The 57671-nt window shown below is 32.6% G+C and carries 52 protein-coding genes and 1 tRNA gene (2 of these 53 cut by a window edge); 22 read left to right on the top strand and 31 right to left on the bottom strand.

The features are described from left to right. Positions 1-831 carry the 5' portion of an MFS transporter gene (locus ASE21_RS04960; protein ID WP_057121470.1) on the bottom strand. Its footprint begins 666 nt before the window's first position, so 831 of the gene's 1497 nt are visible here — the first part of the coding sequence; the start codon lies at positions 829-831; the stop codon falls past the left edge of the window. 304 nt (positions 832-1135) lie between these two features. After that, positions 1136-1208, bottom strand: a tRNA-Phe gene (locus ASE21_RS04955). 104 nt (positions 1209-1312) lie between these two features. Here ASE21_RS04955 and ASE21_RS04950 point away from each other — a divergent pair. The 7 genes from ASE21_RS04950 (at position 1313) to ASE21_RS04920 (ending at position 8281) form a co-directional block, all read left to right on the top strand. Beyond that, positions 1313-2047: a type III pantothenate kinase gene (locus ASE21_RS04950; RefSeq protein WP_057122331.1), complete on the top strand. Its 735-nt coding sequence runs from the start codon at positions 1313-1315 to the stop codon at positions 2045-2047. Next, positions 2040-3266 carry a hypothetical protein gene (locus tag ASE21_RS04945; RefSeq protein ID WP_057121469.1) on the top strand — a complete coding sequence of 409 codons (1227 nt, stop codon included), beginning with the start codon at positions 2040-2042 and terminating at the stop codon, positions 3264-3266. Before ASE21_RS04950 ends, ASE21_RS04945 begins: the two co-directional genes overlap by 8 nt. A gap of 51 nt (positions 3267-3317) precedes the next feature. Further along, positions 3318-3878 carry an LPS export ABC transporter periplasmic protein LptC gene (gene lptC, locus ASE21_RS04940; protein ID WP_057121468.1) on the top strand — a complete coding sequence of 187 codons (561 nt, stop codon included), beginning with the start codon at positions 3318-3320 and terminating at the stop codon, positions 3876-3878. A 3-nt stretch (positions 3879-3881) separates the two neighbouring features. Beyond that, positions 3882-4076, top strand: a complete 195-nt coding sequence (locus tag ASE21_RS04935; protein WP_057121467.1) for a hypothetical protein — start codon at positions 3882-3884, stop codon at positions 4074-4076. Positions 4077-4078: 2 nt separating this feature from the next. Continuing rightward, entirely contained in the window at positions 4079-5338 is a 1260-nt protein-coding gene (locus ASE21_RS04930; RefSeq protein WP_057121466.1) for a hemolysin family protein, read from the top strand. A 108-nt stretch (positions 5339-5446) separates the two neighbouring features. Further along, a complete protein-coding gene (locus tag ASE21_RS04925) occupies positions 5447-7546 on the top strand; it encodes a peptidylprolyl isomerase (protein WP_057121465.1) in 2100 nt (699 codons plus the stop codon). 297 nt (positions 7547-7843) lie between these two features. After that, positions 7844-8281, top strand: coding sequence for a hypothetical protein (locus ASE21_RS04920; RefSeq protein WP_242410226.1), 438 nt, complete (start codon positions 7844-7846; stop codon positions 8279-8281). An 8-nt stretch (positions 8282-8289) separates the two neighbouring features. Here the strand turns inward: ASE21_RS04920 and ASE21_RS04915 are convergent, their stop codons facing one another. Both ASE21_RS04915 and ASE21_RS04910 read right to left on the bottom strand, forming a co-directional pair. Next, complete coding sequence (locus ASE21_RS04915) at positions 8290-9204, bottom strand: GYDIA family GHMP kinase (RefSeq protein WP_057121463.1); 915 nt, start codon at positions 9202-9204, stop codon at positions 8290-8292. A 96-nt stretch (positions 9205-9300) separates the two neighbouring features. After that, on the bottom strand, positions 9301-10623 hold the full coding sequence (locus ASE21_RS04910; protein ID WP_057121462.1) for a hydroxymethylglutaryl-CoA reductase, degradative: 1323 nt from the start codon (positions 10621-10623) through the stop codon (positions 9301-9303). A 180-nt stretch (positions 10624-10803) separates the two neighbouring features. On the opposite strand from ASE21_RS04910, the gene ASE21_RS04905 reads away from it, so the two are divergent. The 6 genes from ASE21_RS04905 to ASE21_RS04880 all read left to right on the top strand — a co-directional run bounded on the left by ASE21_RS04905 (position 10804) and on the right by ASE21_RS04880 (position 18088). Beyond that, positions 10804-12975, top strand: a complete 2172-nt coding sequence (locus ASE21_RS04905; protein ID WP_057121461.1) for a S9 family peptidase — start codon at positions 10804-10806, stop codon at positions 12973-12975. A gap of 35 nt (positions 12976-13010) precedes the next feature. Next, positions 13011-14687, top strand: a complete 1677-nt coding sequence (locus tag ASE21_RS04900) for a peptide MFS transporter (protein ID WP_057121460.1) — start codon at positions 13011-13013, stop codon at positions 14685-14687. Between the two features lies 1 nt (position 14688). Continuing rightward, on the top strand, positions 14689-16176 hold the full coding sequence (locus tag ASE21_RS04895; RefSeq protein ID WP_057122330.1) for a peptide MFS transporter: 1488 nt from the start codon (positions 14689-14691) through the stop codon (positions 16174-16176). A gap of 51 nt (positions 16177-16227) precedes the next feature. Further along, positions 16228-16695 carry a thioredoxin family protein gene (locus ASE21_RS04890; RefSeq protein ID WP_057121459.1) on the top strand — a complete coding sequence of 156 codons (468 nt, stop codon included), beginning with the start codon at positions 16228-16230 and terminating at the stop codon, positions 16693-16695. Positions 16696-16918: 223 nt separating this feature from the next. Next, positions 16919-17371, top strand: a complete 453-nt coding sequence (locus ASE21_RS04885; RefSeq protein ID WP_057121458.1) for a hypothetical protein — start codon at positions 16919-16921, stop codon at positions 17369-17371. Positions 17372-17638: 267 nt separating this feature from the next. Beyond that, positions 17639-18088: a hypothetical protein gene (locus ASE21_RS04880; RefSeq protein WP_057121457.1), complete on the top strand. Its 450-nt coding sequence runs from the start codon at positions 17639-17641 to the stop codon at positions 18086-18088. 5 nt (positions 18089-18093) lie between these two features. Here ASE21_RS04880 and ASE21_RS04875 read toward each other — a convergent pair whose 3' ends face one another. From ASE21_RS04875 to surE, 5 genes are read right to left on the bottom strand one after another with little or no spacing between them, the layout of a single operon-like run. After that, positions 18094-20130 (bottom strand): ComEC/Rec2 family competence protein, encoded by a 2037-nt coding sequence (locus tag ASE21_RS04875; RefSeq protein ID WP_057121456.1) that lies wholly within the window; start codon positions 20128-20130, stop codon positions 18094-18096. A 53-nt stretch (positions 20131-20183) separates the two neighbouring features. Beyond that, positions 20184-20681, bottom strand: coding sequence for a C40 family peptidase (locus ASE21_RS04870; protein ID WP_057121455.1), 498 nt, complete (start codon positions 20679-20681; stop codon positions 20184-20186). 10 nt (positions 20682-20691) lie between these two features. Continuing rightward, positions 20692-21807: a lipid-A-disaccharide synthase gene (lpxB, locus tag ASE21_RS04865; protein WP_057121454.1), complete on the bottom strand. Its 1116-nt coding sequence runs from the start codon at positions 21805-21807 to the stop codon at positions 20692-20694. Between the two features lie 35 nt (positions 21808-21842). After that, entirely contained in the window at positions 21843-22115 is a 273-nt protein-coding gene (locus tag ASE21_RS04860; protein WP_057121453.1) for a hypothetical protein, read from the bottom strand. Then, positions 22108-22887, bottom strand: a complete 780-nt coding sequence (gene surE, locus ASE21_RS04855; protein WP_057121452.1) for a 5'/3'-nucleotidase SurE — start codon at positions 22885-22887, stop codon at positions 22108-22110. The genes ASE21_RS04860 and surE overlap by 8 nt, the downstream gene beginning before the upstream one ends. Before the next feature lie 212 nt (positions 22888-23099). Here surE and ASE21_RS04850 point away from each other — a divergent pair, with 212 nt between their 5' ends. Further along, on the top strand, positions 23100-25283 hold the full coding sequence (locus tag ASE21_RS04850; RefSeq protein WP_057121451.1) for a carboxy terminal-processing peptidase: 2184 nt from the start codon (positions 23100-23102) through the stop codon (positions 25281-25283). Between the two features lie 87 nt (positions 25284-25370). Next, positions 25371-26153: a DNA/RNA non-specific endonuclease gene (locus ASE21_RS04845; protein WP_057121450.1), complete on the top strand. Its 783-nt coding sequence runs from the start codon at positions 25371-25373 to the stop codon at positions 26151-26153. On the opposite strand, the gene rpe is transcribed toward ASE21_RS04845, so the two are convergent. From rpe to ASE21_RS04785, 12 genes are all read right to left on the bottom strand, one after another. Further along, positions 26130-26792: a ribulose-phosphate 3-epimerase gene (rpe, locus tag ASE21_RS04840; protein ID WP_057121449.1), complete on the bottom strand. Its 663-nt coding sequence runs from the start codon at positions 26790-26792 to the stop codon at positions 26130-26132. The genes ASE21_RS04845 and rpe overlap by 24 nt on opposite strands. A 257-nt stretch (positions 26793-27049) precedes the next feature. Continuing rightward, entirely contained in the window at positions 27050-27913 is an 864-nt protein-coding gene (locus tag ASE21_RS04835) for an RNA polymerase sigma factor RpoD/SigA (RefSeq protein WP_007804760.1), read from the bottom strand. Between the two features lie 186 nt (positions 27914-28099). Next, positions 28100-29797, bottom strand: a complete 1698-nt coding sequence (locus tag ASE21_RS04830; RefSeq protein ID WP_242410225.1) for a hypothetical protein — start codon at positions 29795-29797, stop codon at positions 28100-28102. Between the two features lie 14 nt (positions 29798-29811). Then, positions 29812-30984: a DUF4249 domain-containing protein gene (locus tag ASE21_RS04825; RefSeq protein WP_057121447.1), complete on the bottom strand. Its 1173-nt coding sequence runs from the start codon at positions 30982-30984 to the stop codon at positions 29812-29814. Positions 30985-31043: 59 nt separating this feature from the next. Next, positions 31044-32207, bottom strand: coding sequence for a DUF4249 domain-containing protein (locus ASE21_RS04820; RefSeq protein ID WP_242410224.1), 1164 nt, complete (start codon positions 32205-32207; stop codon positions 31044-31046). 19 nt (positions 32208-32226) lie between these two features. Then, complete coding sequence (locus ASE21_RS04815; protein WP_057121445.1) at positions 32227-35013, bottom strand: TonB-dependent receptor domain-containing protein; 2787 nt, start codon at positions 35011-35013, stop codon at positions 32227-32229. A gap of 5 nt (positions 35014-35018) precedes the next feature. Beyond that, positions 35019-35762, bottom strand: a complete 744-nt coding sequence (locus ASE21_RS04810; RefSeq protein WP_057121444.1) for a hypothetical protein — start codon at positions 35760-35762, stop codon at positions 35019-35021. Between the two features lie 191 nt (positions 35763-35953). After that, the gene (locus ASE21_RS04805; RefSeq protein ID WP_057121443.1) at positions 35954-36205 is read right to left on the bottom strand and encodes a hypothetical protein; all 252 of its coding nucleotides are present in this window, start codon (positions 36203-36205) and stop codon (positions 35954-35956) included. A 186-nt stretch (positions 36206-36391) separates the two neighbouring features. After that, entirely contained in the window at positions 36392-37138 is a 747-nt protein-coding gene (locus ASE21_RS04800; RefSeq protein WP_057121442.1) for a LytR/AlgR family response regulator transcription factor, read from the bottom strand. A 1-nt stretch (position 37139) separates the two neighbouring features. Further along, positions 37140-38672 (bottom strand): tetratricopeptide repeat-containing sensor histidine kinase, encoded by a 1533-nt coding sequence (locus ASE21_RS04795; RefSeq protein WP_242410223.1) that lies wholly within the window; start codon positions 38670-38672, stop codon positions 37140-37142. Positions 38673-38976: 304 nt separating this feature from the next. Then, a complete protein-coding gene (locus tag ASE21_RS04790; protein WP_057121440.1) occupies positions 38977-39369 on the bottom strand; it encodes a hypothetical protein in 393 nt (130 codons plus the stop codon). Between the two features lie 202 nt (positions 39370-39571). Continuing rightward, entirely contained in the window at positions 39572-40531 is a 960-nt protein-coding gene (locus tag ASE21_RS04785) for a hypothetical protein (protein ID WP_057121439.1), read from the bottom strand. A gap of 103 nt (positions 40532-40634) precedes the next feature. On the opposite strand from ASE21_RS04785, the gene ASE21_RS04780 reads away from it, so the two are divergent. Beyond that, positions 40635-41714, top strand: a complete 1080-nt coding sequence (locus tag ASE21_RS04780; protein ID WP_057121438.1) for a fatty acid desaturase family protein — start codon at positions 40635-40637, stop codon at positions 41712-41714. A gap of 85 nt (positions 41715-41799) precedes the next feature. Here the strand turns inward: ASE21_RS04780 and ASE21_RS04775 are convergent, their stop codons facing one another. From ASE21_RS04775 to ASE21_RS04760, 4 genes are all read right to left on the bottom strand, one after another. Next, positions 41800-43944, bottom strand: a complete 2145-nt coding sequence (locus ASE21_RS04775) for a polyribonucleotide nucleotidyltransferase (RefSeq protein ID WP_057121437.1) — start codon at positions 43942-43944, stop codon at positions 41800-41802. Between the two features lie 163 nt (positions 43945-44107). Beyond that, entirely contained in the window at positions 44108-44374 is a 267-nt protein-coding gene (gene rpsO, locus ASE21_RS04770) for a 30S ribosomal protein S15 (protein ID WP_057121436.1), read from the bottom strand. A gap of 226 nt (positions 44375-44600) precedes the next feature. After that, the gene (locus tag ASE21_RS04765; RefSeq protein WP_057121435.1) at positions 44601-45296 is read right to left on the bottom strand and encodes a hypothetical protein; all 696 of its coding nucleotides are present in this window, start codon (positions 45294-45296) and stop codon (positions 44601-44603) included. A gap of 35 nt (positions 45297-45331) precedes the next feature. Beyond that, positions 45332-45787 (bottom strand): GAF domain-containing protein, encoded by a 456-nt coding sequence (locus ASE21_RS04760; protein WP_057121434.1) that lies wholly within the window; start codon positions 45785-45787, stop codon positions 45332-45334. A gap of 71 nt (positions 45788-45858) precedes the next feature. On the opposite strand from ASE21_RS04760, the gene xrtF reads away from it, so the two are divergent. The 6 genes from xrtF to ASE21_RS04730 all read left to right on the top strand — a co-directional run bounded on the left by xrtF (position 45859) and on the right by ASE21_RS04730 (position 50572). After that, positions 45859-46395 (top strand): exosortase family protein XrtF, encoded by a 537-nt coding sequence (gene xrtF / locus ASE21_RS04755; protein ID WP_057121433.1) that lies wholly within the window; start codon positions 45859-45861, stop codon positions 46393-46395. Next, a complete protein-coding gene (locus ASE21_RS04750) occupies positions 46385-46831 on the top strand; it encodes an exosortase F system-associated membrane protein (RefSeq protein WP_057121432.1) in 447 nt (148 codons plus the stop codon). The genes xrtF and ASE21_RS04750 overlap by 11 nt, the downstream gene beginning before the upstream one ends. 46 nt (positions 46832-46877) lie before the next feature. Continuing rightward, positions 46878-47276 (top strand): HYC_CC_PP family protein, encoded by a 399-nt coding sequence (locus tag ASE21_RS22085; RefSeq protein ID WP_057121431.1) that lies wholly within the window; start codon positions 46878-46880, stop codon positions 47274-47276. A gap of 108 nt (positions 47277-47384) precedes the next feature. Beyond that, positions 47385-49391, top strand: a complete 2007-nt coding sequence (locus tag ASE21_RS04740; protein WP_057121430.1) for a TonB-dependent receptor plug domain-containing protein — start codon at positions 47385-47387, stop codon at positions 49389-49391. A gap of 25 nt (positions 49392-49416) precedes the next feature. Further along, a complete protein-coding gene (locus tag ASE21_RS04735; protein ID WP_057121429.1) occupies positions 49417-49761 on the top strand; it encodes a heavy-metal-associated domain-containing protein in 345 nt (114 codons plus the stop codon). 130 nt (positions 49762-49891) lie between these two features. Next, a complete protein-coding gene (locus tag ASE21_RS04730; protein WP_057121428.1) occupies positions 49892-50572 on the top strand; it encodes a DedA family protein in 681 nt (226 codons plus the stop codon). Between the two features lie 179 nt (positions 50573-50751). Here ASE21_RS04730 and rodA read toward each other — a convergent pair whose 3' ends face one another. The 6 genes from rodA to purH form a co-directional block, all read right to left on the bottom strand. After that, complete coding sequence (gene rodA / locus ASE21_RS04725) at positions 50752-51987, bottom strand: rod shape-determining protein RodA (protein WP_057121427.1); 1236 nt, start codon at positions 51985-51987, stop codon at positions 50752-50754. 15 nt (positions 51988-52002) lie between these two features. After that, positions 52003-53976: a penicillin-binding protein 2 gene (gene mrdA / locus ASE21_RS04720; protein ID WP_057121426.1), complete on the bottom strand. Its 1974-nt coding sequence runs from the start codon at positions 53974-53976 to the stop codon at positions 52003-52005. Next, positions 53973-54479 (bottom strand): hypothetical protein, encoded by a 507-nt coding sequence (locus ASE21_RS22205; protein WP_057121425.1) that lies wholly within the window; start codon positions 54477-54479, stop codon positions 53973-53975. The genes mrdA and ASE21_RS22205 overlap by 4 nt, the downstream gene beginning before the upstream one ends. Continuing rightward, positions 54472-55302, bottom strand: a complete 831-nt coding sequence (mreC, locus tag ASE21_RS04710) for a rod shape-determining protein MreC (protein WP_057121424.1) — start codon at positions 55300-55302, stop codon at positions 54472-54474. Before mreC ends, ASE21_RS22205 begins: the two co-directional genes overlap by 8 nt. A 112-nt stretch (positions 55303-55414) precedes the next feature. After that, on the bottom strand, positions 55415-56443 hold the full coding sequence (locus ASE21_RS04705; protein WP_008466528.1) for a rod shape-determining protein: 1029 nt from the start codon (positions 56441-56443) through the stop codon (positions 55415-55417). A 57-nt stretch (positions 56444-56500) separates the two neighbouring features. Continuing rightward, positions 56501-57671, bottom strand: the 3' portion of a protein-coding gene (gene purH, locus ASE21_RS04700; RefSeq protein WP_057121423.1) for a bifunctional phosphoribosylaminoimidazolecarboxamide formyltransferase/IMP cyclohydrolase. It continues 356 nt past the right edge of the window; 1171 of the gene's 1527 nt are visible here — the last part of the coding sequence; its start codon lies off the right edge, out of view; it ends in the stop codon at positions 56501-56503.

The following is a 57671-nucleotide window of genomic DNA, read 5'->3' as shown; positions in this document are numbered from 1 at the left end:
AACCTGAGAAGAGTCAACATTCATAACCGTTTTCATAAAACTCATGGCGTAGAACTGACCTGTATACCAAACAACACCTTGCCCCATTGTAGCGCCGAATAAAGCCAGTAAAACAAATTTTAAGTTGTATCTGTTTCCAAAACTTTCCTTGAGCGGATTTGTACTTGTATTTCCTTCTTTTTTAGCTTTTGCAAACACAGGCGACTCGTCCATATTTTTTCTTATTAAATAAGAAACGCCCACCATAACAATAGAAACCCAAAACGGAACACGCCATCCCCAGGAATCAAAATCATCTGGCGAAAGTATATTTTTAGTAGCCAGAATTACCATCAATGAGATAAACAACCCAACGGTCGCTGTGGTTTGAATCCAGGAAGTCCAATATCCTTTTTGGCCAACAGGAGCGTGTTCTGCGACATAAGTAGCCGCTCCGCCATATTCTCCTCCAAGGGCCAAACCTTGTAATAATCGTAAAATTAAAACTAATAAAGGCGCAAGAAAACCAATGGTTTCATAACTCGGAATGCAGCCTATCAAGAATGTAGAGCCGCCCATTAATAATAAGGTAGCCATAAAAGTATATTTTCGGCCAATAATATCTCCAAGTCTTCCAAAGAATAAAGCTCCAAAAGGCCTTACCACAAACCCTGCTGCAAAAGTGGCCAAAGTAGATAAAAAAGCCGCTGTTGGATTGTCGCTGGGAAAGAATTTTGTGGAAATTACCACGGCTAAACTTCCAAAAATATAGAAATCGTACCATTCAATCATTGTGCCCATTGAAGAGGCGGAAATTACTTTCCAAATACCTTTAGTTGAAGTTTTACCCATAAAAACGCTCTGTGTTTTTAATAACAAATAAAAATTTAAAATACGATTTCACGAATATAATAGATATTTTTTTATTTAGTTAATACTTTTTTAACAAAAACAATTTAAATATTGACTTTCTGATTTTTGGTAATCAAAAGTTTACAAAGTAGGTTTTTAACTGCAGAAGATATATTAAAAACACTAAGGTCTGCAAGTCATTTTCAAAACTTGCAGACCTTTATGTAATTTTATGTTTGTTAGCGGTTAAATTTATAGGGAAGTAATAAAAACAAAAAACCCGAATATTTCTATTCGGGTTTTGTGGTACCTCCAGGGATCGAACCAGGGACACATGGATTTTCAGTCCATTGCTCTACCATCTGAGCTAAGGTACCGTGTTGTGCTCATTGCGGGTGCAAAGATAGAATCATTTTCCGTTTATCCAAAACATTTTTTTAAAAAAATCAATTCGTATCTTCGCAATGGTAAAAAAATAAAAATGGTTTTAACAGTTGATGTTGGTAACACTCGAATTAAAGCAGCTGTCTTTGAGGGAAGTACTGCTCTTGAAAATTTTATTTTTGAGAAAAATGAGCTTGCAGAAGAAATTAAAAAAATTTTAGAAAAATTTCAGAATTGCTCCGATTTAGTTGTTTCATCGGTTGGTAATGTAGAAAAGCAATCTTTTTTAAACTTTGAAAATAGGCTCAATGTTCACTTTTTTACGCACGAAGATATTTTTCCTTTCAATAATAAATATGCAACACCAAAAACTTTAGGAATCGATCGGATGATTTTGGCTGCAGGGGCAGCGCTGCAATTTCCAAAACAAAATAGATTAGTGGTTGATGCCGGAACTTGTATCACCTACGATTTCATCGACGAAAATGATAATTATCTGGGCGGTGCAATTTCTCCCGGACTTCGTCTTCGTTATGAAGCTTTGCATAATTTCACGGCCAGACTGCCTTTGCTGACTTTGGAAAACCCGGATTCTTATATTGGAAACTCCACTGCGCAGGCCATTCATTCGGGAGTGGTTAATGGATTCGTCTATGAGATTGATGGTTTTATCGATGAATATCGGGCAAACTTTTCAAATTTTATAATAATTTTAACGGGAGGTGATGCAGATTTTTTGGCTAAACGATTAAAAAATACCATATTTGCCAATTCAAATTTCCTTCTGGAAAGTTTGAACCAAACATTTCAATATAAAATCAACAATGATTAAAAAAATTATAATAAGTGCTTGTCTACTTATCTCGTTCGTTTCATTTGCTCAGCAAGGTACTTCATCTCCATATTCTTTTTATGGAATAGGGGATACAAGATTTAAAGGAACCCTTGAAAACAGATCAATGGCAGGAGTTGCAGTTGAACAGGATAGTATTCACCTGAATATTGAAAACCCGGCGAGTTATGCCAGTCTTGGTCAAACTACTTTTTCAGTTGGAGGAACTTTTGCGGTTAATAATATTAAAAGCAGTACAGAATCTTCAAAAGCTCAAAGATCTACTTTTGACTATCTGGCTTTAGGAATTCCGCTTGGTAAATTTGGAGCAGGATTTGGTTTACTTCCTTTGTCTTCTGTAGGATATAAAATTTCAGATATAAATCCTGCCGAAGGAGCGGTTAGCAGTCAGCTTGAAGGAAAAGGAGGTGTTAACAAAGTGTTTTTTGGTTTAGGATACAAAATAACTCCAAAATGGAATATCGGAGCTGATCTTCAATATAATTTTGGAAAAATTACAACAACGACAATTGAAGCTATTACAGGCGTACAAAATGCGAGCAGGGAAACCAATTCATCTGAATTGTCTGGCGTAAACTTTAATATTGGTACAATGTATCAAACGAAGATTACGAAAAAAATAAATATCTACTCTAGTTTAAGTTATACTTTTGGAAGTAAATTAAATTCAGTAAGTTCAAGAATGATAGAAGTAGATGGTGATCCGGATGCGGTTAAAGGAGAATCTGTAGAAACAAATCTTAAGCTTCCAAATAAATTGACATTTGGCGCCGGTATCGGTGAAGCCAGAAAATGGTTAATTGGTACTTCATTTGCTTTTCAGGGAGCAGGAGAACTTGCTAATTACTACAATTCAAGTCCAAATGTTAAATACGAAAAATATAATAAATATGCTGTAGGAGGTTATTACATTCCAAATTACAGTTCGTTTGCAAGTTACTTCAGCAGAATTACATATAGAGCAGGTTTGAAATATGAAAAACTTGGTTTGGTGGTTAACAATCAGAATATTAATGATGTTGGACTTTCATTAGGAGCAGGACTTCCAATTACAGGTACTTTTTCAAATGTAAATTTTGGAATTGAATTTGGAAAAAGAGGAACGACATCTGCTGGATTAGTTCAGGAAAATTACATGAACTTTAGTTTAAGCTTCTCATTTAATGATAGATGGTTTGTGAAGAGCAAATTCAATTAAACATAATATATATGTTTTTCTAAGCTCATCACAATTTATTACATTTGGCAAATGAATTTACCAAAGAGATATATTATAAACGTTGTCACAGTTTTTGCTGTGACACTGTTTTTTGGATGCGAAAGTAATTTTAAAGATGTTCAAAAAATAAACTTTTCTGAATTCGTTCCGGGAAGTGATGCCGACACTGTTAATATTAAATATACAGATTCCGGCAGAATAACCGGCGTTTTGATAAGTCCGAAAATGCTCGATTATTCCAATCTTGACTTCCCTTTTACAGAATTCCCTAAAGGACTTGATGTTACCTTATATGATAAAAAACAAAAGCGTACTTTTATACGATCAAATTACGCTGTTTCATATAAAACTACAGGGATAATTGACTTGCAGGGAAAAGTCAGGATAACCTCAGAAGCTGGTCAGGTTCTTGAAACAGAACAATTGTATTTTGATCAGAAAAATGAATGGTTCTACACAGAAAGAAAATTTAAACTTACAGATGCAAAAGGAATTTCTTTTGGACAGGGAATTGATTTTAGCAAAGATTTTAAAGTGATTAATTCGCAGCGAATAAGCGGTGAAATTGAATCAAATGATGATAAAATATAAATTATGGGTTACTTAAAATATACACAATACGTTTACATATTATTTGCTGTTTACTTTATTTATGACGGTGCAGTAAAACTAAACGAAAATAATGAAGCTTATCCTTTAAGTTTTGTAATTGCCGGAATGGCGATATTTATGTTCTTTTTCAGAAGAAAATTTGTCAAGAAATTTGACGACCGAAATAAAAAACAGTAAAAATGGAGATTAGTATTATAATATTGTGTTTAATACTATCAGCTTTTTTTTCAGGAATGGAAATAGCTTTTATTTCCTCAAACAAAATTTATCTTGGAATTGAAAAAAAACAAGATAATTTTATTTCCCTGATATTAACAAAACTAACTGAAAACCCTTCAAAATTTATAGCCTCAATGCTTATTGGCAACAATGTAGCATTGGTAATTTACGGGTTTTACATGGGAGATGTAGTTTTAAAATGGATAATGGATTGCGGATTTCAATTCTCTCCTTTAACTACCATTCTGGTTCAGACTTTGATTTCTACTTTTATAGTTTTAATAACGGCTGAATTTTTTCCGAAAGTTTTTTTTCAGATTTATGCCAATTCCTTAATTAAGATTTTTGCAGTTCCGGCTTATCTTTTCTACCGATTATTTTATTACATCTCTACTTTTTTTATCTGGATCTCCGATTTGGTTTTAAAGAAATTTTTTAAAACAGAAGGCGATCAGGTACAGCTGTATTTTAGTAAAGTCGAACTCGGTAATTATATTACAGAACAGATGAACTCTGTTGAAGATGATGAAGAAGTAGATTCTGAAATTCAGATTTTTCAAAATGCATTAGAGTTTTCCGGCGTAAAAGCCCGCGATATCATGACACCGCGTACTGAACTTGTATCTATAGATTTATTTGATACCGTTTCAGACCTTAAAGAACTTTTTATTGAAACAGGATACTCCAAAATTGTTGTAAGTCAAAACTCTCTCGATGACATTGTTGGTTATGTGCATTCATTTGATTTGTTTAAAAAACCACAAACAATAAAATCTGTATTAATGACAGTTGAGTTCGTTCCTGAGACAATCTTGATAAAAGACGCTTTGAATCTTTTAATTAAAAAGAGAAAAAATGTTGCCGTAGTTTTAGATGAGTATGGCGGAACTTCAGGTATCATTACAATTGAAGATATAGTTGAAGAACTTTTTGGAGAAATAGAAGACGAGCATGATTTAGATGAGGAATTAATTGAGCAGGAATTAGGAGAAGGTAAATATTTGTTCTCGGCCAGATTAGATGTAGAATATTTAAATGAAACCTATAAATTGATGATTCCTGAAGAAGATTCGTACGGAACTTTAGGCGGTTTTATAGTTAATTCTACAAAAGAAATCCCGCAAAAGGGCGACAAAATTGTAATTGACAGGTACCATTTCGTGATAGAACAGGCATCAAACAATAAAATAGAGTTGGTCAAATTAACAGTAAAAGAGTGATTTTTTAAATAATTAAAAAAAATTGTGTAAAATAAAACGCTAGTTGTATTGTTATTAACTAGATAATTGTATTTTCGCAAACTGAATATAAAATTAACGATAATTAAAATGGCAGTTTTAGCAAAAATTAGACAGCGTTCCGCTTTATTGATAGGAGTTATTGCACTTGCTTTATTAGCATTTATAATACAAGATCTATTTACCAGAGGAACATTTGGTCAAAGTTCAAAAGATGTGGGAAGCATCGATGGAAAAGATATTTCATTTGAAGACTTTAGAGTTAAAGTTAGTAATCTTGAAAAAAGTGGTCAAGGAATTACTTCCACTGAAGCTGCAAACAGAGTTTGGGATCAAGAAGTTTCAATCGCATTATTATCAACTCAGTTTGATAAATTAGGATTGAGAGTTGGTGAAAAACACATAATTGAAGTTTTAAAATCAGATCCTAATATTGGAAAGGCTCCTATGTTTTTAAACGCAGCAGGAATGTTTGATGTTGTTAAATTTAAAGACTATATCAAAACAAATCCGGAAGCGGCTCAATTTATTTCTGCAAAAGAAAAAGATGCTGAATTAAACGCAAAATTCCAAATCTATAATACTTTAGTAAAATCTGGACTTTATACAACTGCTAGTGAAGGAAAGTTGAAGTATGAAATGGAAGCGAACAAAGTTAACTTTGCTTACGCCGGAGCATTATACTCTTCTATTAAAGACAGCGAAGTAAAAATTTCTGATTCAGATATCGTAGATTATATGAAGAAAAACGAGAAAAAATTCAAAGCGGATGAAACTCGTGAAATTCAATATGTTCTAGTTGAAGATAAAGCTTCAAAACAAGATGAAGCTGATATTAAAGCTAAAATTACTGCTTTATTAAACGGCAGAGTTGAGTACAATGCAAAAACTGGTAAAAATGATACATTGCCAGGATTTAAAAATGCTACAAACATTGCTGAATTCGTAAACGCAAATTCTGACGTTCCTTACGATTCTACATACGTTCCTAAAAATGCTTTGCCAGCTGTAGATGCTGATAAATTATTCAGCTTACCTGCCGGAGCAATTTACGGGCCTTATGTTTATGGAAAATACTATGCAATTTCTAAATCTTTAGGATTTAAAGCTGGTGTTAATGCAAAAGCAAGCCACATTTTAATTGCTTACGAAGGATCACAAACTCCATCACCAAAAGAAAAAAGAACTAAAGAAGAAGCAAAAGCAAAAGCTGAAGAAATTCTAGCTCAGGTTCAGGCTAACCCGGACAGTTTTATGATGCTTGCATTTACAAGCTCAGATGATTCATCTGCACAACAAGGTGGTGATTTAGGTTATTTTGGACCAAATCAAATGGTAAAACCATTTAATGATTTTGTATTTAATAACGGAATTGGTAAAGTTGGTTTAGTAGAAACTCCTTTTGGATTTCACATTATCAAAGTTACTGATAAACAAGACGGAATTCGTTTAGCTACAATCGCTCAAAAAATTGAACCTTCTGAAGCTACTTCTGATAAAGTATTTACATTGGCTACTAAATTTGAAATGCAGGCTGCTGATAAAGATTTTGCTGCTACTGCAAAAGAATTAGGCTTAAAAGTTGCTACTCCTGTTTCTGCAAAAGCTATGGATGAGCAATTTGGACCATTAGGAAACCAAAGAAACATCATTAGATGGGCATTTGATAAAGAAACAAGTATTGGAGACGTAAAACGTTTTGAAATAGCTAACATCGGACACGTAATTGCTCAGTACAAAAGCGAAAACAAATCTGGTTTAGTTTCTGTTACAATGGCAAGACCTTATGTAGAACCAATTTTAAAGAACAAGAAAAAAGCTGAAATTTTAAAAGCTAAAATGACTGGTTCAACTATTGAGGCTATTGCAAAAAGTGCAGGTGTAGCAGTACAGCAGGCAGCAAATGTAACTCTTGAAAACCCTGTTTTACCTGGAGGTGTCGGACAAGAACCAAAAGTTGTTGGTAATGCATTTGCTTTAGCTGCAAACAAAGTTTCTGCTCCTATTGAAGGTAATACCGGAGTTTATGTAGTAAAAAACATTAGTACAGTAAAAGCTCCTGCAATTGCAAACCACGCTGAATATGTTGCAAAAGTAAAAGCTCAAAGCGCATCTGATGCAGGCAGAATTTTACCAGCATTGAAAAATAATGCTAAAATTGAAGACAATAGATTACAATTTAATTACTAGGTTTCTATTTAGTAATTTATAATAAAATAAAAACCCGAAATATTCTTTTTGAATGTTTCGGGTTTTTCTTTGTTTAATGTTGTTTTAAAATATTTTGTAATAAATATTTTACGATTTTTTCTTAACTACGTGGGAATAATGGAAATATAACTTAAAAAGTTTGTGATTTTAAAATTATTACAGTTAATTTGTCTGTGTTTTTGTTTTAATAAAAAGAGGTTTTAACAAACAATTGTTAAACAAAGTGTATGAAAATGGTAAACAAATACTTTTATAACCTAGCATTTGATGTGTTATATGTTTAGTTTTTTAAGAAGAAAACCCAGGGTATATTCTAAAATTGAAAATCATATTTTTGGAATTATTACGGAGCTTTTAAAAGTAAGCAGTACAGATATCAATGTAGATGAATTGGGGGGAAAATATTATTTAAGTAACGAAGAGCAGCACTTTAAAGTTACAATCTTAAGTAACGATTATGTTATCAGGCTTACTAATACCCGGGATTCAGTTGCAGAAAAATACGATAAATTTTTTGTTGAGGATGTTTTGAAAGCTGTTAAGGAAGAAAAACACCGCAGAATGGAACTTGTCTATGATTCTATTACAAACAGTATAGAAAAAATGGCCGAGCGCCTTCATAATACCCTTATTGAATCTAACGAACAGGAAAATGAAAAAGTTCGTCGTCTGCAGGCAGAACATGTTAGTGATCAGAAAGTTACTTTAAACTAATATTTGATTTACTCTTGTAAAATCATTTCATCGTACGAGAGAATGGTATCATATCCCTTTGCTGCAAAATAATTCTTAGGATTTTCTTTTGAAATTACCATAACAAAATCTCCTCCCCAGGCTCCAAGACTTTTAATTGTACCATTAAAATTAGAAAAAGCAATTTCTTTGATGGTTTGTATTTCAAGAATATTACTTAAGTGAATTTCATGTTTTTCTACTGCACGCGCAAATTCATTTAAAGTTTTAGCATTTAAAATGGCATGTGTAATTTTGTTGTTTTCTGCAATACTTTTAGCCAGATTTTGATCTTTGTGTCTGTTATAAGCATGGATTGCAGCTTTGCTGTTTTGTTTTTTATTTAGATAAACAAAAAATATGTTTTTTGTAAAATCCGGGTTGAAAGTAACCGGTTCTACAAAATTATTTTCTACTCTATATATAATAGGAGTATTATTTTGTGCACAGGCAATATCATAACCGCTTCCGCCGAAACTATTTCTAAGAAGTGTAAAAGCATTAATTTTGGTCCATTGTGCAATATTGTTGATTAGTGTCGACGAGGTTCCTAGTCCCCAGTTTCTTGGAAAAGTAAGATTGGTTGTGATTTTATATCCATCTGCTTTTTGAATGAATTCCGGATTTAAATTATATGCTTCATGAAGTATATTAATTAAGGTTGTCTTTACAGTTTCAATTTCAGAATGAATATTGTTTATGACTTCATCAAATGAAATAACAGCTTCAAACCAAAGTTGGTTGTTGTAGTCGAAACTTTTCCATTCAATTATTTGGTTTTCGCCATTTTCAACAACTAAATTCTGACCAAATTTTGTTGGTAATGCAAAGGCATCGGCTCCGTCTAAAACTAAATATTCTCCGGATATGAATAATTTTCCGTTACTGTAAAAGGTTTTTTTCATGCTTTAATTTTAAAACAAATTCCCAATATCTTAAACACCAAATTCCAAATATAACCGGAGCTTGGGATCTTTTAAAGACTATAATTTTTTGGAAATTTATTTATTTTGTTTTCTTAAACTTTCAATAAATTCAACTACAGCGCTGTGCGAAACAGTATTTTTCTTAAAATGCGCTTTAATTAAATGACGCTCTTCATTAGTAGCTTCAAACTGGTTGATAATATTATTAAGGTGCATTTTCATGTGTCCTTCCTGGATTCCGGTTGTGGTTAAAGAACGCAGTGCTGCAAAATTTTGTGCTAAACCTGCCACAGCTGTAATTTCCATTAATTCTTTTGCAGAAGGTTTTTCAAGCATTTCCAGACATAATTTAACTAACGGATGTAATGAAGTTAATCCGCCGACGGTTCCTAATGCTAAAGGGATTTCGAGCCAGAATGTAAAAATTCCTTCTTCAATTTTAGCATGAGACAAACTTGCGTACTGTCCATTTTTTGAAGCATACGCATGAACGCCGGCTTCTACAGCTCTAAAATCGTTTCCGGTTGCCAAGACTACTGCATCAACACCATTCATTATACCTTTATTGTGAGTCACGGCCCTAAAAGGTTCAACTTCGGCAATTTGAACGGCCTGAACAAAACGCTCGGCAAATTCATGTGGATTTTGAATATGTTTTTCTGCTAAATCTTCAATTGGACATGAAACCTCTGCTCTTACAAGACAATTCGGAACATAATTAGACAAAATACTCATAATTACAGTCAGTGTGTCTTCTTCAGAAAATAAATCAGAATTCTGAAATTCTTCTTTTAAAGTAGCGGCAAACTGCTCCAGACAGGAATTGATAAAATTCGCCCCCATACTGTCTTTAGTTTCAAAAGAAGCATGAAGCTGGTAGTAATTTTCCAGTAAATTTCGTTTGTCTTTTAAATGAATATCTAATATACCGCCGCCGCGTTCCTGCATGTTTTTTGTAATGCTTTGTGTATCAGCAAAAAACTTTGGTTTTATATGCTGAAAAAATGATTGCAGTTTTTCGGCATCTCCATTAAAAGTAAAATGTACCTGGCCAATTTTTTCGGTATCAATTATTGTCGCTTTAAAACCTCCGCGTGAAGCCCAAAATTTTGCAGCTTTTGATGCCGCAGCAACTACAGAGCTTTCTTCGATCGCCATTGGGATCGTTTTATATTTGCCATTAATCAAAAAATTAGGAGCAACTCCAAGCGGAATGTATAGATTCGTAATCGTATTCTCAATAAATTCATCATGAAGCTGTTGGAGCTTTTCGTCTGAATTCCAGTAATTTCTTATAATATTTAAGGCCTCTTCGGGAGTCGAAAAATATTCGTTTGCAATCCAGTTAATTTTTTCTTTTTTGGATAATTTAGAAAATCCGGCAACAGCGTTGTTCATTCTCAATATATTAAATAATAATGTTGCCGCAAAGATACTATTTTAAGAGTTTTGATTGCAATCTATTTCAAATTTGAAAATACGCAATCGTTATTTTTTTTAACATTTAACACTTAAAATGTGTATTATGTTTATTTTTTTTACTAAAATTGGGCTCTTTTTATATTTAAAATAATTCTGATGAATAGAAGTAAAATTACTGTAATATTATTGTTATTAGTCGCAACGGTTTTTGGACAGCAAAAAATAACAATTGAAAATATTTATGGCGGGGCATTTCGTGCAAAAGGAATGGACGAACTGCAATCTTTAAAGAACACAAATCAATATACTGTTTTAAATGTTGATCAGGCAAGCCGGACAATGCAGATTGATTTATACGATTTTGCAACCCTGAAAAAAGTATCGAACCTTATTGATACTAAAAACCACAAAGAACTTTCAGACGGAATTGATAGCTATACCTTCGATGCTGCAGAAAAAAAGATTTTAATTGCTTGTAATTCTAACCAAATCTTCCGTCACTCTTTTACAGCAGATTATTTTTTATATGATATCGCTTCTAAATCTTTAACAAAACTTGTTGATTTTCAAATTCAGGAGCCAACTTTTTCTCCTGACGGAACTAAAATCGCCTATGCTAAAGAAAACAATTTATATGTTTATGATGTAGCGTCGAAAAAATCAACTGCGGTTACTACAGACGGAAAGAAAAATGCTGTAATTAATGGTATTACAGACTGGGTTTACGAAGAAGAATTTGCTTTTGTACGCGCATTCGACTGGAGCAAAGACAGTAAAAAATTAGCTTACATTCGATTTGACGAAAGTGAGGTTCCGGAATTTTCAATGTCAATCTTCAAAAAAGATTTGTATCCAACAATCGAAACATTTAAATATCCAAAAGCAGGAGAAAAAAATTCAGTAGTTTCATTACATATATATGATGCGGCTGCAAATGCAACTAAAAAAGTTGATTTAGGAAATTATAATGATTTTTATATTGCAAGAATGCAATGGACAAATGATAATAATACATTATCAGCTCAGGTTTTAAACCGCCATCAGGATAATCTGGATTTATTGTTTATTGACGGAACAACAGCTGCAGCAAAAGTAGTTTTGAATGAAAAAGACAAAGCTTATGTTGATGTTACAGACAATTTGACTTTCTTAAAAGATAACAGTTTTATCTGGACAAGCGAAAAAGATGGCTTTAATCATATTTATGTTTATGATAAAACCGGAAAACTTAAAAATCAGGTTACAAAAGGAAACTGGGAAGTAGTTTCTTATTACGGTTTCGACGAAAAAACAAAAACTATTTTCTATCAGTCTACAGAAAATGGTTCTATCAACAGAGATATTTACAGAATTGGTTTAGACGGAAAAAACAAAGCCCGTTTAACGACAAAAGTAGGAACAAGCGCGGCAACTTTCAGCCCGAATTTCCAATATTTCATTACAACATTTTCAAGTAATTTACAGCCTACAACTTATACTTTAAACGAGGCTAAAACAGGAAAAGAAATTCAGGTTATTGAAAACAATCAGGCTCTTGCTGATAAATTAAAAGCTTATAACCTTCCTGCAAAAGAATTCTTTGTTTTAAAAACAGCTAAAGGAAACGAACTTAACGCATGGATTTTAAAACCAAAAGATTTTGATCCTTCAAAAAAATATCCTGTTTTCATGTACCAGTATTCTGGTCCGGGATCTCAGCAGGTAAATAACGACTGGAATAACAGCGATGATTACTGGTTTTTATCTCTTACACAGCAAGGTTATATCGTAGCTTGTGTTGACGGTAGAGGAACTGGTTTTAAAGGTGCTGATTTCAAAAAAGTAACTCAGAAAGAATTAGGAAAATACGAAGTTGAAGATCAGATTGATGCTGCAAAAGTAATTGGAGCTTATCCTTATGTTGATGCTTCAAGAATTGGAATTTTCGGATGGAGTTATGGAGGTTTTATGGCTTCTAACTGTATCTTTCAGGGGAATGATGTATTTAAAATGGCAATTGCTGTTGCGCCGGTTACAAACTGGAGATTTTATGACAGCGTTTACACAGAGAGATACATGCAGACTCCACAGGAAAACGCAAGCGGATACGATCAGAACTCTCCTATAAATCATGTTGACAAATTAAAAGGTAAGTTTTTATTAATTCATGGTTCTGGTGATGATAACGTTCATGTGCAAAACTCAATGCAGATGATGGAAGCATTAATTCAGGCAAATAAGCAATTCGATTCTCAAATATATCCAGATAAAAACCACGGAATTTATGGCGGAAAAACGAGAATTCAGCTTTATAATAAGATGACAAATTTCATCAAAGAAAATCTATAATTAAAAAATATTAACCTTTAAATATAATGAATAATATGGGAGAAACTCAAGTAAAAACTGCGCATCCAAAAGGACTTTGGGTATTGTTTGGAACGGAGATGTGGGAGAGATTCAATTTCTATGGAATGCGAGCTTTATTAACTTTATTTCTTGTGAATTCATTATTAATGAAAGAAGAAGAAGCTTCTCTGATTTATGGAGGTTTCCTTGGACTTTGTTATTTAACTCCAATGCTTGGAGGTTTTATTGCCGACCGCTTTTTAGGAAACAGAAATTGTATCATTTTAGGCGGATTGCTAATGGCAGTTGGTCAAATGCTATTGTTTACCAGCGGAAGTGTTTTTGAATCTAATTTAGAAATGGCAAAAGCAATCATGTATTGCGGTTTAGGTGTAATTGTTTTTGGTAACGGATTCTTCAAACCAAATATTTCAAGTATGGTTGGAAGTTTGTATCCAAAACAGGAAAAAACAAAACTGGATACCGCTTTTACAATTTTCTACATGGGAATTAACATGGGAGCTTTCTTAGGGCAGTCAATTTGTCCTTTATTAGGAGATGTAAAAGATGCAGGAGGAATTAGAGATATTCATGCTTTTAGATGGGGATTCATGGCAGCTTCTGCAGCAATGCTTATCGGAACTATTCTTTTCTATTTCTTAAAAAATAAATATGTGGTTTCTCCGGAAGGAAGACCGTTAGGAGGTTTGCCTTCTAAAAATGTAGCAGAAGATTTTGAAGAAGGAGAGGCGCAAAAAGCAAATTTCTCTTCTAAATCATTAGTATTTGCAGGATTGGCATTTATCGCTTTAGGATTATTTTTTCATTACGTAGTAGGTCAGAATTTAATTTATACGTTAATTTATTCTAGCGGTTTGGCATTAGCCGGATTAATCATTTCTGACACTTCATTGACTAAAATTGAAAGAGACAGAATTATTGTAATTTACATTGTTTCGTTCTTTATCGTTTTCTTCTGGGCAGCGTTTGAGCAAGCAGGTTCTTCATTAACTTTTATTGCGGATAATCAAACAGACAGGCATTTCTTCGGCTGGTTAATGCCGCCGTCGATGGTACAGATCTTCAACGGACTTTTTGTTGTGGTAATGGCAGTTCCTTTTAGTATTCTTTGGGATTTCTTAAGAGCTAAAGATAAAGAACCAATTTCGCCAGTAAAATTAGCTGCCGGATTAGTAATTATTTCAGTAAGCTTCTTTATGATTGCTACTCAGGTATCATTCTTAGGTACTTCAGGATTATTACTTGTAAAATGGCTTATCTTATTGTATTTCTTAAATACATGTGCAGAATTATGTTTGTCTCCAATTGGATTATCATTGGTAGGTAAGTTATCTCCAAAACGTTTTGCATCATTATTATACGGAGTGTTTTTCTTGTCAAATGCATCAGGTTATGCATTAGGAGGAACTTTAGGTTCTATTCTTCCTGCAACAGGTGATAAATTTGCGAAAGCAAAAGAATTAGGGATTGATCTTCAGGCTGTTCTTGATAAAACAATTACACCAACTGCGGAACAATTAGCATTATTGGACAAACACCAAATAAGCGCTCAAAATCCTATTTTTGCAGGATTTGAAATTCATAATTTATACGAGTTTTTTATGGTTTTTGTGGTTCTTACAGGTATCGCAGCAATAGTATTATTTGCTTTGACTCCATTGTTGAAAAAAATGATGCATGGTGTTAGATAAGATGGAAGACAAGATTACTGCTTTAGAGGAAATTCAAAATTTTAAAGGCAAGTACCCAAAACAATTGTGGTATTTGTTTTTGGTTGAAATGTGGGAACGTTTTTGTTTCTATGGAATGCGCGGAGTTTTGGCTTTTTTTATGGTAGACCAGTTAGGTTTGCTTGAAGGAAAAGCAAATTTACAATATGGTGCTATTCAGGCATTTGTTTATGCTTTTACTTTTATTGGCGGGATTTTCGCTGATAAAATCTTAGGATTTAAAAAATCGCTTCTTTTTGGAGGAATTGTAATGATTTTGGGGAATTTGCTTATTGCAGCTTCTCCACATGATTTCTTTTACTACGGAATAACACTTTCAATTATCGGGACAGGTTTTTTTAAGCCGAATGTTTCTTCGATGGTTGGAGAGTTGTATCATGAAAATGACGGCCGTCGTGACGCAGGTTACGGACTATTTTACGCAGGAATTAATATAGGTGGAATGCTTGGAGGGGCAATTCCTATTTATTTAGGAAAAAACTATTCATGGAGTCTTTGTTTTCTTTCTGCAGCAATTGTTATGGTTATTGGTGTTGTGACTTTTCTTTTAACAAAAAAGCATTTAGCGCCAATTGGAAATTCTCCGTTAGAAAATTCTCCGCCTAAAAAACGTACTTTGTACGAAATAGCAGTTTATGCAGGTTCTTTTGTGGTGATTCCATTAGTATATATAATGGTTATCAATTCAGACTTTACAGAGTATTTCATGTATACTATGGGAATAGTGGCATTAGGATATTTTGCCTATGAACTGATAATGTTAAAGGATAGAAAACAGCAAAGAAAACTTTTGGCTGCATTTGTATTCATTTTTGGATACTTTATGTTTATGGCAATTTCTGAGCAGTCAGGAGGTTCATTGTCTTTGTTTGCAAAAGATAATTTATCAAACAAGATGTTGTTTTTTCATATTGATCCAAATGTGGTTAATAATAGCATCAACTCATTGTATGTTGTTATTTTCAGTCCATTGGTAGGATTGTTGTGGATATTTATGGCTAAACGAAAAATTGAACCTAATACGGTTATTAAGTTTGGTTTATCATTTGTTTTGCTGGCAGCAGGTTTCTTTATTTTTTATACCGCCAGATTTTTTGTAAATGCAGACGGATTAAGTTCTCTGGATGTTTTTGCTCTGGGATATCTTGTGTATACGCTTGGAGAATTGTGTATCGGCCCAATCGGAATGTCTGTAATCACAAAATTATCGCCTAAAAGATTGTTTGGAATGATGATGGGATTATGGTTTCTATCAAGTGCATTTGGTCAGTTTGCTGCAGGAAAATTGGGAGCTGAAATATCCGATGCCAATACCGGAACTACATTAATGTCTAAGCTTATCGCATATACAGACGGATACTATCAATTAGCAGTGTATTCTTTAATTGCCGGAGTTGTTTTAATTGTTGCAACCCCGCTAATCAGAAGGTTAATGCAGGAAGTGAAATAAGCATGTTTTTTCAATTCATTTTTTGTTTAAATTTGCGAAAAATAACACGTTATGAAAAGAATATTATTAATAGCTTTTTTTGTAGTTGGAGCATTTGCTGGTCAGGCTCAGGAACTAAAATGGTATACTGATGTTAAAGAAGCAATCACGGTAAGTAATAAAGAGCAAAAGCCTATGCTGATGTTTTTTACAGGAAGTGACTGGTGCGGATGGTGCATTCGTTTACAAAATGAAGTTTTAAAAACTGCAGAATTTAAAAAATGGGCCGCTGATAATGTTGTTTTAGTAGAATTGGATTATCCAAGAGCAGTGCCTCAAACGCCGGAGCTTAAAAACCAGAATAATGAGTTACAGCAGGCTTTTGGTATTCAGGGATTTCCAACGGTGTTTTTTACAAGTGCAGAAACAAAAGACGGAAGAATTAACTTTAAAGGGTTGGGTAAAACCGGATATGTTGCCGGGGGACCATCTGCCTGGTTAACAGTTGCAGAAGGAATTGTTCATCCTAAAAAATCTTAAAAAAGTTATTTAAAATAAAATTTAACAGCAAAACTCCTTACAGTAATGTAAGGAGTTTTTTTGTTTAGTAGGAAAAGATTTTCATTTGTTATCTCTGTATTATTATTTCAATATTTATTTATAAATAAAAAAACATATAATGTAATTTTTGATCCAATATAATTTGGATAATTAAAATATTGTGTTAATTTCGTTACGCTATACTAACCAAAACCAATATAATATGACTAAAAAATTACTTATCCTACTGTTTTTTTTAGGTTCATTTTTCATGCACGCACAAACACTTGCATGGCGAACAAACATGACTGATGCGATCGCAATTAGTAATGAAGAAAGAAAACCAATGTTAATTTTATTCACTGCCTCAGGTGTACCAGAAAATCTTCAGAATGAAATATTTAAGACTCCGGATTTTGCAGTTTGGTCACGAGATAATGTAATTCTTGTTAAACTGGATTTGTCTGATGCCACCGCTTCAGATGGAGATAAGGAACAAAATGTAAAATTGAAAAATGCTTTTGGAGTTGACGATCTGCCTCAGGTTTGTTATGCAATGGCTTCAATAAGAAAAAACAAAACAACTTTCAGTGCGCTTGGTAAGATTTCATATAAACCAGGCGGAGCAAAAGCGTGGATTGCTGAATCAAACAATATTTTGCATCCGAGCGAGTAATAATTTAAATTAAGTTTCTTAGTTTAATTTGTAGAATCCCTTTTCAATACTATTGAAAAGGGATATTTTTTTTAAACAATTTAAAATGTAAGTTGTACATTTAATATTTTAAGATGGTAAAATTTTCATTTTTTTCAAATTTTAAACCTTAAAAAATCAATTTCATTTTAATGCAGTTTTTTTGTAACTATTTGTTTTAATGGAGATTGTTGGAAACAGGTTTTGTGTTAATTTAGTTTTATTAACCAGCCCAAAAACCAATAAATTATGACCCGAAAACTACTTATCCTACTGTTTTTTTTAATAACATGTTTAGCTGAATCACAAAATTTAGAATGGAAAACTAATGTGATTGACGCCATTACCCTAAGCAATGAAGAAAGAAAACCATTATTGATTTTTTTTACTGCTGTTAATGTTCCTGAAAATTTACAAAATGAAGTTTTTAAAACATCAGAATTTGAAAAATGGTCCCGTAGAAACGTTATTCTGGTAAAGCTCGATTTGTCAGATTCAGCAGTGTCAAACGAAGTTAAAGAGCAAAACATTAAATTGAAAAATGCTTTTGGTGTTGCCGCCCTGCCGGAAATTTGTTATGCAACCGGTTCAATTAGAAATGGCAAAACTGCTTTTAATCTATTAGGGAGAATCCCATATAGTTCAAATGGTGTAAAATCTTTTATTACCGATTCTAATTTAATTTTAAATCCTGAATAGAAATATTAATTTAATTTATAGTATCCCTTTTCTGCAGTGGCATGAAAAGGGATCTTTTTTTTCTCACAGCTTTCTTTCCACGCTTTTTGAATTTCATAGGCATTCGATCCGTCTGCCACAATAATTTTTGGATGCAGATCCTGTAAAACTCTGTCAAGATTTATTTTAGGAGACTGCGTCAGGATTATAATATCCGGCGTGTCCTTATTTTCATAAACTCCGGAACTGTCAATTATTGCAATTTTCTTTCCGTTAAAAAACAAGACATTCCTTATTTGCTGCGACTTATTCAAAACACTAAAGCTGCCCACCAAATATGCATTAAAAGAATTGCTTTTTGAGCTTTTTTGTGCCGTTGTATCACTTGCAAAAAGCGTAATATTACTGCCAAATCTTTTTGAAATTAAGGTGTTCTTCTTTGTATTATATACTATTAATTCTTTTTGGTTTGCAGTTTCCCTTTTAGAATAAATAAAAGAAATCTGTACTAAAATTATGGAAACAAACACAGCAAGAAGTTTATTATAATTTGGTTTCCTGAGCCATATCGTTGTACTTATTATTAAAAAATAAAGCGTAACCAAATAATAAAAATTAAAACTGATATTCTGTATAACAAACGATTCGAAGGAAGCCACATAATGAATCATTGTATTTAAAATCAAAATACTTTTTTCAAAAATGTAAACTAAAATTTCCGGCGGACTTTTAAAGATTGCAAAAATCATCACAATTATTCCGGCAATCATTATAAAAGATAAAACAGGCAGAATGATAATATTGGTTACAAAAAATAATCCGGGAAATTGATGAAAATAATACAGGCATAATGGTAAAGTACCAATTTGTGCCGCAAATGAAACCGTTAAGGCATCCCAAATATAAATTGCAATTTTATTTTTTGGAGACCAGATTTTCTTCAATATTGGCTGAAGCCAAACTATAAAAAACAATGCCAGATAACTTAATTGAAATCCGACATCAAATAAAAAATAAGGTTCAAAAAGTAATATCAATAAAATAGAAACTAAAAGCGTATGATAAATATTGCCGCTTCTTCGCAAATGATTTCCAATTGCGACAAAAGAAAACATTACAACAGAACGCAGGACAGAAGGTGATAAACCAGAGATAACGGCAAAACCTGCCAATGAAATTAAAATAGAAACTAATTTTATTGCAGAGCCTTTTCGGGTATTTGGAATTGGTTTTAAAACAAACATTATAAAAAGCATTATAAAACCAACATGCAGTCCTGAAACCGAAAGGACATGCGTTGCGCCCGAATATTGATAATCCTTTATAATATCAGAGGAAATCTCCTGCTGCTGGCCTAAGATCAGTGCAAGGGCAACATTCATTTCGTCTTTGCTAAAATGTGCGCTTTCCAGATTTTTAAGAATGGTTGAATGCAGGCGGCCGGAATAATACCAAATGTCTTTTTTAATAACTTTATTAATCCGGATTTCAGATTTTTTGCAATAAAGCTGTGCATAAATCTGTTTGTCGGATAAATATCTGGCATAATCAAATTGGTTTGGATTTTTACTCGAAGGCGTTTTTTTTAGAGTGGTTTTTACTTTAATTTCATTGCCAATAATTAAAGGATTAGGTAAGCTGTCCTTCTGAATATTCACAATAATTTTACCGGAATAATTTTTTTTACCGATGCTGTTTATTAATCCAATATATCGATCATTGTAATCATTGCTTTTGAGTTTTTCATGCAATGTAAAAGTTACAAATTGAGGATTTTCAAATATGGTTTCTGAATGTGTGTAATTTGATTTTTGATAAGTATCAGTATGAAAAATCAAAACGCAGATTCCGGTTGAAAATGAAATAGCTGCACTGCAAATTCCAAAGAAGAGATTTGTCTTTTTGTTTTTCTTCGATAGAAAATAAGAAATACAAAATAAACAGCTGCAAATGCCCAGAAATGCAAATGATAATTCGACAGAAGGCTGGCAGTAATAAGAAACTAAAATCCCGAAAAGAAAAGTGATCGTAATTTTAATCAAAGGAAAATCTAATACTTTCATGGCTTAAAAGTATTAAAAATTTGTAAGAAAATAAATATATTTTTAAATTATGGTTATTCGAGTATTCTGTTGACCTGTTCGAAGGAATTTTTATAATAAGCTTCTTTTGTAGAAGATATTATAACGCCTTTTGAAGTAGAAGAATGCACAAATTTTATTTCATCTGAATTTACTTCAACAATAAGTCCAACATGGTTAATCTGTTTGCTTTTATTGGTTTTGAAGAAAATCAGGTCGCCCTTTTTTGCATCGTTAAGCGGAATTACTTTTCCAATTTTTGCCTGATCATAAGAACTTCTGGGTAATTTAATATTCTCAGATTCAAAAGTAGTGTAAACTAATCCGGAACAGTCAAAACCGCCTTTTGTAGTTCCTCCGGCTTTGTATTTGACACCAACATTATCAGTTGCTGTTTCGATTAAATTTTTTACAATTAATCTGTTTTCTTTTTTTGATTCACTTTTTGATTCATTTTTGCTTACAGCGGTTGAAGTCGATTTACAAGAAACCAAAACGATGGATAGAATAAAGAAAACGAATAGTTTTTTCAAAACAGAATATTTAAGATTTTAAATCAGCAACGATAAGTTTTGCTGTTTTTTTGCTTGCGCCAACTCCGCCTAGTTTTTGCTCTAAAATATCATAATTTTTAAGCAGCTTTTCGCGATAAGAAGGTTCAAGTAATTTGGTCAATTCTTCTTTGATGCGTTTTGTATTACAGTCACCCTGAATTAATTCGGTTACAACTTCCTGATCCATAATTAAATTAACAAGCGAAATGTATTTTAATGTAATAATTCGTTTGGCAATTTGATAAGAAATTGCGCTTCCTTTGTAACACACAACTTCCGGAACTTTAAAAAGAGCAGTTTCCAGAGTGGCAGTTCCTGAAGTAACCAAAGCAGCAGTTGAAGAACGGAGTAAATCATATGTTTTGTTGGAAACAAATGCGATATTTTTGTTTTTTATAAACTGCTGATAAAATTCATAATCCTGACTCGGCGCTCCTGCAATAACGAATTCATAATCCTGAAAATCATCCACAACGCTTAGCATTACGCTCAGCATTTTTGTGATTTCCTGTTTTCGGCTTCCCGGCAGAACGGCAATAATTGGTTTTTCGCCCAAATTATTTTCGGCTCTAAAATCAGATTCATTAAAAGGCGGTTGATTTTGGATGGCATCAATTAAGGGATGGCCAACAAAATCTACCGGAAAATGATGTTTGTCTTCGTAAAAACTTTTTTCAAAAGGCAGAATTACAAACATTCTGTCGACATCTTGTTTTATAGCGTTGATGCGATTTTCTTTCCAGGCCCAAATTTGAGGAGAAATATAATAATGGGTTTTATAATTCAATTCTTTGGCCCACTTTGCAATACGCATATTAAAGCCCGGATAATCAATAAAAATTAAAACATCTGGTTTAAATTCAGAGATATCTTTTTTGCAGAATTTGATGTTATTTAAAATGGTCTTTAAATTGAAAATAACTTCAACAAAACCCATAAAAGCCAATTCGCGATAGTGTTTTACTAATGTTCCGCCAGCTTTTTGCATTAAATCACCGCCCCAAAATCTAATGTCAGCCTGAGGATCTTCTTCATAGATTGCTTTCATTAAATTTGAACCGTGTAAATCTCCAGAAGCTTCGCCGGCTATTATGTAGTATTTCATATCAACAAATTTTTATTGCAGCACAAAGATAGGGTTTAAATAATTATAGTCGAAATAGCCAGCACAATCACAGCTAAAATTACGCCGCGGGCCATCATTTCTTTGTTTCTGTTTAAAAGAATCAAAAAAACAGCAAGGTCTAAAACGGTTCCAATTGTAATTACTTTTCCCAAGTATCCCATTTTTCTAATTGTCTGAATCCCGTTCGAAAAGTCAAATTTTGTAAAAAATGTGATGAATAAATAACTTCCAAGAAGCGAAGTAAAAATTCCGACCATAAATCCAATTATAATTTCTTTTTTATCCATTTAATTTCCAGGTATTAAGTTGCTGCATTGTGTGATGTGCCGTTAGATCAAACTGAACAGGAACTACAGAAATATATCCATTGTCAAGTGCCCATTCATCTGTGTCTTCGCCATTATCTTCATTGGTAAATTTACCTGTTAACCAGTAATAATCTTTACCGTATGGTGTTTGTCTTTTGTCAAATTTTTGCGCATAATAAGCTTTCGCCTGACGACAGATTTTTATTCCCTTAATTTCTTTTTCGCTTAATTTTGGAAAGTTAACATTTAAAACTACTCCAGGAGGAAGTTTGTTGTGTAATGTTTCTAAAGCTATTTTTTTGACAAATGATTTTACAGGCTCAAAATCAGCATTCCAGTCAAAATCCAAAAGCGAAAAACCAATTGCCTGAATACCTTCAATTCCGGCTTCGACGGCGGCACTCATTGTTCCTGAATAAATTACATTAATTGACGAATTGGATCCGTGATTAATTCCTGAAACACACAAGTCCGGTTTTCGTTTTAAGATCTCATTTACTGCCAGTTTCACGCAGTCAACAGGCGTTCCGGAGCAGCTATATTCTGTTATTTTGTCATCATCTTTAGAAATTTTATCCAAAAATAAGGTGTTGTTTATTGTAATTGCATGTCCCATTGCACTTTGAGGCTTATCAGGAGCAACGACCACCACATCGCCAATGGTTTCCATAACGCTTATTAAAGCTCTGATTCCGGGAGCAAGAATTCCGTCGTCATTTGTAACTAATATTAGTGGTTTTTCATTTTTCATGCTGCGTTTTTTATTTTTGATTTATCAAAATTAAAGCTTGTTAGGGCAAATGTAGTAACAGATTTTGGTAGAATACTAACAAATAAATAAAAATTGTAAACTAAATTCGAGAAGACTTTTAGGCATCAAACATTTTTATATCTTTAACAAAAAATTATACTGATCTTGGCATGTTGGCATAGTTTTTACCGTAACTTAGATTAAAAAATTTGATGAATGCTATTATTAAGTTTATGAAAAGAAATTATAAAATACTTATAGCCGTATTATGCTTGTCTTTGACCCTGTTTGCTTTTAAGATAAATGCTGACAAGAATGATGATCCGGATCCAAATAAAGACAAGACACTTTTAGAATTACTGGCGTTCGTTATTGAAAAAGGACATTATAGTCCGGCCGAAATTAATGACGAATTTTCAAAAGGTATTTTTAAAGATTATATCGAAGCATTAGACCCTTCGAAACGATTTTTCCTGCAGTCTGATATTGATGAATTTAAGCAATATGAGTTAATGCTGGATGACCAGTTTTTGAATAAAGACTTAACATTCTTTAATTTGACTTATACAAGATTGATGAAAAGAATGGAAGAGAGCAAAAAACGTTACAAAACAATTTTAGCCCAGCCTTTTAATTATACAACTGATGAGACTTTTAATGCGGATTATGAGCATATTCCGTATGCAAAAAATTTGACTGAAATTAATGAAAGATGGAGAAAACAAATTAAGTTATCTACACTTTCTTCGCTTGTAACAAAACAAAAAATTGAAGAAGAGAAAAAGAAAAAAGATCCTTCTTATCAGGAAAAATCTTTTGAATCTTTAGAAAAAGAAACTCGCGAAAGTTCATTAAAATCATTAGATGATAACTTTAGTGTAATTAAAGATTTGAATAAAGATTACTGGTTTTCAGTGTATCTGAATTCAATTATGGCTCGTTTTGATCCGCATACAAGTTATTTTGCTCCAGAAGAAAAGGATCGTTTTGATGTAAACATCAGCGGAAAACTGGAAGGAATCGGAGCTCGTTTAACAAAGAAAAATGATTTTACTGCAATTGATGAATTGATTTCTGGTGGTCCAGCATGGAAAGGAAAACAGTTAGAAGCAGGAGATTTAATCTTGAAAGTTGCTCAGGGAAATGAAGAGCCGGTAGATGTTGTTGGAATGCGTCTTGATGATGTTGTGAAAAAAATCAAAGGCCATAAAGGAACAGAAGTTAAACTTACGGTTAAAAAAGTTGACGGAAGTATTAAAGTAATTTCAATTATCAGAGATGTTGTTGAAATTGAAGAAACTTATGCAAAATCTAGTATAGTTGAGAAAAACGGATTAAAATACGGTGTGATCTATCTTCCTAAATTTTACATTGATTTTGAAAATAAAGATGGTCGTGATGCCGGAAAAGATATTGCTCTTGAAGTTGAAAGACTGAAAAAGGAAAATGTAAACGGTATTGTTCTTGACGTTCGTGATGATGGTGGAGGATCGCTTTCTACTGTTGTTGATATTGCAGGTTTATTTATTGAAGAAGGACCAATTGTTCAGGTGAAATCTGCGGGCAAAAAGAAAGAAGTTTTATATGATAAAGATAAAAAGATAGAGTGGGACGGACCATTAGTAATTATGGTTAACAGTTTCTCTGCTTCGGCTTCTGAAATTTTAGCGGCTGCAATTCAGGATTACAAAAGAGGTGTAATTATCGGAAGTAAACAAACTTATGGTAAAGGAACAGTGCAGAATGTACTTGATTTGAACCAATTTGTTCGTAATGCAAATTATGGAGATTTAGGAGCTTTGAAAATTACAGGTCAAAAATTCTACAGAATTAACGGAGGTTCTACGCAATTAGAAGGTGTTCACAGTGATGTGGTAATGCCGGATCGTTATGCATATCTTAAAATGGGTGAGCGTGACATTGATAATGCAATGCCTTGGGATAAAATTGATCCTGCTGATTACAGCACTTGGACTTCTAATGAAAATTTCAGCAAAGCAATTGAAAAAAGCAGAAACAGAATTGCACAAAGCACTCAATTTAAATTAATTGAGGACAATGCAAAATGGATCGACGTTAAAAATAAAGAGAACACATACAGCCTGAACATCAATAGTTTTAAACAAACTCAGGAACAGGTTGAAAATGAAGGTAAAAAATACAAACCAATTTCAGATTACAAAAACAATTTGGTTTTTAAATCATTGCCTTATGAAGAGGTTGAGATGAATAACGATGCAACATTAAAAGAAAAAAGAGAAGCTTGGCATCAGGCATTATCTAAAGATGTTTACGTTGAAGAAGCTTTAAATGTTTTAGATGATTTACAGTCTAAATCTTTAGTAAAAGCCGGCGTTTCTCCTAAAATGAAAAAAGATAAATTGGTTAAATCTTAAAAATTTAAACATTTAATTTGTTATCAAAAACGCTTCTTAAAGTAATTTATGAAGCGTTTTTTTTAATTTAAAAGCAAAATAATATTTATGAAAAAAATTCTGGTTTGCAGTTTGTTGGGATTAGTATTGATTTCTTGTAAAAAAGAAAATGGAATAAAGACAGAAATTGTACAGGAACAAAATTCTTTTGTTTCAGATCAAAATAATAATTCAGGATCTTTATATTCCATTTCATATCAGCCTACTTCTACGACAAACCAAATAGTGAAACATACCTATTATACACTTTCTTACAATGAAAAGTTTGAACAGGCTGAATGGGTTGCTTATGAATTAAAGAAAGAATACCTGAAAAACAGAAATTACAAACGTCCTTATTTTATTGAAGATCCAAAAGTAACGACTGGTTCTGCAGACTGGAGAAACTATAAAAAATCCGGTTATGATAAAGGACATCTTTGCCCTGCCGGAGATATGGAGTTTAGTAAGGATGCTTATAATGATACATTTTACACTTCGAATATTTCACCTCAAAAACATGAATTTAATAGCGGAATCTGGAATAGAATAGAACAAAAAACACGTTATTGGGCTGAAAAATACAATGATGTATATGTCGTGACAGGCGGTGTTTTAAAAGATTCAGATAAAAAAATAGGAACAGAAAAAGTTTCTGTTCCTAAATATTTTTATAAAATTGTATTGGCTAAATCCGGAAAGGAACACAAAGCAATTGCTTTTTTAGTTCCTAATGAAGACAGTGACAAACCAATTTATGATTTTGTAGTTCCTATTGAAACTTTAGAAAAAATGACTGGTATTGACTTCTTCCCAAATTTAAAAAACTTAAAAAGCAGTAAGGACTTTTAAATCGGCAATTGTCTGCGTTGGGTTTTCAGCTTTAAAAACAAAGCTTCCGGCTACTAAAACGTCTGCTCCGGCCTCTACTAATTGTTTCGCATTTTTGTTTGTTACACCGCCGTCAATTTCGATAAGTGTTGCTGCATTTTTGCGCGTAATTAATGCTTTTAGCTTTTTAATTTTATGATAAGTATTCTCAATAAAAGATTGTCCGCCAAACCCAGGATTAACACTCATAACACAAACTAAATCAATATCATTTATTACATCTTCTAATAAATCAATATTAGTATGCGGATTAATCGCAACTCCTGTTTTCATTCCTTCAGCCTTGATGGCCTGTAGTGTTCTGTGCAAATGTGTACAAGCTTCGTAGTGTACTGTTAAGCCATTCGCTCCTAAATCGGCAAAGGTTTTAATATATCGATCCGGGTCAATAATCATTAAATGTACATCAATATACTTGTTTGCATGTTTTGAAATAGCTTCTAAAACCGGCATACCAAAGGAAATATTCGGAACAAAAACTCCATCCATGATATCAATATGAAACCAATCAGCCTGACTGTTATTAATCATTTCAATATCGCGTTGTAGATTAGCAAAATCTGCAGCAAGAACAGAAGGAGCTATAAAGGTATTTTTCATTGTGTAGTGGTGTTTTTTACAAAGATAAATTTTTTGCGTTGAAATTTAACCGCAAAGTGCGCATGGATTTACACTAAGGCTACAAAAAAACAAAGTGTAAAGAAAATAAAAAACTCCGGTAATCAGCCGGAGTTTCAATCATCAATCAAAAAACGAACAGTCAATCAAACTGTTGTTTGGGGTAAAATTCCAAATTATAAAACCCAAATCCCAATTTTTATTGGAATTTGGAATTTCAATATTGAAATTTAATATTGTTATCCTAAATAAGTTTTAAGGATTTTACTTCTTGAAGTGTGTTTCAATCTACGGATTGCTTTTTCTTTAATCTGACGAACACGCTCACGAGTTAAGTCGAAAGTTTCTCCAATTTCCTCTAAAGTCATTGGATGCTGATCGCCAAGACCAAAATATAAACGAACCACATCTGCCTCTCTTGGAGTTAATGTCTCTAATGAACGCTCAATTTCAGTACGTAATGATTCATGAATTAACTCTCTGTCCGGGTTTGGAGATTCTCCAGAACGTAAAACGTCGTAAAGGTTAGAATCTTCACCTTCAACAAGAGGTGCATCCATTGATAAGTGACGACCAGAGTTTTTCATAGACTCTTTTACGTCATTTACAGTCATATCAAGTTCTTTTGCAATTTCTTCAGCAGAAGGCGGACGCTCATTAGACTGCTCTAATAAGGCATACATTTTGTTGATTTTATTGATAGAACCAATTTTGTTTAATGGTAAACGAACAATACGTGATTGCTCTGCAAGAGCCTGAAGGATCGATTGACGAATCCACCATACGGCATAAGAAATGAATTTAAAACCACGGGTTTCATCAAAACGCTGTGCAGCTTTAATAAGACCTAAATTTCCTTCATTAATTAAATCAGGAAGAGTTAATCCTTGATTTTGATATTGTTTAGCAACCGATACAACGAAACGTAGGTTGGCTTTTGTTAATTTTTCTAAAGCTCTTTGATCACCAGCCTTTATTCTTTGTGCTAATTCTACCTCTTCATCAGCGGTAATCAGGTCAACTTTTCCGATTTCTTGTAGATATTTATCTAACGATGCAGTTTCACGATTGGTTACCTGCTTGGTGATTTTAAGTTGTCTCATGTTATTTGTCTCCTCAATTTTTAAGTGTCCAAGTAGTTATACGTATCAAGTATCAAAAAAGTTACAAATTGTATCAAAAATAATTTGCTTTTTTTTAAAAGTAAAAAAACCTGTCTTAAACAGACAGGTTTTGAGTGAGTTATCAATTTTGTTAAAAAATATTTATTTAAAATTTTTTTTACTTTTTTAATTTGCAGCAGTATTTTGAACTTCAAGATTCTCTTTAACAGAAACAGGAATTCCATTTTTTGTGAAGCCTTCAAGTCTTATTTCAAAAGTGCCAGAGAGATCAGAAGTGTAAAAAGAGGTTTCAGAATCATTGTTTAACTGAACATCCGGATTCCATAATAATTGATTTCTAAAATCAGGTATTCTTTGATTGTCTGTAGTATTTTCATATTTTACCTTATTATATATCTTTTTTGGCTGCGGTCTTAAAACAGTTGGTTTTGCAATAAAAGATCCTGTTTGCGTACTTTTGAAATCTCTGTCGAATGTTGTAAAGCTAATTAAACCATTAAAGGATTTAGAACCAACATAATATCTGCCTACAATAAGTTCAATTTTGTATACATTTTTCATGTTATAATTCTGCAGATCATTTTGGTTTTCTATATATAATCCGTCAACCAGGACAAGTGCCGGTTCCGGAAGCTGCGGGAAAATACTTGGGTCGTTAACATGCAGATAAAATTTATCATCTTTTTGTTTAGAATATATTTCTACAGCAACTTCGGTTATGGTTTCTTTTAAAGTTTTAAATCGGGTAAAATCATCCAAAATATATTCTTTTGCAATTGGATAATAAAAAGATTCTGATGCAGGAGCCTTTTCTACGTTGTCTACTTTTTTATGATAATACGCATTTTCAACCTGACTTGAAATTGATCTTTCTAAAAGACTTTCCTTAAAAGTATAAGACAATTTTGAATCTTTCTCAAAAGATATTTGAGAGTAATCGATTTCTGGTGAATTATTTACAGCAACATCATAATTGTTTGCTTTCTCATCAATAATTTGAATAACGATATTAGATGTGTAAAATATTTTGTTTACGTTAAAAATAAAGTTTCCGTTTTGATCCGTTTTTACAACTTCAAATGCAAATGATTTTCCTGGAATAGACAATCCAACTGAAATGTTATCGACCTTATCACTATTATTTTTTGCAGTGATTTTTCCTGAAATAATTTCGCCTCGAAGTTCCGGGAGGATTATTTTTTGATCTTGTTTTTGTAAATCTAATACAATAGGATAAGACGGATTTGCCGCAAATTTTACTGCTGAAATTTGGCTCTGAGCAGGAATATTATCTAATTTTCTAACAGAAAGTGAATACGTTCCGTCAGTTAAATTGGCATTTGACGACTGAATTTTTAAGTCAACAAATTCGCGGTTTGAGAATGTTTTTTTGTTGAGTTTAAGTGCAATATTTTCGTTTGTTAGATTTTCGTCACTAGTTGACCCATTTGCTAAAATGTTTGCAGCAACAGTTTTTTCATCAACTTTATACGGATTTACAATATTGATATTCAACTGAAATGACTCATTTAAAGGCTTGTTCAGCATCCAGTTTGTATAGCCAATTAGTTTATAACTTCCGGTTTTTAAAGTTGTCGGAATAAAATAATCGCCTTGACCACTTGCATTCTCCAAAGAAATTTTTGTCTTAAAAACTGATTTTTTAGTATCATCGACCAATTCTACATAAGCAACCTTACTAATGTTACTTGGAGTTTTGTCAGTTGATTTTAAACAGTAAATTTTGTACAGCAAAGTTTCACCGGAAACCAGTGTTGTCGCATTTGTATGAATGAAAACAGTTTCATCTACAGCGATAGTTTGTTGTGATCTGCTTAATTGTGTATTAATTAATACAAACAATAAAAATATGTGTTTTAGTCTATCCAAAATGAAGGTTTTACGTTAGATGAAAATGAGGTACAGTCTCCGCATACGGCATCTACTAAAATGTAGTTTGTGCCGGCATTAGAGATATAAGTCATTAAATTTTGTTCAACATTATAAATCATAGATTCTCCACTGCAATCTTCTCCAGCAAAACAAAATAAGAAAGGAATATCTTCGCAGGTATTAAAATATGGAGCAGGTTTTCCAGGGAAAAAATCATTATAATTAAAAAAGATTCTTTTTTCTGATACAGATGTTACATCAAAAAAGCCTATAACTTTTGTGTCAGAATCGCTAATGCATTTTATGTTTCCAGAAAGTACCCCTGGTTGTTTAGGAGACAAAACACTCGATGAACTGGCAATGTCTCTCATAGTTTTATGAAAATTGTAAGCAGCTAAATTTTCAACATACTGCTTAACTAAAATACTGTACCGATGCCCAATGATATAATTGTCTTCTTCTATAAATCGAATTGGCAGATTTACACGATCTTCCCCCAGCTCATTTGTATTTAATAAAATGATATCGGTTGAGCTTTTCGTAGCATAACAAGTTCTGGTATTTGAAGAATTAGGTATAAGTGCTACAGATTGAGGCCCGGTTACTACCAATTTAGATAATGACCACCTTGGTGCTATAATTTTATAACTTTCTTCATATTCAAAACGATAATATTTTGATGTTTTGTTAGGATCGTAGCTGTTAACATTAATTTGAATCCCGGTTTGATTGTCCTTGTTTGTTACAACAGATGGAACTATGCTTTGAATTGGATTTACTGCTGTAAGGGTTTCAGGACTCGATTCATATACTTTTCCGTCTTTGGTTTTAATTTCTAAAGTGTATTGTCTCTCTGGTAAAATTTGAAATGCAGTTTGTGATACATATACACCAGCACCTTCCTGAAATAAATACGAATTATTTTGATTGTCTTTTACAACTACTTGTGCGCCGCTTTCTACCTGAATTGATTTGTCTTCGAATCGGGCAGTTTTTGTTATTTTAATTTGCTGAATTTTGAGTTCGTTAGTTAAATTGGCCTCAACGACTATTGCTTCCTCGTAAGTATTGGTAAGCAGCGGATAAGTTTCAGTACAGCCATTAGCGAAAAAGCAGATGAGTAATATAATTGCTATTTTATTGAAAGATATATTCATGATATTGTTTAAATAGTATTTCTTGTTTTGAAGAAGCTATTTCGTTTTTTAAATTTATATTAATCGACCCAAAATGTTGGTTTTACATTTGATGCAATTGTGGTACAATCTCCACACGGTGCGTATACCCAATAACTAAATCTTGAATTTAAATAAAAGTTAACTGTGCCTAACATTACGTCATCTATAAAAGGAGGAGCGTGTGTACATGGATCAGGATTGAAGGGATAGTCAGCATAACAAAATTCCTTACAGTCTGTATAAAATGGAGGCGGCGCCTCTCCTGAAAATAAATCTTCATAATTAAAATAGATTCTTTCTATTGATACTGAAGCCACATCAAAATATCCAACGATTTTATTACTCGGGTTTTTTGTAGATTTCAAATTACCTAATACAATTCCGGGCTGTGTGGGAGATAAGACGCTTCCATTTCCGGATATTTTTTTTAATGTGCTGTAGTAGTTAAATGCGGCTAAACTTTCGACATATTGTTTTACCAGTATACTGTATCGGGTTGTGATTATGTAATCCTGATCGCTTATAAAACGAACGAGATAATCAACACGATCTTCTTTTAAATCATTAGTGCTAAGTAAAAGAAGATTTGTACTTTTTTTATTTCCATAACAAATCCTTGTATTAGGGTCATTTTGGACAAAAGTCAGCGTTCCGTTTGCATCAACAACTGCTTTCGTCTGAACCCATTTTGGCGCTACAACTTTATATGTTTCTTCATATTCATATCTATAATAATGCGATTTAGCGTTGGGATCAAAACTATTTATCCTAATGCCAACTCCTCTTTGACCATCATTATTTGTTTCTACAGCAGCTTTAACGCTTTGCATTGGGGTTACTGTAGAGAGTATTTCTGGAGATGATTCAAAAGATCTGCCATCTTTGGTATTAATATGTAATTGATATTGAGTTCCAGGTATAGCTTGAAATACTGTTCTTGAAACATATTTATCAGATTGTTCATCAAAATCATATCTGATTCCGGAATTGTCCGTTATATAAACTTCTGCACCACTTTCCTGCTGATAACCTTCATCTTCGAATCGGGCACTTTTAGTAAGTTTAATTTCCTGATTCTTCAATTCATTAGTTATAGTGGCTTCTACAACTAAAGCTTCTTCATAAGTATTGGTTAATAGCGGATATGTTTCTGTACAGCTATTTACTATGAAAGCTGTAAAGAATACAAATATGCTATTCATTTTATAATTTTTCATTTTCTTAAAATTTAAAATTATAAGTAATACTTGGAACTGGAATTGAGAAAATTGACGTTTTGTATCCTTTTACTTTTCCATTTTGATCTGTTACAAAATAAATTGAATATGGATTATTTCTTCCTAAAACATTGTAAACTGAAATGTTCCAGAAACTATGCGCTAACTTTTTAATTTTATGATTCCCTTCGATATTAAGACCAATGTCTAAACGGATGTAATCTGGAATTCTATAAGCATTTCTGTCGCTATAAAGCGTATACTGCGAATTTCCGTATTGAAATGTTCCAATTGGATACGTAATAGGTCTTCCTGTTTGATATAAGAAATTAGAAGATAAACTATAACGCTTTGTAAATCTATAATTTAAAATCGCACTTAAGTCATGAGGTTTGTCAAAATTTGCCGGGAAATAGTTACCGTTATTTACAATTTCAGAACTAAACTGACTATCAAGTTTAATGAAAGTGCGAGAATAAGTATAACCAATCCAGCCGTTTAATCTGCCGGTAGTTTTCTTTAATAATAATTCAACTCCGTAAGCTTTTCCTTCACCTTGCAGCAATTCAGTTTCAACATTTTGATTTAATAAAAGCTGGGCTCCAACTTTATAATCCAGAATATTTTTAGATTTTTTGTAATATCCTTCAAGGCTGACTTCATATTCTTCGTCGTTTAATGTTTTAAAAAGCCCCAAAGAAACTTGCTGCGCTGTTTGAGGTTTTACATTAGAATCTGATAATTTCCAGGTATCTGTTGGTGATTGTGTAACGTTACTTGATAATAGGTGAATATACTGGCGCGTAACATCATAACCTGCCTTTATTGAAAAATCTTCGGTAATAAAATAACGTGCTGCTAAGCGTGGCTCAAGACCTCCATAGGTTTTTATAACTTCGTTTTTGCCATAATGTGTTGATCCGGTTACAGTTTCATCACTCAAAGGCAAACCGGCTTCATAAGAGTTTACATTTGCTTCTCCTAAAGAAGCATAAAATGAATATCTTAATCCCAGATCAATTAATAATTTATCGCTAAACTTGTAACTGTCTGCTAAATAAACAGCAGATTCGAGGGCTCTTTCTTTTTCAATGTCGGTCGAAATTAAAGTAGCTTCAGGCTTTTTTGGATGCTGATAACCCGGCGAAATGTTGTATAATTTGCTGGCAATTCCGTAAGATAAAGTATGTTTTGGGTTAAGCTGATAATTCAGTTTTAACTGCAATTGTGATTCGTTTACTTTGTATCCAAAATCAAATGCATTAATATCATTTGAATCATAATCAATATTGAATTTGTATTCGCTGTTGGTAAAAATTAAAGCGGCCTTACTCTTTTTGCTAAAAGTATGATCCCATTTTAAAGAAGCAAGTCTATTGCTGTATTTGTAAATTGAATCTGAACTTAAGCTAAAACGGTCATGGCTGTAATACACTGTTGCTTCAAGATTGTTATTTGCATTAATTGCATTGTTATATTTAAGGATTCCGTCATAAAATCCTGCTTGACTGTTTTTTAAACTTTCATCATCAAGACTTTTTAAGATCCAGTCAGAATAAGTGGCGCGACCTCCAAAAATAATGCTTGATTTGTTTTTTTCAATTGGAAGACTAAGCGTTAAGTTTGAAGTAATTGGTCCGATTGCTCCTTCGCCTGAGAATTTTTCCGGATTTCCATTTTTTGTAGTGATATCAAATACAGATGATAATCTTCCTCCAAAATCTGCCGGAATACTTCCTTTATAAATGTCGGCTTTTTTTGCGGTGTAAGGATTTATGGCCGAGAAAAAACCTAAAAAGTGCTGCGGATTATACAAAACAGCATTATCTAAAAGAATAAGGTTTTGATCGTCTTTTCCGCCTCGAACATTAAATCCTGCAGATCCTTCACCGGTCGTTTTAATACCCGGAAATGTTGTGGCAACTTTCAAAATATCTCTTTCTCCAAGAATTAAGGGCACATTTTTAATTCCTTCAATATCAATAGATACTAAGCCTGAAACGGTTGTTTCGGTTGTTTTTTGTCCTTTCTTTTTAATGACAACTTCGTCTAACTGATTTGATCTTTCATTGATGCCAATGTCAAATTTTCCATCATCATACACCATCAAAGTTCTCACGACTTCTTTGTGACTCAAAGATTTTACTTCAATTACGTTTATTCCGCGTGGAAGTATCAAACTATAATTTCCATCAGGATCAGTAGAAGTATTAATATTTTTACCTCTTACTTTAATATAAATATTAGGTTCTGCTTTTCCTGTTTCTTCATTTCTAATGGTACCAGAAACCGTATAACTTCTTTTAACAGCATCTTTATTTTCTTTTCCAATAAAAACAATCGAAGCTTTTTTTGTTACACTATAGCTGTTTAAGGAATCATATTGTTGATAGAATACAGGATTGTCTGAATGATCATTGCCGGTATTTTGATTCGATTCTGCCGGTGCATCACTAAAATAATTAGAGGGCAGCGTGTTGTGAATTGTACTGTTCAGGGTTAAAATTACTTTGTTTTTAAGAACAATATAATTCAGGTCGGTTTTGCTTAAAAGTGAATTAAGGACATCGTCAATTTTTGCATCAGTATAAGTTCCCGAAACTAATTCTTTATTAGAATTAACCCAGGTTGGATCAAAATAAAATTTGTATGATGTCGATGCTTCAATCCGTTTTATTGCATTTTCTAAAGTTTCATCTTTAAAGGTGATAGAGAATTTCTCATTAGAATTTTGTGCAACAGACAATTGAAATGAGAATAAAATAACAAAGGCGAGTAAAATTTTTTTCATTTGTCTTAATTGGTTTTGATTGCAAGAGAATTAGAAATGTATTTCATTAAATTTTTCATGAATTGATTTAAATCAGACTTTTGCAGTTCTCTATTCATTAAATAAAACCCATTGATTTGTTTTTTCTGATCTGGAAATAATTTTACGATATCGCTCTTTCCTCTTATCAAATAAATATTGTTTTTCAGATTAATAAAGAATGTATTATTCTCTTTAAAAGAATATAATATACCATTTTCAGAAACAGTTTTTTGGATGTCTTTATGATACTTTATATAGAAAGTAAAGTCTTCTGTGATTTTACTTTCTTCATAATAGCCGGGAGTAAATTCCGCAACAGTTTCACTTTTTTTATCAATTTTAATGAAATTTTTATCCTGAATTGAAAATGCTTCCACCTTACTTTGGTTAAGGTTTATACCGACATTTTCAGACTCCCCGTATGGATTTAAAACTAAAATATCTCGATATATATCGTACTTAAGTTTTACCTCATAATATTTTTGGCCATCATAGTCAATTTTTCCAATTTCATATTTGTTAGTCAGATATAAATGGCTGTCTCCAACAGATCTGTAGGGATTAATGTGTGGTACCCCGTTATTTAAATCAAGATTATTTTTGCCAACTGTCTTGTCAAACCAGTTATATATATTAACATCGTTATTTGTTTGACTGTGAATGACATAAATGTTTATGAATAATCCAAATAAAATGAGGAAAGCGGACTTTTTTTGATAATTTTTCAAAGGATTCAGTGGATTTTAGTGATTTGTTGTGGGGGTTTTCAAATTTATTAAAAAAAGGTTATAATCAAAACGTATATTTGTTAAAATGTGATAATTTCTTATTTTATATACAACAAAAACCCCAAATCATAATAATGATTTAGGGTTTTTAACTAAAAACTTGATTGAAGCTGGTATTGTGTATTTATGTTTTAATCATTGAAATCGTCAGTATTATCAAGGATTTCATTGAATATTTTTTTTAGAGATCGAATATAAATTGGAAATGAAATGGCAAGTAAAATATATTCAAATCTAAAAATTGTTACATCGTCTAAAATTTTGTATAAGGAGGGAATAATTACTGCCAGAGAAACTACGATTCCAATCCACGGATTGTTTATTATTTTTTTTATAGTCAGTAAAAGTCTCATTTCAGGCTGTGTCGTTAAGGCTATCTTCATCTATATTTTCTTTTTATTGAGATAAAAGTAATTTTGATCTCATCTTAAAAGTGCGAAAATGTCACGAAAGCCTTTTTATTTGTCATGAAGTTCAAGAAATGATTATGTTTTTGAAAATTTTATTCAAAGCGATATAAAAAAATCCTCTTTAAAGAAAGAGGATCAGCAGTATGGTTTAGGTTTTTATCAGGATAAAATATTCATCTTTTTTATAAAATCTTTATAAGTATCGCTCAAATTTATTTTATGATTTCCTTTAAGGATAATAAGATTATCAGCAAGAATGATTTCTTCGATTTTATCAGTATTGACGATTGTATTGCGATGTGTTTTGATAAATTTATTCTTGTCGAGCAAATCACTGATTTTTGTCAATGAAATCAGGATTATAAATTTCTCTTTCTCAGTTACAATATTACAGTAGCGTTCTTCAACTTCAATGTATAAGATATCTTCCAGATTTACCTTTTTCAATGAGTTTTTCTTTTTTATAAATAAGGAATCATTACTGATCACTGTATTTTGTTCTTCACTTAAAAAAACATTTGTTTGCTCATAAAATTTCTCGACAGCCATTTCTATAGCATACAAAATTTCGAGTTCATTAAAAGGTTTCATTAAAAAACTAAAAGGTTTTGTAAGTTTTGCTCTTTCAAACACTTGTCTGTCCTGAGAACTTGTTAAAAACACGAATGGTTTAGATGCATGCGGAATTATATTAATAGATTCTGCAAAAGTTATTCCGTCTGGTTTTCCATCCAGAAAAACATCAATTATAATTACATCTACAGATTTCTCATAAAAAAGTCTTAATGCATCTGTATAATTTGTGGCAACTCCCGCAACATTGTAGTTGTTGTCATGTAATACTTTTACCAGCGCATCGCTTTGCTCTAAAGTATCTTCTATAATTAAAACATTAATATTATCCATTTCATTTTGTTTTTGGGAAGGTTAATATCATTTTAGTTCCTTTATTGATTTCGCTTTCAATATCAAATGTTCCGTTATTTTTCTTTATCATCTGCTTGCATAACTGTAAACCCAATCCAGTTCCAATAATTTCCGAATTGCCTTTTTTTGCCAGCAATTCTCCTTCATGCAGCAATTCCTGAATAGTATTTTTACTCATTCCAATTCCGGTGTCCTGAATTATAACCTGGCAAAAGTCAGCATTAATTTCGTTTGCCGAAAATGTAATTTGTCCATTTTCTTTTGAAAATTTAATGGCATTGTCTAATAAATTTCTAAATACAATCTTTAAAGAATCAAGATCAACAAACAGAAAAATATTTTTTGAAACCGAATTTTCGAATGTAATTGATTTATCTAAAAGCAAAGGCTTGTAGTTATATTCAATTTGTTGGATCACAGAATATAAATGAACAGATTCTTTATTAAAATACAATTGTTTTGTCTGTAATAATGCCCAGTGTAATAAATTATCCAGTAAGCTATAAGTGCCATTTGCAATACCGCTGTTTTGCAGGATCAAATTGTTTAATTCGTCATAATTTTTTGTTTCCAGCGTAGCCGACAATTTAGAATTACTGTTTTTTAATGCATTTACAGACGAACGTAAATCATGGCTTACAATAGAAAACAACTGGTCTTTTGTGGCATTAAGTTCGTCAAGTTTATTTTTTTGACGTAATATGGTTTTGCCGTTTTTTACTTTTTGTGCATATAAATAAACGCCGCCTGTTAAAATTAATAATAAACCAACAGACGAAAAGAACAGACTATTTCGCTGCGTGTTTTTTAACTCATTTTCTACCTCAAGAACTTTAATTTGTTTTTGTTTTTGTGCTACGGCGAATTTTTTTTCGTAATCTGCCAAAGCCCAGATTTTATTTTGATTGTTTAAAGAATCTTTCCACTGGGCAGATTCTTTTCTGTAAACCAGCGCTTTCTTAAAATCGCCTTTATTTTCTTCTACAACAGACATATTTAAAGAAGCTTTTCTTTTTATGTCAAAATCGAGTGTATTTTTTGATAAATCATAAGCTTTTTCAAAATAAGGAATTGCCTGCTGATCTTTGTATTGAATATAATATAGATTTGCTATATCATTATAAATGCAAAATAAATTTACAATGTCATTTTCTGTTTCCAGAATTTTTAAACTTTTAAAAAGATATTCTTCAGCGGCAGCAAAATTATTCAGATGTAAATGGCAAATCCCCAAGTTTTGATAAATAAGACTTATTTTTAATCCTTGCTCGTTTAAAAAAGTGAGTTTTTCTATTTTTTTTAAATACGTAATTGCTTTTTCAAATTCTTTTAATTCTATCGAAGCATCTCCCAGGTTTTTATTAACCAAAGGGTAGAACGTAAAATTTTTAGATATTAAGTTTAATTCAGATTTTGCTTCTTTAAATAATTTTTTTTCAATAAAACTATAACCCCTAAAAAAGTGACAATAGTCTGCAAGTTCTTTGTTCTTACTGCTATTTAAATGTTTCATAGAACTGACTAAAGTCGAGTCCCAATTTTTTTTTATAAAAAAATTAGATGCTTTGCTAAAGTTTAATTCATTTTTAAATTCAGTCTCCTTTTTCTTTAGCGCTTCATTTAATTGTTTGTTAGACGATTGCGAAAACAACAGGAAAGGAGAGCAAATAACCAATAAATTAAAAAAAAATCTAATTATAAGCATTGCCCGTTTTTATTTAGATTTAAAGAAAAGATGATATAATGAGGAAACATCGTTTAATGGATTTTTTATTTATCTCAATAAACGATGTTAGTAATGTATCTGTTTTTAAGTGTTATCGACCTACAGAAGTCTCTGTACCTCTGGATGTTTCCGGATCTATATTTCTTAAATAAGACATAACTGTAGTAATGTTTTCAACAGTCTCAGAACTATAATCTATTTCAATATACCATACATCATAAGTGTCAGGTGTTTCTTCATCCCAGTCATAATCAAAATAAATTTCGACAGTATTCAGATGTTCTGTTACCGTTCCAACTACAGGATTTTGAGAATCTTTGGAGTTAATATATACAGTAGCACAGATTTTTAATGTTTTTACTCCATTATTTTCGTAAATCTTTGCTGAAGCTAAAGGAGGAACCGGAAAAGTAATATTTACTTTATCTGTAAAAGAAAAATCTACCGTGTTAATTCTAGTGATTTGAATGACATTAAAGTCCATAATAGGGTTTTTAGGGTTAATAATTTTATTTTTGGTGGGTTAAAGGTATTTTTTTTCTTTAAGATATTACAAGGATTGTCGTGTTTTTTTGGTTAATTTTTTTGTTTTAAACCATTGATAGGTATAAATATTAAAATTAGTCTCAAAAAAATAAAAAATCAGTTCTGTAAATGATTTGATTTGAATGACAAAACAGCTTTAATTAAAATAATAAATCAACCTGAGAATTAATTTTTTCCAGATAATAATCTATTTTTCGAATCGCCCTGTTAAAGAAAAGGTTTTGTTCTCTAATACCAGACTGACCTAAAGGAATTGAGTTGGTAATTTGCTGTTTAAAAAACTGATGAACATTTTTGCAGCTTTCGTCATTGTCTGTTATAAAATAACCGAGGAGTGTGTACGGCACAAACATTGTCAGTTTTTCGTCAGTTTCTATCAGCATATTATTGTTTAGCAGTATAAGTTCATTGTAATAAAGTGCATAATTAGAATCGTTGTTACATTTTTCCTGTATTAAATTTATAATCCTTTTTAAATCTTTGCAGAGCGCATTTGCGTTTTTTATGTTTAGCAGCCCGGCTTCATAAAAATAGAGAATCTGCTGCAGACTGCTGTTTATGGTTGTGTCGTTCCAAATTTCGTTTACGGTAGTAGTTTCATACGCTTTTTTTAATGTCTGCATATATTCTGAAAAGGATTCTTCGATTACAAAATTTTCAAATGTTACTTTTTTCTGGTTGGTATTTAAAAGATTCAGCCAGACAAACGCTTTAAATTTTGATAAAATAGTTCCATCCATAAAATAAAACAGCGGAATATCTTTAGCCGAATAATAAAGTTTTGTTTGTGGATTTTTTGTCAGGATTTCAACTTGCTGTGCAGATGCCTTAAAGTATTGAAGCATATCTTTTAATGTTTCAATCTCTATTGTTTTTTCGACAATAACTTTTTCTTTTCCGGAAAATAAATTATCCAGTGAAATATTAAAATGATTGGCCAGTTTGATAGTTTCGTCTATTGAAAATTTACTTTTTTCAGATATTCTTCGGTGAGAAGCATCGTAGCTTATTTCCAAGACCGCGGCGATTTCATCAATCAGAGAAACCGAATTTGGAATTTTACTTCTTATTGCTTTTAAAAGCTGTTGCTGATATTTCATGATTTGCGATAATCACAAATGTAAAGTTTTTTTTTATTGGTTTACGCAAATCCATATGCGATAATTACAATAGGTTTGTGCTGTAATTTTAAAAAAGAAATAGATGAAAGCTAAATATTTCAATAAATCAGAAGCAGAAAAACAATTCTATCTTACTTTAAAACAAAGAGTGCATGAAAAACTAAAAGATAAAAATATAGCTTTTGGCGATGTCAGATTTTGGTCTAAAGGGATATTTTGGACATTAGTTTGTTATTTATCCTATTCCTTACTTTTTTTGGATTCCATAAATAAAATAAAATTTTGGATATTATATGTAATATTCCAATTGGCTGGATTGTTAATAGGATTTAGTTTTGGACATGATGCTTCTCACAATACAGCATTTAAAAATAAAAAAGCAAATTCAATACTGCATTTTTTTAGTTTTCTTACTGTGGGAATTGATCCGTTGTTATGGGGATTAAGACATATTAGATCGCATCATTTATATGCCAATGTAGAAGGAAGTGATATTGACATCGATAAAAATCCTTTTTTAAGATTAAGTCCAACGCATCCGTGGAAGCCTAAACATAAATATCAGGCTCATTATGCGCCATTTGTTTATATGTTCACTTTACTGCATTCTGTTTTTATGAGTGATTGGGTGTATTTATTTTCAAATGAATACGACTGGATGAAGAGGGGAGTTCCTAAAGTACAATTGTATTTTAGATTTCTGCTTTACAAAATATTTTATTTTTCTTTGGTGCTGGTTTTTCCAATACTGTATTCTGAATTTTCCTGGTCCTTTATTGTTCTGACTTATCTTACCGGAAGTGCTTTTACTTCAATGGTATTTATTATAATGCTTGTTGGAACGCATTTTTTTGACGGAGCAGATTATCCGCAGCCAGAAGGTGAATTTCTTGAACATACCTGGGCTGTTCATCAGCTTTACACCAGCTGCGACTGGAATGCAGATAAAAGTTGGGCAAGGTTTTTAAGCGGAGGTTCTAACTGCCATGCGGCTCACCATCTTTTTCCTAATATCTGCCATACCCATTATAGTGAGATAAATGCAATAATTAAAGAAACCACAAAAGAATATAAACAGCCTTATCATCATAAGACTTTATTTGAAATGATGTTTTCTCATTTTAAACATCTGCATAAAATGGGAAAACCAGAAATAAAATAATGGCTGATTGTATATTTAAAAACCCCAATTCAACTAAATGAATTGGGGTTTTCTATGAATAAACCTTTAGTAAACTAAGATCTGATTACTCTTTTTTGTCCTCGCGTGGAGGTCTTGGAACAAGTGCCTTTTTAGACACTTTTTCTTTTTTAGTTTTAGGGTCAACTCCTAAGTATTTCACTTGGAATACATCTCCCATTTTAACTACATCAGCAACGTTTTCAGTACGTTCCCAAGCCAATTCAGATACGTGAAGTAATACTTCGTTTCCAGGTGCAGCAGTATATTCTACAACAGCTCCAAAATCAAGCATTTTAATCACTTTTACTTCATAAGCTTCTCCCATTTGTGGTTTGAAAGTAATAGAAGCAATTTTTGCTAATACCGCTTCAATTCCAGCAGGATCTGTACCTAAAATTTCGATAACACCTTGCTCGTCAACTTCATTGATAACGATAGTTGTTCCGGTAGCTTTTTGTAATTCCTGAATTACTTTTCCACCAGGACCAATCAATGCTCCAATAAAGTTTCCAGGGATAGTTCTGGTAATGATTTTTGGTGCATGAGCTTTAACGTCAGATCTTGGAGCTGCAATAGTTTCAGTTAATTTTCCTAAAATGTGCAGACGTCCGTCACGAGCTTGTGCTAAAGCTTGTTCCATAATGTCATAACGTAATCCTTCGATTTTGATGTCCATTTGGCAGGCAGTAATACCATCAGCAGTTCCCGTTACTTTAAAGTCCATATCTCCTAAGTGATCTTCATCACCTAAAATATCAGACAATACAGCAAATTTCTCTCCATCGGTAATTAATCCCATAGCAATACCAGAAACTGGTTTTGTCATTTGAACTCCGGCATCCATAAGAGCGATTGTTCCGGCACAAACTGTTGCCATAGAAGAAGAACCGTTAGATTCTAAAACCTCAGAGACAATACGTATTGTATAAGGACAATCTGCAGGAATCATATTTTTTAAAGCTCTTTGAGCCAGGTTACCGTGACCAACTTCTCTTCTTGAAGTTCCTCTTAATGGTTTTGCTTCACCAGTAGAGAAAGGAGGAAAGTTATAGTGTAAGTAGAATTTTTCTTCACCTTGTTCAGATGGAGAGTCGATTTGGTTTGCTTCTCTTGAAGTTCCAAGAGTTACAGTTGCCAAAGCCTGAGTTTCTCCACGTGTAAATAAAGAAGAACCGTGTACAGATGGTAAATAATCAGTTTCACACCAGATTGGTCTGATTTCTGTAGTTTTTCTTCCATCAAGACGAATTCCTTTTTCAAGAATTACGTTACGTACAGCTTCTTTGTTGGTTTTGTAGAAATATTTTCCAACTAAACCTGCAAGGTCTGCATTTTCAGCATATTCTTCCTCAGTAAATAAAGCTTTTGCTTCTTCTTTTACAGCTGCAAATTTTTCACCTCTTTCACTTTTTCCAGAAGCTTCTTGTGCAATTGCATAACATTTATCGTAAGCCGCTGCTTTTACTTTTGCATAAACAGCTTCATCTTCAACTTCGCCTTCGTAAGTTCTGTATTCCGGAGAATTAATTTTTGCTCTTAAACGCTGCTGCGCCTGAATCTGAACTTTAATTGCTTCGTGTGCAAATTTAATTGCTTCGATCATTTCAGCTTCTGAAATTTCTTTCATCTCACCTTCAACCATGGCAACAGAGTCTAAAGAAGCTCCAATCATCATATCGATATCAGATTTTTCCAGTTCAGTTCTGCTTGGGTTGATTACTAATTTTCCGTCGATACGTGCAACACGTACTTCTGAAATTAAGTTATAAAATGGAATATCTGAAACTGCTAATGCTGCAGATGCTGCTAAACCAGCTAAAGCGTCTGGCATAACATTGTCGTCATGAGACATTAATTGAATCATAACCTGAGTTTCAGCATGGTAATCATCTGGGAAAAGCGGACGTAATACACGGTCAACTAATCTCATTGTTAATACTTCGCTGTCGCTAGGTCTTGCTTCTCTTTTGAAAAATCCTCCCGGGAAACGTCCCGCAGCAGCGAATTTTTCACGGTAATCTACCGTTAATGGTAAAAAATCAACGCCCGGGTTTGATGTTCTTGCAGATACTGCTGTTGCTAAAAGCATACAGTTTCCTAAACGCACAACAACTGAACCATCGGCTTGTTTTGCTAATTTACCTGTTTCGATTGAGATGCTTCTTCCATCTCCTAAATCGATAATTTCTTGTGAAACTTGTGGAATCATAAATTTTCCTTTTTGATTATACAATGGGTTTTAGTTGTGTTGTAGTTGTTGTGTGTGTAGTTGTTGTTATCTAAAACCCAATGAAAAACCAAACTTTTTTTCTTGTAAATGCCTGTAATGTAAAAACAAAAAGAGGCACTCTCGCACCTCTTTTCTATATTGATTATTTTCTGATATTCAATACTTTGATAATCTCACGATATCTGTTGATATCTTTCTTTTTCAAGTAATCCAACAAAGCTCTTCTTTTACCTACTAATAGTACAAGAGAACGCTCAGTGTTGTAATCGTGACGATTTTTTTTCAAGTGTTCAGTTAAGTGACCAATTCTGTAAGTGAACAATGCGATTTGACCTTCTGCGCTTCCAGTGTTTGTAGCACCACCGTGTTGTGCAAAAATTTCTTCTTTCTTTTCTTTAGTTAAATACATTCCAATATTATTTAATGATTTTTATGTATGTCATACAGCTTTTGTAAGACGGGTGCAAAATTAGATTAAAAAAACAAAAGAATCAAACAAAAATAAAAGAATCTTAAAATAAGGCGTAATAAATTCTTTTTTAATGATTTATATAAGGTGTTTTTTTCTTAAAACTATCTCTGTTAGATCATTAAGCTAATTCAGAAAGAATCAGCCAGAGTTGAATGAGCTGTATTTATTTTAATTTCTGACTCTTTCTACCAGTTTGTTTTTCTGCTAAAGAAGAATAAGCAAATTTCACATTGTTTTCATCAATACTCATCCCCGAAATTAAAATGCCATGATCATAATTGTCTACAAATGAAATTTTACGTAAAAGATCATTTCCCGTCCATACACCTTGTTTAAGTCCGTCTTTAATAATTCCTTTTTGAGTTATAAAACCATCCCTTTCTTCATATTCTCCATTGCCGTCGGTTACGGTTTGCGTTTTATCTTCTGTCCAGAAATTAAGGACTAAGGTTTGAGATTTTTTCGTTTTAGAATCCCAGGCATTCTGTTTTTCAGATTTCTTGCTTTGGTTCTCGTACCAATTAATTTCTTTACCTGATTTGTGATCGTCAGAATAATTTACAACAGCTTCTTTTGCTCCGTTTTTGTAGTAATAAATAAATTCTCCGTCTTTTTTCAGATTATCTCTGTCCAAAGTTGCGCCAGTCATTTTCTTTCTTCCGTTTTTATAAAAATCAGTAACAACATATCTGATACTCTTTTGAGAATAATTAGTAATTACTCTCGTATAAGTATAGTTGTCCGGTGTGGTTTCACGGTTTAATGAGTCAAGAAAAATCTTTTTCGAGACCATATTAATTTGTGCAGATAGATGGGCTGAAATTAGAAACAGAAATATTATGACGATGCTTATTTTCATTCAGATCTATTTTTTATACATTAAAAATAGGTCTTCTAGAATAACTTCGCAACTTCTTGATTAACAAACTCCAAAAATCTTTCGTCAGCTTCTGTAAAAGGATCTATTACATGGCTGTCGATATCAATCTGGCCAATATTTATTCCGTTTACAAATAACGGAATCACAATCTCTGATTTAACAGTTAAACTGCACGCAATATAATTGTCCTGAGCTTTTACATCCGGAACCACAAAATTAGCATTGCTTTCGGCCACTTGTCCGCAGATTCCTTTTCCGAAAGGAATTACAGTATGATCTGTTTCGGCACCTACATAAGGGCCTAAATGAAGTGTTTTGTTTTCATGATTTGCAAAATAAAAACCTACCCAGTTATAATATTCTACATTCTCGTTTAATAATTGGCAGACAGCCAATAGTTTTTCGTCTCTAACTTTATTGCTGTCAGCTACTATAGCACTTATTTTTGGTTGTAATTCCTGAAATGTCATGATTTAAAAATTTTATACAAAAGTATTTAAAGCTGAACTCAAAAAATACATAAATTTGAAAAAAAAATCTGTTGAAAAAATATTTAATCCAATTCAGGCCGTTTTTAATTTTTATGGGCACTTTTTTTACAGCTTATATTATATTAACGGTAGTTTATAAATTTTATTTGAATAGTTTCAAAGCTGATGAGGTTGACGGAATTACAAATTTTGTTGGTCAAAATGTGGAGCAGTTACTGCAGGTTTTTAACTATAATGTCAGCATTCAGAAAAACGGATCAAATTCATGGCTGGATGTATTGTTTAATAAACAGTACATTGTGCGGATTATTGAAGGCTGCAACGCTGTAAGTGTTATTATTTTGTTTATTTCTTTTGTGCTTGCATTTTCTGGTAAATTGAAAGTTACCCTGCTTTATATTTTGTCTGGAATTATTTTTATTTACCTCCTAAACATAATCAGAATTGCTTTATTAACGATTCTTTTATTTCACTTTCCAGAAAAAAATCACCTTTTGCACGGCGTTCTTTTTCCTTTGATTATCTACGGAACTGTTTTTATTTTATGGATTATCTGGGTTAATAAATTTTCGAAATATGCTAAATAAAATAAAAGAACAAAAAGGGAAAATCTTTATTTCAATAATTGTTATTTCCTGTTTTGGACTCATCAGGGCTTTTGAAAATTCTTTATTTTATGATCCTTTTTTAAATTATTTTGAAGCAGATTTTAATAAAATGAAATTACCGGAATTCGATGCGTTAAAACTTTTTTTGAATCTTTTACTTCGTTTTGTTTTAAATACAGCCCTGTCTCTTATTTTAATTTATACGCTTTTTAAGGATAAAGGAATTTTAATATTTAGTTCATTCTTGTATTTGTTTTTCTCAATCCTTCTTTTTGTTTTGTTTTTTGTCATTGCCGTATATTTTCCTGAAAAAAGCTGGCTCTTATTTTATGTTCGAAGATTTATTATTCAGCCCATTTTTGTGCTCTTATTTATTCCGGCATTTTATTATCAGCTTCAAAATTTAAAAAAATAACATTTTATTACATTTTTATCCAGGTCTTTTTTGATATTTTTGCAGTATGAATTTAAAGAAATGCACAGTATTATTTTTAGCTTTCCTGTTGTTGGTGTCCAACATAGGTTTTGCTTTTGATGTGCATTATTGTGGAGGAAAGATTGCTTCTGTATCTTTAAATACTTCCGTATCTGCATCACCAGAGAAAAAGTGCTGTGGTGAAAAGGAAAAAAAATCATCTTGCTGCAAGGATAAAGTCATTAAGTTTGAAAAAAAATCAGACAACGCAACTTTTAAAGTTTTCTTTTTCCAGCTAGCATTTCCGTCAGTAATTCAGGAATACAAACCGATTGCTTTTTTGTCAGTTCCAAATTTCAAAAACAATCAGATCGTTTCGTATTATTCTGATGCCAATGCGCCGCCCTTATTCAAGTTATACAATCAATACATTTTTTATTCCTGATTTTGATATTTAGAATCAAGCTTTTCTTTTATGGCTTGAAATAAACTGTTTACATTCTTTTTTGAGAAGTTTTACAACAGAATTTCTAATAATATTAAAATCTTTTTTATGCCAAAAAATATCATGCTTTTTATGATGTTTTTGATCTCCGTTTCTGCATTTTCACAAGAAAATCTGGAAGAAGTCAAAATCACAAAAAAGCAAAAAGGAATTAAAAAATCCTATACAGTTACAGCAAATACATCACTTATTACCAGTAAAGAACTTTTAAAAGCCGCATGCTGCAATCTTGCCGAAAGTTTTGAGACAAACCCGTCAATTGATGTGAATTTTTCTGACGCCTTAACAGGAACAAAACAAATCAAAATGCTGGGCTTAACAAGTCCGTATTTAATGATTACAGAAGAAAACATTCCGTCTGTTCGTGGCGCTTCACAAGCTTATGGTCTATCATTTACGCCCGGAACCTGGATCGAAAGCGTCCAGATTACAAAAGGCGCCGGAAGTGTAATTAACGGTTACGAAAGTATTTCGGGACAAATAAATACAGAACTTTTAAAGCCGTTAAATGACATTCCGTTTTTCTTAAATGCTTATGGTTCTACCGATTCAAGGTTTGAATTGAATACTCATTTCAATAAAAAATTATCAGACAAGTGGGCCTCCAGTTTATTCGTTCACGGAAATGCCCGTGTCGCAAAAAATGATATGAATAATGATGGGTTTTTAGATAATCCGTTAGGAAAACAAATCAATATTCTAAACCGGTATCAATATTATGATGCCGAAAGCGGTTTGGTAAGTTTTATCAATTTCAGATATATGAATGATAAAAAACAAACCGGAGAAGTTGATTTTGATAAAGAACGCGATCGCGGAACAAAAAACCATTGGGGATCTGAAATTAATACAGAGCGTTTTGAGGTTTCAACAAAAATTGGTTACGTTTTTAAAGACATGCCATATCAAAGTATGGGTTTTCAAAATGCTTTTAACAGCCATAAACAAGATTCCTATTTTGGTTTAAATCAATATGATATTCATCAGAATAGCTTTTATTCGAATTTAATTTTCAATTCGATTATCAATAATACGATGCACAAATTTACTACAGGTTTGAACTTTGCATACGATCAATATCAGGAGTTTGTAAATATTACAGATTACAGTCGAATTGACAATTCTATTGGTGCTTTTTTTGAGTATACTTATGATAGTACAGATAATTTCAGCATAATTTTAGGCGGGCGAATTGATAATCACAATCGGTTGGGGTTTTTTATAACGCCAAGGCTTCATGTGAGATACAATCCGTGGAAAAATGGTGTAATTCGTTTTTCTGCCGGAAGAGGGAAACGTTCGGCTAATATTTTTGCAGAAAATCAACAGCTTTTTGCAAGCTCGAGAGCATTTTCTATTTTGGATAATAATGGAAAAATTTATGGTTTAAATCCTGAAATTGCATGGAATTACGGAATCAGCTTTTCGCAAAAGTTTAAAATTTTCAATAAAAATGCCGAAGCAGGATTTGATATTTACAGAACCGATTTCCAAAATCAGGCCATTGTCGATTTAATGCAGAGTCCACAGGAAGTTTTATTTTATAACCTGAAAGGAAATTCTTTTGCAAACAGTCTTCAGGTTGAATTTAATTATGAGTTTGTACACAATTTGAATTTAAGAACAGCTTATAAATATTATGACATTCAAACAGATTATTTAAGAGGAACATTTCAGCGTCCGCTTCAGGCAAAACATCGTTTTCTTGGAAATTTAGAATATGAAACCGATTTAAAAGAGGACAAGCAGTGGAAATTTGATTATACTTTCAATTGGTCTGGAAAACAACAGCTTCCGTATACAGCGTCTAATCCTGTCCAGGATCAGTTTCCTGATTTCTCGCCTTCGTATGCAGTAATGAATGCTCAGGTTACAAGAGTTTTTTCATCTGTTTTTGAAGTCTATATTGGCGGGGAAAACATTGGAAACTATAAACAGCAAAAAGCAATTTTAGGCGCAAATGATCCTTTCGGACCAAATTTTGATGCTTCTGTTTCTTATGCACCAATTTTTGGACAAATGTATTACGCCGGACTTCGGTTTAAAATAAAATAACTTATAATTATAAAATAATAGACAAATGAAAAATTTAATTTTAATTGCAATGATAACTTTTTTAGGATTTTCGGCTCAGGCTCAGACTAAAAAAAACAAAAATTTAAAATATACTGTTGAAGTCAATGGCAATTGTGAGCAGTGTAAAAAGCGTATCGAGAAAGCTGCCTTTGGAGTTCCGGGTGTAAAAACGGCTTCATGGGATATTAGTTCACATGAGCTGAGTGTGATTTTAAATGAAGAAAAATCTTCGACTCAGGATCTGAACGCAGCAATCGCAAAAGCAGGTCACGATACAAAAGAGATCAAAGCCGCAGATGCAGATTATGAAAACCTGCATTCCTGCTGTAAGTATGAAAGACAAAAATAATTTTAAAAGCCCGGGGTAATTCTCCGGGCTTTTTTAATAGTTAATTAATGTTTAAAATACCGCATTTAATTGTGGTTAAGGTAAATTATTGTTAATTTCACAAACTTATAAGTATAACCAAATTCGTTTTATGAATAATTTTGAGTGGACCCAGTTACTAAACCCTGAATTCTATATAACTTTAAGTGTCGGAGGTTTTGAGATTGGGTTATTTATTGTTCTGTTTATTGTTTTTGCAGAAACGGGACTTTTCGCAGGTTTTTTTCTGCCGGGAGACAGTTTACTTTTTCTAGCTGGAATTTATAGCCGCGACTTAATTCAAAATGTTCTTTTTATTCCTGGAGATTTTATCAATGTATTTTTGCTTTCGACACTTGTTGCTTTTATGGGTGTTTTAGGAAACATGACCGGTTACTGGTTTGGTGCAAAAAGCGGATATTATTTATTTAAGAAAGAAGATACATTTTGGTTTAAGAAAAAATATCTTCTTCAATCAAAAGATTTCTTTGAAAAATATGGAGGAAAAGCAATCATTTACGCCCGATTCCTTCCAATTTTTAGAACTTTCGCTCCAATTATTGCAGGAATAGTTTCTATGGATAAAAAGAAATTTATGTTTTTTAATATTTTGAGTTCTTTTTTATGGTCATTTCTTTTAATCTTCGCAGGGCATTATTTGTATGGCGTATTTTTGAAAAAAGGAATTGATTTAAAAGAACACATCGAATACATTATTATAATCATCATTATTATTTCAACATTCCCGGTTCTTTTAAAACTCTTGAAAAAGAGACCAAGCGAAGAAATATAATCTTAAATAAAAACAAAAAAGTCCGAAGTTTACTTCGGACTTTTTTATGTGATATAATATATATTGTATTTGTAAAATGTAAATTGAAATTAACATAGAAAGATATCATGTAACCTGAAAGCTTTCAATTAAAAAGAAACTCGGCACCTTAGCATCTGATACTTAGCCTCTTAAAAAAACTACCATTCATTTACTTTATTGGCATCCATTTTTAAGAAGATAAACAACAAAATAGTGAATCCCCAAAGTCCGGAACCTCCATAAGAAAAGAAGGGCAGAGGAACCCCAATAGTTGGGAAAATCCCAATAACCATTGCAATATTTACAAAGAAGTGGATAAACAAAATTCCGGCGACGCAATAACCATAAACCCGGCTGAATTTCGTCTTTTGCCTTTCGGCTAAATAAATTACTCTTAAAAATAGTCCGGTAAAAAGTAAAATAACAACCAAAGAGCCGGCAAAGCCCCATTCTTCTCCAACTGTTGTAAAAATATAATCGGTGTGCTGCTCAGGAACAAATCCTCCTTTGGTTTGTGTTCCTTCTAAAAAGCCTTTTCCAAGCCATCCTCCGGATCCAATAGCAATTTCAGATTGATTAGTATTATAACCAATACCTTTCATGTCTACTGTTTTCCCTAAAAGAATATTGAAACGGTCTCTATGGTGCTGTTTAAAAACGTTGTCAAATACATAATCTACAGAAAGAACAAATCCTGAAATAAGCACTAATAAAATACCGCTCAAAAGGATGTTTCTGTCGACCGCCCTTCCTTTAAAATGTATAATCATTAAAACAGCCAGCGCAATTAAAATAACAACATAAGGTTCTAAAATGAGCGTTAATACAAACAGCAGAATAGTAATAAAACCTGTCCAGACATACCATGATGGAAGTCCTTCTCTAAATAAAACAAGAATAAAAACACTATAAATTAAAGCACTCCCCGGATCGGGCTGTGGTAAAATAAGCATTACAGGTAAAAATACAATGGCTAAAGCCTGCAATTGCCTGTTTGTTTCTTTCAGATTAATTTGTGTGTCACTTAAGTATTTGGCCAATGCCAAAGATGTAGCGGCTTTTGCAAACTCTGACGGCTGAAGTGTAAAGCTTCCAATCGCATACCAGCATCGCTGACCGGCAATCGTTTTTCCGAAAAGAAATAAACCTGCCAAAGATAGCAAGGCAACACCAAAAATTATACTGGCATACTTCTCGTAAAATTTTCCATCAACAAAAAGCACAACAAATATTAATGGAATTGTACATCCAATAAATATTAATTGTTTTTGGTAAGTTCCATCTGTTGATAATAATGAGGAGGAGTAAATATTCAGCCACCCTAATGTTACCAGCGCAATGTAGATAAAGACACTTATCCAGTCAATGTTATTTTTTACACTTTGATTTTTCATTTGAAATAATCTTTCTTAGTTCTTTTTAGTAGTGTCTACTGCTGTTTTCTTAACTTCTGTTTTTGGTGCCGTTGTCGTCGTTGTTTTAGGAACTACAATTTTAGCTTTTAAAATTGAATCTTTTGGTGTCGATTCAATTGCACTTGCTTCGTTCATACCGCCTAATTTTGCATATTCGGCAGCCAGGCTTTTATTTAAAACACGAACTTCTAAATCGGTTCTTGTAATTTTCTTTCTTAAATATTTTTCAATCATTAAACTTGCAACGGGACCTGCAACGGTTGCTCCAAAACCTCCATTTTCAATCATAACTGCAATTGCAATTTTTGGGTTGTCCTTTGGTGCAAATGCCACGAAAATAGAGTGATCTTTAAGCTGTGTTCTTTTTCCGTTTATTTTTGCAAAATTTTCTGCTGTACCTGTTTTTCCACAAATATCAATCCCTTCTACTTTAAGGGCATATGCCGTACCTTTATTATATACGTCAAACAAACCGCTAATTACAGGCGGGAAATATTTTTGATCAATTGTTGTTACGTGTTTTGTTGTAAACTTCGCATCAATTTTTTTGCCTTCAATTTTTTTAATGATATGAGGCGTATAATAGTATCCTTGATTGGCAACGGCTGCCATCATATTAGCAAGCTGAATAGGCGTCATCAAAACCTCTCCTTGTCCAATAGCATTCGAAACGATTGTTGTGCTTCGCCATCCTCCGTTAGGATAAATTCTTTTATATGTTTTTGATGTTGGAATATTACCTTTTTTACCCGTTGGTAAATCATATCCCATAAACTGCCCTAAACCAAAACTTTTTACGTGGCTGCTCCAGACATCTACTGCTTTACCCGGATCTGCATATTTGTTAATCGTTAACATATAAGATTGTCCAAAGTAAGTGTTGCAAGAGTTATAAATACCATTATGCAGCTGATGAGGCCCAAATCCGTGACATTTCATGAAACGGCCGCCGCCATAACTAAATCCGTGGTGACACATAAAAGTTGTCTGCTCATTAATAACACCTTCCTGTAATGCTACTAAACCGGTTAAAATTTTAAAAGGCGAACCTGGAGGATATTCGGCTAAAAGCCCGCGGTCATACAAAGGTTTTGCAATAGAATCATGATACAAAAGCGTGTAGTTTTTAGATCTTTGTCTTCCAACCAAAATACCCGGATCATAAGATGGAGCGGTAACTAATGCTAATATCTCACCGGATTTTGGTTCAATAGCTACAATTCCGCCTCGTTTATTGATCATCAATTCTTCACCGTATTTTTGAAGTTCGGCATCAATAGTTAAGTTGATGTCTTCTCCGGCAACGGCAATCGTATCGTATTTTCCTTCTTTATAAGGACCAATCTCCCGATTGTATTTGTCTTTCTGAATATATTTTACACCTTTTATTCCGCGCAAAATATCTTCGTAGCTTTCTTCAACTCCTTGCTTTCCAATTAAATCCCCGCTATTGTAATAAGGGTTTTTTGCAATTAATTTTTCGTTTACCTGAGTAATAAAACCAAAAATATTGGCGCCATAATCTACTTCATAGTCACGAAGAGAACGTTTCTGGAAATAGAAACCTTCGTATTTTCTTATTTTTTCCTGAAAAGCGGCAAATTCAGCTTTGTTTAACTGAGATAAAAATACAGACGGAAGTCTTGGGCTGTAAACTTTAGCCTTAGCAATTCTTTTGTCGTATTCTTCTCTGGTAATATTTAAAAGAGTACAGAACTCAGCGATATTAAGGTTTTCTTTAATATCTCTCGGAATTACCATGATATCGTACGAAGCTTGATTGGCTACTAACAATTTACCATTTCGGTCGTATATATAGCCGCGTTCCGGATAGTCGTAGACCTTTTTAATCGCATTATTTTCTGATTTCAATTTGAATGAGTCATCAATAATCTGCAGATAAAATATCCGAATCACTAGCAAAGATGCTGCAATAATAATTAAAGAGGGCAGCAGAACTTTTCTCATCGTTTATTGGGCTTAATAATGTAAATTATTATAATTGAAGTGATTATTGTAAAAATGGAACTAAATAACGTTCGGAGTAAAATGTCGAATATAAATTTAAACTGAAAAGCTTCTAGTGTAAATAGTACAATATGATGTAATAAAACTGAAACCAGGATAAATGAAAACCTTTCGGGTGTTAATGATTCATTTAGTTTAATAGTTTGGTATTCATAACTCAGACCGAATGAAAATTTAAAAATATACGGTCGGTAATAAGCGAGAATTACGCAGGCTGTCGCATGAATCCCGCCCGAATTACAAAACATATCCATTGCTAAGCCTAATAGAAAACTGGAAATAATTAATCCGGTTCTGTTACTATTTACCGGATACAGAATAATGTATAAGATATATGGAAAAGGACTTATGTATCCCAGAAAATTCATGTTGTTAAAAATAACAATCTGAATTGCCAGCAACATAATAAAACGAAAAATATTTACCAACAAAGCGCTACTCATCTTTTTCTTTGCTTTTGTTTTCTAAATTAATAAGCTCATCTCTGTCTTTACTTTTGATAATGTAAACATGTCCTAAGTTTGTCATATCGTTAAATAGTTTAACATTTATGACATAATAGCTTGTATTCTTTTTAATGAATATTTTATCTACAGTTCCAATATTAATTCCTTCAGGAAAAATTACAGATTGTCCTCCGGTAACAATTGTATCACCTTTTCTGATAGATGCTAATCTTGGTACATCTTCCAGCTGAACAAATCCTGTACTTTTTCCATCCCAGGTCAATGAACCAAAGTGATTTGATTTTTTGATTTTAGCATTTATCTGAGATTTCATATTCAAAATACTAACTACAGTTGAGTAATTTGGCGAAGTATTGTCAATAACACCAATAATTCCTAAACTGTTAATTACTCCCATATCTTGTTTAACACCTGCATTTCTTCCGGAATTAAGTGTAATATAGTTTTCGTGAGTATTATAAGAGTTGTGAATTACTTTGGAAACAATTATATCTGCAGGTTTAACACCTTTTATACTGTCTGCCAATGGTGCTTGGGTGGTGTCTTTTTTATTAAATAAAAGACTTTTTAACCTTGCGTTTTCAAGTACGAGCTCCTCGTTTTCTGTTCTTAAATTCAAATATTCATTTACACGGTTAAGTCTTTCATAAACACCTCCGCTTAAAAAATTAGCCGAACTGATTACTCTGCTTCTGTGGTAGGAATGCGATTGAATTGTGAGAGTCAACGAAATACCTAAAAGCAGCAAAAACAGCAATCGATTACTGTTTCTTATAATGAAATTAAAAATTTGCTGCATTTCGTGTCTGGTTATTTTGTTTCAGGATATGCTTTAAGGTTTCAAATTTTATCAGGGTCAAATATTAAAAATTTAACCCTGATAAAAGTATTTTGATTGTTATTTTTAAATCTTATTTGATTAAGATACTTTTAAATTTTGCAATGTTTTTAAGTGCCATTCCTGTACCGCGAACAACTGCTCTTAAAGGATCTTCAGCAATGTAAACAGGTAAATCTGTTTTTTGAGAAATACGTTTGTCAAGACCTCTTAACATAGATCCTCCACCTGCTAAATAAATACCGGTGTTGTAAATATCGGCAGCTAACTCTGGCGGAGTTTGAGATAACGTTTCCATAACGGCATCTTCAATACGTTGAATTGACTTATCTAACGCTTTTGCAATTTCACGGTAAGAAACATCTACTTGCTTTGGTTTACCGGTAAGTAAATCTCTACCCTGAACAGACATATCTTCCGGCGGTCCGTCAAGATCTTCGATAGCCGCTCCAATTTGGATTTTTATTTTCTCAGCAGTACTTTCTCCAACAAAAAGGTTGTGTTGTGTACGCATGTAGTAAACGATATCATTTGTAAAAACGTCACCTGCAATCTTCACAGATTTATCACAAACAATTCCGCCTAATGCGATAACTGCAATTTCGGTTGTACCACCTCCAATATCAACAATCATGTTTCCTTTTGGCTGCATAATATCGATACCAATACCAATTGCGGCTGCCATTGGCTCATGAATCAAATAAACTTCTTTTCCGTTTACTCTCTCACAAGATTCTTTTACCGCTCTCATCTCCACCTCAGTAATACCGGAAGGAATACATACTACCATTCTTAATGCAGGGGTAAACATTCTTTTTTTCAATGCAGGAATGCTTTTAATGAACATATTGATCATTTTTTCCGAAGCATCAAAATCGGCAATTACACCATCTTTCAAAGGCCTTATGGTCTTGATGTTTTCATGTGTTTTACCTTGCATCATGTTGGCTTCTTTACCAACAGCAATGATTTTGCCTGATACTCGATCACGTGCAACGATAGATGGACTATCAATGACAACTTTATCATTATGTATGATTAAAGTGTTTGCGGTTCCAAGGTCTATCGCAATATCCTCGGTCATGAAATCAAAAAATCCCATAAGTTTGTTAGGGGTTTAAAATGTTATAAAATAATTTATCGAACAAAGTTAAACAAATTAATGTTTAAAATGACGTGTTCCTGTAAATACCATTGCAAGATTATTTTCATTGCAATAATTTATGCTTAATTCGTCTTTTATAGAACCTCCCGGCTGAATTACAGCAGTTATTCCTGCTTTTTTGGCTAATTCTACACAATCCGGAAATGGGAAAAATGCATCACTTGCCATCGAAGCTCCGTTTAAATCAAATCCAAAAGCTTTTGCTTTGTCAACAGCCTGAATTAAAGCATCAACTCTTGAAGTCTGACCTGTACCGGATGAAATCAATGTTCCGTTTTTTGCAAATACAATTGTATTCGATTTTGTATTCTTGCAAATTTTAGAAGCAAAGATCAAATCTTCGATCTCCTGAGCAGTAGGTTCTGTAATTGTAACGGTTTTTAAATGCTCTTTATTATCTGTAATATTATTTCTGTCCTGAATTAACAAACCATTAAGACAAGTTCTTACCTGACGCGATGGCAATTCTACTTCATTTTGAACTAATATAATTCTGTTTTTCTTTTCCTGCAAAACTGTAATTGCCTCATCATCATAAGCTGGTGCTATTACAACTTCACAGAATAATTTATTAATTTCCTGAGCGGTTTCTAAATCTATTTTAGTGTTTGAAATTAAAACTCCACCAAAAGCAGAAGTAGGATCGCAGGCCAAAGCCGCCAAATAAGCTTCGCTGATTGTTTTTCTTGAAGCTAATCCGCAGGCATTATTATGTTTTAGGATTGCAAATGTCGGTCCGTCTGTTTTAAATTCTGCAATTAAATTAACAGCAGCATCAACATCTAATAAATTATTGTAAGATAACTCTTTTCCGTGAACTTTTGTGAACATTGCATCAAAATCTCCAAAGAAAAATCCTTTTTGATGAGGATTCTCTCCATATCTTAAAACCTGTCCGTTTGCAATACTTTCTTTATAGATTGTTTCATCGGTGTTAAAATAGTTAAAAATAGCTCCGTCATAGTGAGAAGAAACATGGAAAGCTTTTGAAGCAAATAATCTTCTGTTTTCAAGAGTTGTAGAACCATTTTGTTCTGTAATCAAATCTAAAAGCATGCTGTACTCATTAACAGAAGCCACAATCACAGTATCTTTGAAGTTTTTTGCTCCGGCACGGATTAAGGAAATTCCGCCAATATCAATTTTTTCAATAATATCCTGCTCA

Origin of the sequence: Flavobacterium sp. Root901, from assembly GCF_001429765.1 — a bacterium.
Classification (GTDB): Bacteria; Bacteroidota; Bacteroidia; order Flavobacteriales; family Flavobacteriaceae; genus Flavobacterium.
The sequence above is the reverse complement of the archived record's forward strand: the minus strand, read 5'-3'. Positions and strand labels throughout refer to the sequence as shown.

Bases quoted from the DNA above. Each gene is read 5' to 3' on its own strand.
- ASE21_RS04950 (WP_057122331.1), top strand. From the start codon at position 1,313: ATGGTTTTAACAGTTGATGTTGGTAACACTCGAATTAAAGCAGCTGTC.
- ASE21_RS04945 (WP_057121469.1), top strand. From the start codon at position 2,040: ATGATTAAAAAAATTATAATAAGTGCTTGTCTACTTATCTCGTTCGTT.
- lptC (WP_057121468.1), top strand. From the start codon at position 3,318: ATGAATTTACCAAAGAGATATATTATAAACGTTGTCACAGTTTTTGCT.
- ASE21_RS04935 (WP_057121467.1), top strand. From the start codon at position 3,882: ATGGGTTACTTAAAATATACACAATACGTTTACATATTATTTGCTGTT.
- ASE21_RS04930 (WP_057121466.1), top strand. From the start codon at position 4,079: ATGGAGATTAGTATTATAATATTGTGTTTAATACTATCAGCTTTTTTT.
- ASE21_RS04925 (WP_057121465.1), top strand. From the start codon at position 5,447: ATGGCAGTTTTAGCAAAAATTAGACAGCGTTCCGCTTTATTGATAGGA.
- ASE21_RS04920 (WP_242410226.1), top strand. From the start codon at position 7,844: ATGTTTAGTTTTTTAAGAAGAAAACCCAGGGTATATTCTAAAATTGAA.
- ASE21_RS04915 (WP_057121463.1), bottom strand. From the start codon at position 9,204: ATGAAAAAAACCTTTTACAGTAACGGAAAATTATTCATATCCGGAGAA.
- ASE21_RS04910 (WP_057121462.1), bottom strand. From the start codon at position 10,623: ATGAACAACGCTGTTGCCGGATTTTCTAAATTATCCAAAAAAGAAAAA.
- ASE21_RS04905 (WP_057121461.1), top strand. From the start codon at position 10,804: ATGAATAGAAGTAAAATTACTGTAATATTATTGTTATTAGTCGCAACG.
- ASE21_RS04900 (WP_057121460.1), top strand. From the start codon at position 13,011: ATGGGAGAAACTCAAGTAAAAACTGCGCATCCAAAAGGACTTTGGGTA.
- ASE21_RS04895 (WP_057122330.1), top strand. From the start codon at position 14,689: ATGGAAGACAAGATTACTGCTTTAGAGGAAATTCAAAATTTTAAAGGC.
- ASE21_RS04890 (WP_057121459.1), top strand. From the start codon at position 16,228: ATGAAAAGAATATTATTAATAGCTTTTTTTGTAGTTGGAGCATTTGCT.
- ASE21_RS04885 (WP_057121458.1), top strand. From the start codon at position 16,919: ATGACTAAAAAATTACTTATCCTACTGTTTTTTTTAGGTTCATTTTTC.
- ASE21_RS04880 (WP_057121457.1), top strand. From the start codon at position 17,639: ATGACCCGAAAACTACTTATCCTACTGTTTTTTTTAATAACATGTTTA.
- ASE21_RS04875 (WP_057121456.1), bottom strand. From the start codon at position 20,130: ATGAAAGTATTAGATTTTCCTTTGATTAAAATTACGATCACTTTTCTT.
- lpxB (WP_057121454.1), bottom strand. From the start codon at position 21,807: ATGAAATACTACATAATAGCCGGCGAAGCTTCTGGAGATTTACACGGT.
- ASE21_RS04860 (WP_057121453.1), bottom strand. From the start codon at position 22,115: ATGGATAAAAAAGAAATTATAATTGGATTTATGGTCGGAATTTTTACT.
- surE (WP_057121452.1), bottom strand. From the start codon at position 22,887: ATGAAAAATGAAAAACCACTAATATTAGTTACAAATGACGACGGAATT.
- ASE21_RS04850 (WP_057121451.1), top strand. From the start codon at position 23,100: ATGAATGCTATTATTAAGTTTATGAAAAGAAATTATAAAATACTTATA.
- ASE21_RS04845 (WP_057121450.1), top strand. From the start codon at position 25,371: ATGAAAAAAATTCTGGTTTGCAGTTTGTTGGGATTAGTATTGATTTCT.
- rpe (WP_057121449.1), bottom strand. From the start codon at position 26,792: ATGAAAAATACCTTTATAGCTCCTTCTGTTCTTGCTGCAGATTTTGCT.
- ASE21_RS04835 (WP_007804760.1), bottom strand. From the start codon at position 27,913: ATGAGACAACTTAAAATCACCAAGCAGGTAACCAATCGTGAAACTGCA.
- ASE21_RS04825 (WP_057121447.1), bottom strand. From the start codon at position 30,984: ATGAATATATCTTTCAATAAAATAGCAATTATATTACTCATCTGCTTT.
- ASE21_RS04820 (WP_242410224.1), bottom strand. From the start codon at position 32,207: ATGAATAGCATATTTGTATTCTTTACAGCTTTCATAGTAAATAGCTGT.
- ASE21_RS04815 (WP_057121445.1), bottom strand. From the start codon at position 35,013: ATGAAAAAAATTTTACTCGCCTTTGTTATTTTATTCTCATTTCAATTG.
- ASE21_RS04805 (WP_057121443.1), bottom strand. From the start codon at position 36,205: ATGAAGATAGCCTTAACGACACAGCCTGAAATGAGACTTTTACTGACT.
- ASE21_RS04800 (WP_057121442.1), bottom strand. From the start codon at position 37,138: ATGGATAATATTAATGTTTTAATTATAGAAGATACTTTAGAGCAAAGC.
- ASE21_RS04795 (WP_242410223.1), bottom strand. From the start codon at position 38,672: ATGAAACATTTAAATAGCAGTAAGAACAAAGAACTTGCAGACTATTGT.
- ASE21_RS04790 (WP_057121440.1), bottom strand. From the start codon at position 39,369: ATGGACTTTAATGTCATTCAAATCACTAGAATTAACACGGTAGATTTT.
- ASE21_RS04785 (WP_057121439.1), bottom strand. From the start codon at position 40,531: ATGAAATATCAGCAACAGCTTTTAAAAGCAATAAGAAGTAAAATTCCA.
- ASE21_RS04780 (WP_057121438.1), top strand. From the start codon at position 40,635: ATGAAAGCTAAATATTTCAATAAATCAGAAGCAGAAAAACAATTCTAT.
- ASE21_RS04775 (WP_057121437.1), bottom strand. From the start codon at position 43,944: ATGATTCCACAAGTTTCACAAGAAATTATCGATTTAGGAGATGGAAGA.
- rpsO (WP_057121436.1), bottom strand. From the start codon at position 44,374: ATGTATTTAACTAAAGAAAAGAAAGAAGAAATTTTTGCACAACACGGT.
- ASE21_RS04765 (WP_057121435.1), bottom strand. From the start codon at position 45,296: ATGAAAATAAGCATCGTCATAATATTTCTGTTTCTAATTTCAGCCCAT.
- ASE21_RS04760 (WP_057121434.1), bottom strand. From the start codon at position 45,787: ATGACATTTCAGGAATTACAACCAAAAATAAGTGCTATAGTAGCTGAC.
- ASE21_RS04750 (WP_057121432.1), top strand. From the start codon at position 46,385: ATGCTAAATAAAATAAAAGAACAAAAAGGGAAAATCTTTATTTCAATA.
- ASE21_RS22085 (WP_057121431.1), top strand. From the start codon at position 46,878: ATGAATTTAAAGAAATGCACAGTATTATTTTTAGCTTTCCTGTTGTTG.
- ASE21_RS04740 (WP_057121430.1), top strand. From the start codon at position 47,385: ATGCCAAAAAATATCATGCTTTTTATGATGTTTTTGATCTCCGTTTCT.
- ASE21_RS04735 (WP_057121429.1), top strand. From the start codon at position 49,417: ATGAAAAATTTAATTTTAATTGCAATGATAACTTTTTTAGGATTTTCG.
- ASE21_RS04730 (WP_057121428.1), top strand. From the start codon at position 49,892: ATGAATAATTTTGAGTGGACCCAGTTACTAAACCCTGAATTCTATATA.
- rodA (WP_057121427.1), bottom strand. From the start codon at position 51,987: ATGAAAAATCAAAGTGTAAAAAATAACATTGACTGGATAAGTGTCTTT.
- mrdA (WP_057121426.1), bottom strand. From the start codon at position 53,976: ATGAGAAAAGTTCTGCTGCCCTCTTTAATTATTATTGCAGCATCTTTG.
- ASE21_RS22205 (WP_057121425.1), bottom strand. From the start codon at position 54,479: ATGAGTAGCGCTTTGTTGGTAAATATTTTTCGTTTTATTATGTTGCTG.
- mreC (WP_057121424.1), bottom strand. From the start codon at position 55,302: ATGCAGCAAATTTTTAATTTCATTATAAGAAACAGTAATCGATTGCTG.
- ASE21_RS04705 (WP_008466528.1), bottom strand. From the start codon at position 56,443: ATGGGATTTTTTGATTTCATGACCGAGGATATTGCGATAGACCTTGGA.